We start from the raw sequence: 57,671 nt of genomic DNA on the forward strand, positions 1-57,671 counted from the left end.
CAATAATATTCTACATAAACTCTACTAGGGTATAAGGGAAATGAAATACTGCGTTCTGGTGCACATAATAAAACACTATATGATCAACGTTCAAAATAAGCATAGTAAGTCATTTTATAGATGCGAAAATGTGAGTGAATGCCGAAAAAATACTGTAAAACAAACAAAATATGTGAATGAAGTAACAAATAGTGAAAATCGCATAAAAACAAAATGGAAAATTTGTACAAAAAAGACATTGCGTTCACGTGCACAAAATGATAATATAACATCATCAAAAAGAACACAAAAACAGAAAACAATAAAAAATGAACGGAGGAATTTAAAATGTTAAGAGTAGGAGTTATCGGATGCGGCGGAATGGGAAGAGATCATATCAGAAGACTGACAGAGAAGATCCAGGGAGCAGAAGTAGTAGCTGTTTCCGATGTATTTGAGGAAAGTGCCAGGAAAGCAGCCGAGATCTGCGGAGCAAAAGTCTATGCAGACAGTAAGGAGCTCATCAATGCAGAGAACGTAGATGCAGTATTTATCGTATCTCCGGGCTTCGCACATGTAGATTCTCTTCTTCAGGCGATCGAGGCCGGCAAGAGGATTTTCTGTGAGAAACCATTATGTACAACTGCTGAGGACTGCCTGAAAGTAGTAAAGGCAGAGGAGGCAGCCGGCAAACATCTCATCCAGCTTGGATTTATGAGACGCTATGACAAGGGATATCAGCAGATCAAGGAAGCACTTGCAACCGGAGAATACGGCGAGCCGCTGATCCTTCACTGTACACACAGAAATCCGGAGGTAGGTACCAATTACAATACACCAATGGCTGTGCACGATACCGCAATCCATGAGATCGATGTCCTTCACTGGCTTGTAGATGATGAGTATGAATCAGCACAGGTAGTAATGCCAAAAGTGACGAAATATTCCCACTCTGAGCTGAAGGATCCGCAGATCATGATGCTCCGTACTAAAAAAGGTGTATGCATTAATGTAGAAGTATTTGTAAACTGCAAGTTTGGATATGACATCAACTGTGAAGTTGTATGTGAGGACGGTGCACTGAAAATGGCACAGCCGGCTTATCCGTCTATCCGCAAGAATGCGGCAGTGTCCACTGCTATTGACACAGACTGCTTCGTAAGATTTAAAGACGCTTATGATAAAGAGGTTCAGGACTGGGTTGATAACGCAGAGGCAGGAGTGATCACAGGACCGAATGCATGGGATGGATACCTGGCAGCGATCACAGCAGATGCTCTTGTAAAAGCGCAGGAAACCGGACAGATCGAGAAGATCGTTTCAGCAGTTGAGAAGCCGGAATTTTATAAATAAATATATTTTACGAGCTCCACCTCATCAAGTGTGAGTTATCATACCAACTTATTGCTACAGACTTCCCCAATGCGTCTGCGGCGGCAGTTACCGGCAGGATCCGATTCCGCTTCGGCTTTGTTGAAACTGCAGTGGAAAACCTGCCGGTGAGATTAACCGGAAAAATTGGCTGAAAAGTAAAAACATATGGAGGGTATTGAAGATGAAATTAGGATTTAATGAAGCAACTGCACTGGAATGCAAAGGACAGTCTCTTATGGCAGACCTGGAGATGTGCGAGAAATATGGTTTTGATTATATTGAGATCCGCTTTGACTGCATAAAGGACTATCTCAAAGAGCATACACTGGAAGAACTTGCAGACTGGTTTAAGAATCATCATCTGAAACCATGGGCATACAACACTCTGATCTTCTTTAACCAGAGAGATGAGGCAGGGGAAAAAGAGATTGACGAAGAAGTTGATTTTATCCTGAAGGTTTCCAAAGCAATCGGAATGAAAATGCTGATCACCGTTCCAAGCTTTGATGTAAAAGACAAATCTGTCAGTGAGATCAAAGAAGAAGCAGTTGCACGTCTTCGTTATCTTTCCGATAAGGTTGGCGCGGATATGAAGATCTCCTTGGAGTTCTGTGGTGCACCGAACTGCTCCATCAATCAGTTTGGAACAGCCTATGATGTGGTAAAAGCAGTAGACAGAGATAATGTAGGCGTTACCGTGGATACCTTCCATTTCCATGAGATGTGCTCCCGCCTTGAGGACCTGAGAGCTGCTGATGGCAAGAAGATTTTTGCATACCATTTAAATGATTGTGAGGATCTTCCGCTTGGCTCCTGCGGAGACGACAAGAGACTGTGGCCGGGTGAGGGTGTTGTAGATCATGCAGGAATCGCAGCTGCACTGAAGGAGATCGGTTTTGATGGCGTTTGCACCATCGAAGAGTTCCGTCCGGAATACTATGCAATGAGCCATGAGGACAACGTGAAAAAGGCTGCGGAAGTTACCAGAGACTTTGTGCAGAAATATTTCGGATAATTCATTCAGAAAGGTCCGACCTTAAACCGATAGGAGGTAGATACTATGGCTGGTAAGGGAATCCCTGAATTGTTGAATTACAAGCAGAAGGGGAAAGACTTGAATGAATTCATCAAGGTTCCGCTGTCGGAAAAGCTGGCATACTGTTTTGGTGATCCGGCACTGACCTTGATGTATACCATGACTACAACTCTGCTGATCTATTTTTATACCAACGTTGTTGGAATATCAGCAGGTGCGGTAGGAATGATCATGCTTTTGTCCCGTGTTTTTGATGGCTTTTCCGATGTGCTGATGGGAACTATTATCGACCGGACTCATTCCAAGTATGGAAAAGCCAGGATCTGGATCTTAAGACTTGCGGTTCCTTATGCGCTGGCAGCGGTGCTTTTGTTCACCATGCCGCCAATGGGAAATATGGGAAAGATCATCTATGCTTTTGTTACCTATAATATCATGAATACGGTTGTATACACTGCTATCAGCCAGCCATTCCATGCACTGGGATCTCTGATGAGCCGTGACCGTCGTGAACGTGATGTGATCTGTAACATCCGCATGGTATTGTCGATCACAGCAAGTATGATCATTACTGCGTTCACACTGCCGCTGATCAATATCGTAGCGAATATTACCGGCAATCAGCAGATGGCCTGGATCCTAGTAACTGCCGGCTATGCGATCATTTCTGTCGGTGTACTTGTGAATACTTATATGGTCTGTACAGAGCGTGTTTCTGCAGCAAAACAGGAAAAGGAAGATATTCCTTTTGTGGAAGCATTTAAAGCAACCGTTACCAACCGGTATTTCCTTATCGCTCTGGGGCTGATGATCTTTTATACCGCATATCAGATCATTATCGGAACGGACCTTACCTATTACTGCCAGTATGTACTCGGAAATGTAGACCTCGTCATGCCTCTTTCCGCAGCTGAGAAACTGGCAACTGTGGCAGGAATTGCCCTTCTGCCGAAGGTGCTTCCCCGCTATGGAAAAAGAAATCTCATCTGTGTCGGCTGCATCCTGGGCGTTGCAGGACAGCTTCTGTTCCTGATGAATATTACCAGTGTTTCGCTTGGTGTTGTAACCTGTATCATGAGAGGTATCGGAATCGCCCCATTCTATGGTGTGCAGTATTCTCTTCCAAGCGATGCGATTGAGTATGGCCAGTGGAAAACAGGTAAGCGTGTGGAGGGTCTGATGTTCTCATCTATGAGCATGGGTCAGAAAGCCGGTTCCGGACTGACTTCTGCTATTATGGGAGGAATTCTTTCGGCGGCATACTTTGACGGAACAAAGGCGACAGCGGCAGAGCAGTCTGCAGAGGCAATCCGCGTGATCAAGGGATTTTATCTGTATGTTCCGATAGCAATCTGGGTAGTGATGTTTGTGATCGCAGTATGCTATCAGCTGGACAAAGTTTATGACAAAATGATGCGTGAACTGATCCAGCGAGAATCGGGAGAGGAAAGCGTCTCTGTGCCGGGCGAGATTCAGTCCATGCCGTTACCGGAAGCTTCCGGTAACCGGATCAACGTGGCAATTGGAAGACTGTATGGCAGCAGTGGAAGAAAGATTGCCGAGGATGTTGCAAAAGCACTGGACTGCAAGGTTTATGATCGCCAGATCATCTGTCTTATGGCAGAAAAGTTCGGTATGGAAAAAGCAGATCTGGAAAGTGTAAGGCAGTATCTGGATTCCTACAATTATGAGGATTCTGAGCTTACATTTTCCCCGTATGGACATTCATCGGCAGGTGCGGCAGCAGATTATACAGGTGTTCAGATGTTTGAGGCGCAGAGCCGGATCATCCGTGAGCTTTCTGAGAGAAGACCAGGTGTATTCCTGGGAAGATGTGCCAACTATGTGCTTCGTGGAGAGCCGCATACATACAGCTTTTTCGTTTATGCAGATGATGCTTACCGGGAAAAAGAGGGCCAGGAATATTATAAAGGCCAGTCTCTTGGAGAACTGAAGAAACGTGATCAGATCCGAAATGAATATTATGAGAAGTTTACCGGAATCCGCAGAGACGATCCCCATTATTACGATATGGTGATCAATGTATCCAAAACAGGTGTAGCCGGAGCGGCCAGCCTGATCCTGGATTATATCCGGAATAAAGAAGAGGAAAAAGGAGGGAATGCATCATGAAGATTGCATTTGACGTAGATGTTCTTGCGAAACAGATGGATATCAACCGTATGGTCCATCAGGTGGCGGACTGGGGATATAAATATATTGAACAGTCTCCGCATCCGAGAATCAATCCGTTCTATAAGCATCCGTTGTTTTCAAAAGAATGTGAACAGGAATACAGACAGGCTCTTAAAGAGACTGGCGTTGAGATTTCGTCCTTTATCGTGGTGTATCGCTGGTCTGGTCCGACGGAGGAACAGAGACAGTTTGCAGTTGCAAACTGGAAACGGATGATCCAGATCGCCGGAGATATGGGAGTGAAGGTTATCAATACAGAGCTTTCGGGTGATCCGAACCAGCAGGAGATCTGCAATGGAATGTGGTTTAGATCCATGGAGGAATTGCTTCCGCTGATCGAGCGTGAGGGTATCCGTGTGGAGATCCAGTCTCATCCTTATGATTTCTGTGAGCTGAATAATGAGACCTGTGATATGGTGAAATCCTTCCGTTCTCCAAATCTTGGTTATGTGTATTCTTCTCCTCACGGCTTCTTCTACGATGAGGGCAAAGGAGATGTGCGGTCCATGCTGAAATATGCGGGAGATGAACTGACCCATGTACTTTTTGCGGATACCTTTAACCAGACCATGGACTGCAGATACATTTTAAATCCGCCGTGGCTGAATGGCCGTGGAAAAGCGGATGTGACGGTGCATCAGCATCTTGCAATGGGTGAGGGTGATGTGGATTTTGATGGTATTTTTGAAACATTGAGAGAAATGGATTTTGCCAGCAAGCAGCTGAAACCGGATGCACCGAAAGCCGGCGGCGATAACATTGCCTGCGTTTCCATGTTTGGTTTTCCGGAAAAGATGGATAAGCAGGCACCGGAAGCAAGAGAGCGGATTGAGAGAGAACTGCTGGGGAAATGATCGGGTGATCGCGGCAGATCAGAAAGAAAACTGCAATAAATGAGCAGCTGATAGTACGCAGAACGGTGAATAAGACTGATAAAATAACGAATGCGTGCAGAAACACGGTTTCCAGGATGAAAGTTTCATTGTGGAAACCGTGTTTTTTGATGTCTTTCTTTACAAAAAAACTTTACATATATCAAACAACTGTCTTGTCACATGTAAAGGACTGTGGTATTATGTGTAAGATGTTTTGAAAAAAGTTACATGATAATAAAAAAAGCAGATCAGAAGCATCTGCATAATAAAGACTAGTACAGTGAAAATTAAGTTTCTGCTATATTGACGCAGGATGATTTCTTCATCTGCAAGGCGGAGGAATGAGGCGTAGCGGTGGCTACAACGATTGACGACAACGCAGCAGATGAAAAATCAGACAAGTCAATATGGCGGTTACTTAATATTCGCTGTACTAGAAAGCAAAAGCAGGAATTCAAAAAAGAAATCCTGCAGGAAAGGTGAAAGATAATGACAGTTGCAGAAGAAATCCAGAAATTAAAAAAAGAAAAAGATGCCATCATCCTTGCACACTACTACGTGCGTCCTGAAGTGCAGGATGTAGCTGACTATATAGGAGATTCCTTTTATCTCAGCAAGATCGCAGCCAGCGCGAAAGAGAAGACGATCGTGTTCTGTGGAGTAGGATTTATGGGAGAGAGCGCCAAGATCTTAAGTCCGGATAAAACTGTTCTGATGCCTGCCATGGATGCAGACTGTCCGATGGCTCATATGGCAACAGAAGAAGGCATCCGCAAGGTGCGAGAGGAATATGACGATGTGGCAGTTGTCTGTTACATTAATTCCACAGCAGCATTGAAGGAGCTTTCTGATGTATGTGTTACTTCCGCAAATGCAGTAAAGATCGTAAAAGCGCTTCCGAACAAAAACATCTTTTTTATCCCGGACAGAAATCTTGCACATTTTATTGCAAAACAGGTTCCTGAGAAGAACTTTATTTACAACGAAGGTTTCTGTATTGTCCATGAATTTATGGATCCGGAAGAAGTAAAAGCAGCAAAAGAAGCGCACCCGGATGCACTGGTTCTGGCACATCCGGAATGTCCTCAGACAGTTCTGAAACAGGCTGATTACATCGGAAGCACATCCGGAATCATTAAATATGCACAGGAAAGTGACAATAAAGAGTTTATCATCTGCACAGAATGTGGCGTTCAGTACAAGCTGGAAACTACATGCCCGGATAAAAAATTCTACTTCACAGAAACCGTACCGGTCTGCAAAAACATGAAAAAAGTATTTCTGGAAAAAGTTCTCCACGTTCTGAAAACCGGGGAGAATGAGGTTCATGTAACAGATGAGACACGTGAAAACGCGAAGAGACCGCTGGAGCGGATGCTGGAACTGGCAAAATAAATAAAACACATTTGTATAAAAGATTTGTCTGAGTTGGCTGAAAAGAGAAATCAAGACAGAGAGGCGAAAAGCAATGAGAATTAAAACAGACGTAGTGATCGTGGGAACAGGTGTTGCAGGTATGTTCAGTGCCTTGAAGCTTCCGCGGGACAAAAAGATCGTGATCATCACAAAAGAGGATATGAGGAGTAGTGATTCTTTCCTGGCGCAGGGCGGGATCTGTGTGCTTCGTGATGAAAACGATTACGACAGCTATTTTGAAGACACCATGAAGGCAGGACATTACGAAAACAGAAAAGAGTCGGTAGACATTATGATCCGAGGCTCCAGAGACATCATTAATGACCTTGTCGGATATGGTGTGGATTTCAAGATGGATGGAGATGATTTTGCTTATACAAGAGAAGGTGCACATTCCAGACCGAGGATCCTTTATCATGAGGATATCACAGGAAAAGAAATTTCCGAAAAACTGCTCCAGCAGGTTCTGAAGCTTGAAAATGTAACAATTCTGGAATATACTACCATGCAGGATATTCTTGTGGAAAATGGCAAATGTACAGGTCTGAAGGCAGTTTCCGCAGAAGCGAACAGGGCACGTCTTGAAGCTATGGAAGCCGGAAAAGCAGTGAAAAGCCAGGAAGAGATCCAGCCTGGCGGAGAGATCCCGGTAGAGATTTATGCACAGGATACGATCCTGGCCAGCGGCGGGATCGGAGGAAGATATGCGCATTCCACCAACTATCCGCATCTTACAGGGGATGCTCTTGATATTGCAAAAAAACACAATGTGCGTCTGGAACATCTGGATTATGTGCAGATCCATCCGACAACGCTGTATTCCAAGAAACCGGGCCGCAGATTCCTGATCTCAGAATCGGTCCGCGGAGAAGGCGCAGTACTTTATAACAGCAAGAAAGAGCGTTTTGTCAATGAACTTCTTCCAAGAGATGTAGTAACAAATGCGATCCGGGAAGAAATGAAAAAAGAAGGAACAGATCATGTATGGCTTTCCATGGAAAATATTGATAAAGATACGATCCTGAATCATTTTCCGAATATTTATCAGAGATGCCTGGAAGAAGGCTATGATGTGACAAAAGAATGCATCCCTGTTGTTCCTGCTCAGCATTATTTCATGGGCGGTATCTGGGTGGATTCTGACAGCAAGACCAGCATGGACCAGCTTTATGCAGTGGGAGAAACCAGCTGCAACGGTGTACATGGCGCGAACAGACTGGCAAGTAATTCCCTGCTGGAGAGCCTTGTATTTGCAAAACGTGCAGCCAAAGCAATCTCAGCAGAAAAGAAAAGTGCTGCAGGTGCGGCGTGAATGCAGCCGGAATATAAATATCCGTATTATGAAAGACAGGAGCAGCCTTGCTTTGGAGAACAGGGCTGCTGTGATAATTAAGAAAGAGCAGGTATTGTAAAATGAATAAGATCACAATGACACTTCAGGTAGATCACCTGATCCTGGAGGCTTTAAAGGAAGATATTTCAAGCGAAGACGTTACCACAAACTCTGTTATGAAAGAAACAGTTCCGGGAGAGGTAGATCTGATTTGTAAAGAGGATGGAATCATTGCGGGATTGGAAATCTTCAGCCGTGTATTTACGCTTCTGGATGCTGACACAAAAGTGGAGCTGTTCTGCAAGGACGGCGATGAAGTAAAAAAAGGTCAGAAAATGGGAAAAGTTACAGGAGATATCCGGGTGCTTCTTTCCGGCGAGCGTGTGGCACTGAATTATCTTCAGAGAATGAGCGGGATCGCAACCTATACACATTCGGTTGCGTCACTTCTTGAAGGAACAGGGATCACATTGCTGGATACCAGAAAAACAACGCCGAATATGCGTATTTTTGAGAAATATGCTGTTCGTGTAGGCGGCGGACAGAACCACAGATATAATCTTTCAGATGGAGTTCTTTTGAAAGACAATCACATCGGAGCAGCAGGAAGCGTTGCGAATGCTGTAAAAATGGCGCAGGAGTACGCTCCTTTTGTCCGCAAGATCGAAGTTGAGGTAGAAACTCTTGATCAGGTAAAAGAAGCTGTTGAGGCCGGCGCAGATATCATCATGCTTGATAACATGACTCCGGAGATGATGAAAGAGGCGGTGCAGCTGATCGATGGAAGAGCAAAAACTGAATGTTCCGGAAATGTTACAAAAGAAAACATTGCAAAGATCAGGGATGTTGGTGTAGACTATGTATCAAGTGGTGCATTAACGCATTCTGCACCGATCCTTGATATTTCGCTTAAGAATCTTCATCCGCTTTCCTGAAAAATGCAGGATTTTACAGAATACCGAGTGCTGTGACAGGAAATACCCCGAATATCAGAAAAGAAGCGTGAATTGCCGGAAGCAGAGGCATAGCAGGTGATGTCGGGCCGGGTTGGAGAGATCGCGAGAATGAAGGAGAGCGGTATCGGAATAAAAAGTACAGGCACAGCCAGGAAAGGGGAACTTAAATGACTGGTTCAGAACGCAGGACAGCGATCATGGATCAAATTAAAAACAGTGAACGGCCGGTCTCAGGAAGTGCTCTGGCCAGAACATTTCAGGTCAGCAGACAGGTGATCGTGCAGGATATTGCGCTGATACGCGCGGAGGGGAATGACGTGATCTCCACCAATAGAGGATATATTTTTACTGCTCCCCATACTGTGAGCCGGATATTCAAGGTGCATCATACAGATGCGGATCTGGAAAACGAGCTCTGCGGGATTGTGGATCTTGGCGGAAAAGTGATCAACGTAATGGTGAATCACAGAGTTTACGGACATATCGAGGCAGAACTGAATATCAGCTCCAGGCGCCAGGTTGAGAATTTTATGGAGGATATCCGAAGCGGCAAGTCCAGTCCTCTGAAGAACATCACATCGGATTATCATTATCATAAAGTAGAAGCAGAATCCGAGGAAATCCTGGATATGATCCAGGATATGCTGAAACGGCGAGGATTTCTGATCGAAGCAGAATAGCAGAAGTCAGATATAAAAAGAAAAGATATACAGAATGAGAAAATTCTGTTAATATGAAATATAGTGATCACGAAGATAAGAGAAGGAATCCTGCATGGCAGGGTTCCTTCTTGCACCCTGCGGAAATGTGCACCTTGTGGAAATGTGCAGACAGGGAAAACAGGATGCAGATATGAGGGTGAGAAAAAATACGGCTTGATATGCATGGAGGGGGAAATGGATTATCAGAGTATGTTTACATTTATGCTGGAGATGGCAGGAACTATTGCGTTTGCTGCTTCCGGAGCTATGGTGGGGGCGCAGAGAGGAATGGATATTTTCGGGGTCTGCGTTCTTGGAGTGGTGACTGCAGTGGGCGGAGGAGCTACCAGGGATATTATCCTGGGAATCGTGCCGCCGGGAATGTTTCAGGATCCGCTGTATACCATTGTGGCAACCGTGACGTCCTGTATTGTATTTGCAGTAATGTACTGGAAGCAGGAGCTTTTGGAAGGCGGGAACCGGCTGGTCTATGATAAGGTGATGCTGGTGATGGATACGGTTGGCCTTGGTGTGTTTACTGTCATGGGGGTTGATAAGGGGATTTCCCAGGGGTATATGGAAAGAACATTTTTTCTTGTATTTCTTGGGACTGTCACAGGAGTTGGAGGTGGCCTGATCCGTGATATGATGGCAGGAGTACCGCCATATATTTTTGTGCGCCATATTTATGCCTGTGCGTCTATTGTAGGGGCCATTGCCTGTGTTTGGATATACAGGCTGTGGGGCGGAGTGCCGGCCATGGTGATCGGAACGGTAGTAGTGATCCTGATCCGGTACCTGGCGGCACATTACCGGTGGAATCTGCCGAGACTGAGAAGAGAATAAAAAAAGATATGAAAAGCTCCGGAACATTTAAGGAATAATGTTCCGGAGCTTTTTGGCTTTTATTTGGTTTATATTGTGTAGAAGATTTTATCTGTTCCTCTCATAAGAGAATCATGCGTCTGTATCCTGCAGAGCCAGGAAGCCTTCCTCGCCGGTACGGATCTTGACAACGTTTTCGATATCGTAAACGAAGACCTTACCATCACCGATCTGACCGGTATGAAGAACTTCTTTTGCAGTATCAATAACCTTCTGAACCGGTACAAGACTTACAACGATCTCGATCTTAACCTTCGGACGGAGGTTCATGTCAACCTCAACACCACGATAGTAGGTTGGAGCACCCTTCTGAACACCACAGCCCATAACGTTTGTGATAGTGATACCGGTTACGCCGATCTCGTTCATAGCCTGCATAAACTCATCCAGCTTGTTCTGACGTGTAATGATAACAACCTTTGTCAGTTTGTGTACGCCGTCTGCAGGAATTTCAGGAACAGATTCAGCAGGAGCAGAAGGAGCATGTTTTACAACAGGGGCTTTTACGGAAGTTCCCATTGGAGTCGGAGCCTTTGTCATGGTATCCTGTACAAAGAATCCATCGTATGCACTTGCGAGGCCATGCTCTTTCATATCCAGACCTGCGATCTCTTCCTCAGCGGAAACACGAAGTCCGATGGTGTGTTTGATCACTTGGAAGATAATTGTCATAGTAACAGTAACCCATGCGATGGTGATAGCCATACCAATAAACTGAACACCGAAGCCATGGAAACCACCGCCTGTGAGAAGACCTTTCCACTCGGTACCTGCACCGTCGGAGAAAAGACCGACAGCAAGAGTTCCGAAAGCACCGTTAAGACCGTGAACGCCAACAGCACCAACCGGGTCATCAATTTTGAGAACTTTATCAACAAATTCAATACCAAATACTACAATGAATCCGGAGAGGATTCCGATGATAGCTGCAGATGTAGGAGATACGGTATCGCAGCCTGCTGTGATGGCTACCAGTCCTGCAAGAGAACCGTTCAGGGACATGGAAACATCCGGTTTTTTGTAGCGGATCCATGTGATCAGCATAACTGTTACAGTAGCAACAGCAGCTGCAAGGTTTGTTGTTACGAAGATCTTTCCGGCGCTTACAATGGCATCGCCTTCCATGCTGACAGTAGATGCACCGTTGAAACCGAACCAGCAGAACCAGAGAATGAATACACCAAGTGCACCAACTGTAAGGTTATGTCCCGGGATCGCTCTGGATTTACCGGATTTAGAATATTTTCCGATACGAGGTCCGAGGATGATGGCACCGATCAGTGCAGCAACACCACCAACCATGTGAACGGCACAGGAACCTGCGAAATCATGAAATCCCATCTGGCTGATAAAGCCGCCGCCCCAGATCCAGTGACCGGATACAGGATATACAACGAGACTGATCAGTAAACTGTAGATACAGTAGGAGATGAATTTAGTACGCTCTGCCATGGCACCGGACACGATGGTAGCAGAAGTAGCACAGAATACAGTCTGGAAGATGAGAAATGCCCAGAAAGGAACTCCATCCGGAAGCATTGCGTTTCCGTAGTTTGCCTCTGAGGCGATTCCGCCGATCTTGCCGAAGAAACCGTTTCCTGCACCGAACATGATGCCAAATCCAACCAGCCAGAAGACCGGTGTACCGATACAGAAGTCCATCAGGTTTTTCATGATGATATTTCCTGCGTTTTTTGCTCTTGTGAATCCTGTTTCGACCATTGCAAATCCAGCCTGCATGAAGAAGACCAGTGCTGCACCGACGAGGACCCAAGTTGTGTTTACTGAAGAATACATAGTAACACTCCCTTTCCCAATTTTTTTCTTTCCTATTATGTATAGAAAGAATTTTTGTAATACCGGACAGAAAAAACAGACAGAATTTATCCAGTATCAGTATAACGAAAAAGCGCAGGAGAGAGGAAATTCTCTTCCGCGCCTTTACGAAATCAAAATCAGTATATGTAAAACAGGGGATATCTGTATCGTGTGATTAATGGATGAGGAAATCGATAATGAATTATGAAGTAGAGTTCATAAAGGATATCCCCTGTATTTACCGTATGAAATTGTTATCTGATATCCGTGATCAGATGGAGAATAACAGCTCGTCGTAGGTCGGATAAGGAAGTAACTCATCCGGGATCAGAGCCTCTGCCTCATCTGCAGATTTTCTTAAAGTTTCCATGTCTTCCAGAACAGTTTCCTGATAAGCCTTGGAGCATGCAAGTACATCGTCAGAAGAAGCAAGAGCTTTTGCTGTATCTGCTTTCAGAGTTTCCAGATCTTTTGCCATGGTGTCTGCAAGTGTACTCAGTTTGGAGATCAGAGCAGCTTCACTTGCTACAGAAATATCAGCTACTACGGATTTCTTTGCAGCTGCAGTATCTGCAAGCTTTTCAACATATGTATATACAGAAGGAATTACCTGCTTCTGGATCATCTCAGCCAGAGTGTTGGACTCGATGTTGATGGTCTTGTAATAGTTCTCAAGCCAGATCTCGTAACGGGAGAAAAGCTCTTCCTTTGTAAAAATGCCATGCTTTGTAAACAGCGCAATGTTCTTCTCAGCAATGAAATGCGGAAGTGCATCCGGAGTTGTTTTCAGATTGTAGAGACCACGTTTCTCAGCTTCTTCAACCCATTCGTCTGTATATCCGTTTCCGTTAAAGATGATGCGTTTATGCTCTTCAATGGTCTTCTTAAGAAGTGCATGTACTGCGCTTTCCATTTCTTCTTCCGGAACATCCTTAAGAGCTGCGCTGAATTCTGCAAGAACCTCTGCAACAGCGGTATTCAGTACGATGTTCGGGTTTGCGACAGATGCTGCAGAACCAAGCATACGGAACTCAAATTTGTTTCCGGTAAATGCAAATGGTGAAGTACGGTTTCTGTCTGTGGTATCCTTTATGAAGTGCGGAAGTACCTTTGCTCCGATATCCATCTGTACTGCATGCTTGTTGTCGGAGAAGGTATCATTTTCAATGGATTTCAGTACGTCTGTCAGCTCGTCTCCAAGGAAGATGGATACGATCGCAGGCGGTGCCTCGTTTGCTCCAAGACGATGATCGTTTCCGGCGCTTGCAACGGATACGCGGAGAAGATCAGCATAATCGTCAACGGCTTTGATGACAGCTACCAGGAATACCAGGAACTGTGTATTTTCTGCCGGTGTTTTTCCTGGATCAAGAAGGTTTACACCTGTGTCTGTGCTCATGGACCAGTTGTTGTGCTTACCGCTTCCGTTGATTCCCTCAAATGGTTTCTCGTGAAGGAGGCAGACCATGTTGTGCTTGTCGGCAACCTTCTTCATGATCTCCATGGTCAGCTGGTTGTGGTCAACAGCAACATTTGTGGTATCAAATACAGGAGCCAGCTCGTGCTGTGCAGGAGCAACCTCGTTATGTTTTGTTTTGGCTGGAATGCCAAGCTTCCAAAGTTCTTCGTCAAGATCATGCATGTAAGCAGCAACGCGAGGCTTCAGGGCTCCGAAGTAATGATCTTCCATTTCCTGTCCTTTTGGTGCAGAAGCGCCCAGAAGAGTACGGCCGCAGAAGATCAGGTCTTTTCTCTTTTTGTAAAGATCCTTGTCAACCAGGAAATATTCCTGCTCAGGTCCTACGGTTGTGTCGATGTGACGGACCTCTTTGTTTCCGAGGATGTGAAGAATACGAACCGCTTCTTTGTTCAGAACATCCATGGAACGAAGAAGAGGAGTTTTCTTATCCAGTGCCTCTCCGCTGTAGGAGCAGAATGCAGTAGGAATGTAAAGAGTTTTATCTTTAATGAATGCAGGTGAAGTAGGATCCCATGCTGTATATCCTCTTGCTTCAAAAGTAGCACGAAGTCCGCCTGACGGGAAGCTGGATGCATCCGGCTCACCTTTTACCAGCTCTTTACCGGAGAAATCCATGATCACCTGTCCGTCACCTGTAGGGGAGATGAAGCTGTCATGCTTCTCAGCAGTTACGTTTGTCATCGGCTGGAACCAGTGTGTGTAATGTGTCGCACCGTTTTCAGTAGCCCATTCTTTCATTGCAACTGCTACGGAATTTGCAACGTCCAGTTCCAGATGAGTTCCGTTTTCAATTGTTTTCTTTAATGCTTTGTACATGTCCTTTGGCAGTTTGCTTCGCATCACTTTGTCATTGAATACAAGGCTGCCATACATTTCAGGGATACTCTGTGCCATATAGGTACACTCCTTTCGATTTCACTCATTCATTATAATTTTTAATTATTTTATAAGGACCGCTGCCGGAAGAACCGGGTATAAACGGACCGGAAAACAAAAAAAGCGCTTCAGATACCTGCCGTATCCAAAGCGCCTTTGCTTTATGTGTTGCAGTATACACCAAAATAAAATATTGTCAAGAGCTTTTTTGAAAAAATCTAAAAAATTGACCAGGGCGATCGGACTGTCGGAAAATAGGCAGGGTTGACAAATCTTGTCCTTTTATTATAATCTGATATCGTAGTTATACAGTCGAAAAGTCAGCGATCGCTATAAGTGATCGAGGCAAAAGAAGCTTTTTGACCAGTGACAAAGATGTACAATACGGAAAGAACAGATGGAGGGAAATATGTCAGGAGTAAAGGAAGAATGTGGCGTATTCGGGATTTATGATCTGGATGGAGGGAATATTGCACCATCTATTTATTATGGTCTTACCTCGCTGCAGCACAGGGGACAGGAGTCCTGCGGAATGGCCGTTTCAAGGACGGACGGAGAAAGAGGAAACGTACAGTTCCATAAAGATCTCGGACTGGTAAGCGAAGTTTTACGAAAAGATGTTGTACATAATATGAATGGTGATATCGGAATCGGACATGTTCGTTATTCCACCACCGGAGAATCTGTCGCAGAGAATGCACAGCCGCTGGTACTTTCTTATATCAAGGGAAGTCTGGCACTTGCGCACAACGGAAATCTGGTTAATACAGAAGCACTGAAATGGGAGCTGATCCAGACAGGCGCAATTTTCCATACAACTACCGACTCAGAGGTTATCGCGTTCCATATCGCAAGAGAACGTGTGCATTCTGCCACTGTAGAGGAAGCAGTACATAAAACCGTAGAGAAGATCCGCGGAGGATATGCTCTTGTGATCATGAGCCCCCGGAAGCTGATCGGTGCCCGTGATCCTTACGGACTGAAACCCCTCTGTCTTGGAAAAAGAGATAATGCCTATGTCCTTGCATCTGAAAGCTGCGCGCTGACATCTGTAGGAGCGGAATTTATCCGTGATATTGAACCGGGTGAGATCGTCACGATCACCAAGAACGGACTGAAATCCAGTAAACTGACTGAGAAGAAAAAGCATGCTCATTGTGTTTTTGAATATATTTATTTTGCAAGACTGGACAGCACCATGGATGGCGTGAAAATCTATGATGCAAGGATCCGTGGAGGAAAATCTCTTGCAAAATCCTATCCGGTGGAAGCGGACCTGGTAACCGGTGTACCGGAATCCGGACTTCCGGCAGCAAAAGGCTATTCTGAGGAATCCGGAATCCCGTTTGGCTTTGCGTTCTATAAAAACAGTTACATTGGAAGAACTTTTATCAAGCCTACACAGCAGGAGAGAGAGTCCAGTGTCCATCTGAAGCTGAGCGTTCTGGAATCTGTGGTGAAGGGGAAGAGAATCGTTCTGGTGGATGATTCCATTGTCCGAGGAACTACCATTGCCAATCTGATCCACATGCTGAAAGAAGCAGGAGCAAAAGAAGTCCATGTACGTATCAGCTCCCCGCCATTTTTACATCCCTGTTATTTTGGTACCGATGTGCCGTCCAATGACCAGCTCATCGCAGCACAGCACAGCACGGAAGAAATCCGTAAGATGATCGGTGCAGACTCCCTGGGTTATATGCAGATCGATTATCTGGAAGGCATGGCAGGTGGACTTCCGCTGTGTAAAGCATGTTTTGATGGCAATTATCCGATGGAAATACCGGCAGAAATCAAACAGGATTAATGAACTATGTGGAATTAATCTCACAGTAAAAAATAATGGATTGAAAAACGAAAATGTAAAAACTGCACAATAAATATATAAAAAACCCGGATTTTGCCATATAAAATCCGGGTTTTTATAGAAAGACTCTTAAAAACGATAAAAAACATCAACTTGACAAATCTGACAACATGAGACATAATGTGGAACAGCCAGATGAAAAAGGTCGCTGGTCTGGAATATACAGGAAAACAGCAAGGCCGAAAAAAGGCCGGTTTTTTGCCGAGATAAAAGAGAGGATGATATTTATGTCTAAAAAAATTAGATTGAATGCGACAGAGGATGTTAAAGAATTTGTTAAGGCTGCAAGTAAATGTGATTTTGATGTAGATATTTCATATAACAGAATTTTAATTGATGCAAAATCTATTCTTGGAATCCTCAGCATGGATCTGACCAGAGTTCTTACAGTAACCTGTCATGGCGAGGATCATGAGTTTGATCGTTTCCTTCAGAAATATGCAGTTGCCTGACAGACAGTGCAGAGACAGACAAGATATGAAAGACATAAAAAGAAAAGGCAGACGTGGATGCAGAGACAGGAGATCAGTTTGAAATCCTCAGCAGGCGTCTGTTTTTTCTTTGCATCCATTTCATAGGAAGAAATTCCGCAGACTATATGAAAAATCAGTTATTGACAAATAAAAAAAAATAGTTTATAGTAAACCATATTTTATATGAAAGATAACTGACAAAGGCGTCAGGAACGGATACCACAGGGGAATTCTCACCCCTTGGAATCTGTTCCGGACGCCTTTTTGTTGTGGGACACAAAATGGAGGAGGAAATCGAAGATGGCAGTAAAGTATGTTTTTGTAACAGGTGGAGTTGTTTCAGGTCTGGGAAAAGGAATTACCGCAGCGTCTCTTGGGCGCCTTCTGAAAGCCAGAGGGTATCAGGTGACCATGCAGAAATTTGATCCCTACATTAATATTGACCCGGGAACTATGAATCCCATTCAGCATGGAGAGGTTTTTGTAACGGATGACGGTACAGAAACTGACCTTGACCTTGGACATTATGAGCGTTTCATTGATGAAAGCCTTGACAAAAATTCCAATGTGACAACCGGTAAGATTTACTGGTCTGTTCTTCAGAAAGAGCGTCATGGTGATTTCGGCGGAGGTACCGTTCAGGTGATCCCGCATATTACCAATGAGATCAAGAGCCGTTTTTACAGAGCAAAATCCGCAGACGAAGACAGAATTGCGATCATCGAGGTTGGTGGTACAGTCGGTGATATTGAGAGCCAGCCGTTCCTGGAATCCATCCGTCAGTTCCAGCATGATGTGGGACATGACAATGCGATCCTTATCCATGTAACTCTGATCCCGTATCTCCGTGCTTCCGGAGAGATGAAGACCAAACCCACCCAGGCCAGTGTAAAAGAACTTCAGGGAATGGGAATCCAGCCGGATGTCCTGGTATGCAGAAGTGAGTATCCTCTTACCGAGGATATCCGTGGAAAGATTGCCCTGTTCTGTAATGTGCCTGTAAGCAATGTGCTTCAGAATCTGGATGTGGAATATTTATATGAAGCTCCTCTTGCAATGGAGAGAGAAAAGCTTGCAGACGTAGTACTGCAGAGCTTAAGACTGGAGAATCGCAAACCAGATCTTACAGACTGGGAAAATATGGTAGAAAATCTCCGCCACCCGGATAAAACTGTGAAAATCGCCATGGTTGGTAAATATACACAGCTTCATGATGCATACTTGAGTGTTGTGGAAGCACTGAAGCATGGCGGGATCTCTTGCCGTGCAAAGGTTGATATCACCTGGGTGGACTCCGAAGAACTCAATGAAAAAAATCTGGATCAGACTCTCCATTCTGTAGATGGAATCCTGGTTCCGGGAGGATTCGGAAACCGTGGTACGGAAGGGATGATCCTTGCGGCACAGTATGCAAGAGTTCATAAGATCCCATACCTTGGGATCTGCCTGGGAATGCAGATGGCTATTGTGGAATTTGCCCGCCATGTGCTTGGATATGAAGATGCCAACAGTATTGAGCTGGCACCGGAAACAACACATCCGGTCATTGCCCTGATGCCGGATCAGGAGGATGTGGAAGATCTTGGAGGAACTCTTCGTCTTGGGAGCTATCCGTGTGTGCTTGCAGAAGGCTCCAGATCCTATGAGCTTTTTGGAAAGAAAGAGATCCAGGAACGTCATAGACATCGTTATGAGGTAAACAACGCATTCCGTAAGGAACTGGACGAAAAGGGAATGTCCATTGTAGGAACATCCCCGGATGCTCACATTGTTGAGATGATCGAAATTGCCGGACATCCGTTCTTTGTGGGAACACAGGGACATCCGGAATTTAAATCCAGGCCAAACCATGCACATCCACTGTTCCGTGGATTTGTGCAGGCGGCAGTTGATAAAAAGACGGCAGAAGAAGCTGCAATGAAAGGATGAGAAAAATGAGAGAAGTAGCAAATCAGCAGCAGGGCCTCTACCGCCCTGAATTTGAACATGATAACTGCGGTATCGGAGCCGTTGTTAATATAAAAGGAAAGAAAACACATGATACAGTTGTCAATGCTCTTAAGATCGTAGAGAATCTTGAGCATCGTGCTGGTAAGGATGCAGAAGGAAAAACCGGTGATGGTGTCGGTATCCTTCTTCAGATCTCCCACAAATTTTTTAAGAAGGTCTGTAAAAAAGAAGGCTTTGATATCGGCGGAGAGAGAGAATACGGTGTAGCCCAGCTCTTTTTCCCACAGCAGGAGATCAAACGTGCCCAGGCAAAGAAGATGTTCGAGATCATCGTGGAAAAAGAGGGCCTGGAACTTCTTGGATGGCGTACAGTACCGGTCTTCCCGGAGGTTCTTGGTCATAAAGCGAAAGAGTGCATGCCGTGCATTATGCAGGCATTTGTTAAAAAACCGGAGGATGTGGAAAAAGGTCTTGCCTTTGACCGTATGCTTTACATCGCACGTCGTGAATTTGAACAGAGTAATGATAATACTTACGTAGTTTCCATGAACAGCCGTACCATCGTATACAAAGGTATGTTCCTGGTAGGACAGCTCCGTACCTTCTTTGGCGATCTTCAGAGCCAGGATTACGAGTCTGCCATTGCAGTGGTACATTCCCGTTTCAGTACCAACACGAATCCAAGCTGGGAGAGAGCACATCCGAACCGTTTCATCGTACATAACGGTGAGATCAACACAATCCGCGGAAACGCCGATAAGATGCTTGCACGTGAGGAAAACATGGAGTCTCCGTATCTGAAGGATGAGCTTCACAAGGTCCTTCCTGTAGTTAACCGCAATGGTTCTGACTCTGCAATGCTTGACAATACCCTGGAATTCCTGGTTATGAGTGGAATGGATCTTCCACTTGCAGTGATGATCACGATTCCGGAGCCATGGGCAAACAACGATACGATTTCTCAGGAGAAGAGAGATTTTTATCAGTACTATGCGACTATGATGGAGCCATGGGACGGTCCTGCGTCCATTCTGTTCTCAGATGGTGATGTGATGGGAGCGGTTCTTGACAGAAACGGTCTTCGTCCATCCAGATACTATATCACATCGGATGGCTATATGATCCTTTCCTCCGAGGTTGGTGTTCTTCCTGTAGATGAGGAGAAGATCGTATTAAAAGAACGTCTTCATCCGGGAAAAATGCTTCTGGTTGATACCGTTCAGGGTCGTGTCATTGATGACAATGAGCTCAAAGAAAAATATGCGAAAAAACAGCCTTATGGTGAGTGGCTGGACAGCAATCTGGTACAGCTTCGTGATATCAAGATCCCGAATCAGAGAGTTGTCGAATACACTCCGGAGGAGAGAGCACGCCTTCAGAAAGCCTTCGGATATACTTATGAGCAGTACCGTACTTCGATCCGAAACATGGCATTAAACGGCGCAGAAAGCATCGGAGCCATGGGACATGATACTCCCCTTGCAGTATTTTCCAAGGAACATTATCCGCTGTTCGATTACTTCAAGCAGCTTTTTGCACAGGTAACAAACCCGCCGATCGATGCGATCCGTGAGGAGATCGTTACTTCTACAAGTGTATATGTAGGAAAAGACGGAAATCTTCTGATTCAGAAGCCGGAGAACTGTCAGGTGCTGAAGATCAACAATCCGATCCTGACCAACACCGATATGCTGAAGATCAAGAATATGAAAAAGGACGGCTTCAAGGTTGTAACACTTTCTACATTATATTATAAGAGCACAAAGCTTGAACGTGCCATTGACCGTCTGTTCGTAGAGGTAGACAAAGCCTTCCGTGAGGGAGCAAACATCCTGGTCCTTTCTGACCGCGGTGTGGATGAGAACCATATGCCGATCCCGTCCCTGCTGGCGGTTTCCGCAGTACATCAGCATCTTGTAAAAACAAAGAAGAGCACTTCCCTTGCCCTGATTCTGGAGTCCGGTGAGCCGAGAGAGGTACATCATTTCGCAACACTCCTCGGATATGGTGCAAGTGCAGTCAATCCGTATCTGGCACTGGATACGATCCATGAGCTGATCGATACACATATGCTGGATAAGGACTATTACGCAGCCGTTGATGATTACAATCATGCAGTGATCAGCGGTATCGTAAAGATCGCTTCCAAGATGGGTATTTCCACTATCCAGTCCTATCAGGGATCGCAGATCTTTGAGGCAATCGGAATTTCCCAGGATGTGATCGATCGTTACTTTACAGGAACCGTAAGTCGTGTAGGCGGAATCACACTGGAAGATATCGAGGATAATGTAGAAAAACTTCATTCTGAGGCATTTGATCCCCTTGGACTTGCCACAGATCTTACTCTGGACAGCGTAGGTGCCCATAAGATGAGAAGCCAGGGTGAGGAGCACAAATATAACCCGCGTACCATTCATCTTCTCCAGCAGTCCACAAAACAGGGCAGCTATGAGATGTTCAAGGAATATACAAAGCTGGTAGATGACGAGGGTCATGGAAACTTAAGAGGTCTTCTGGACTTTAAGTTTGTCAAGGAGCCTATTCCGATCGACCAGGTTGAGAGTGTTGAGGATATTGTAAAACGATTTAAGACAGGTGCCATGTCCTATGGTTCTATTTCCCAGGAAGCACATGAGACACTGGCTATTGCCATGAACCATCTCCATGGAAAATCCAATACCGGTGAGGGTGGTGAAAGTGATGAGCGTCTGGATTCAGCAGGAACAGACAATGACCGCTGCTCTGCGATCAAACAGGTAGCCAGCGGACGTTTCGGCGTTACCAGCCGTTACCTGGTTTCCGCAAGAGAGATCCAGATCAAGATGGCACAGGGTGCAAAGCCGGGTGAGGGTGGACATCTTCCTGCAAAGAAGGTATATCCGTGGATCGCAAAAACCCGTCATTCCACACCGGGAGTCAGCCTGATCTCTCCGCCGCCACATCATGATATCTATTCTATCGAGGATCTGGCAGAATTGATCTATGACCTGAAAAACGCCAATAAATATGCGGATATTTCCGTAAAGCTGGTTTCTGAGGCGGGTGTTGGTACGGTTGCAGCCGGTGTTGCAAAGGCCGGTGCACAGACTGTTCTGATCTCCGGATATGACGGAGGTACAGGAGCAGCGCCAAGAAGTTCTATCCATAATGCAGGACTTCCATGGGAGCTTGGACTTGCAGAAACACACCAGACGCTGATCATGAACGGACTTCGTAACCGTGTACGTATCGAGACAGACGGTAAGCTGATGAGCGGCCGTGACGTTGCCATTGCAGCACTTCTCGGTGCAGAGGAATTCGGTTTTGCAACAGCGCCACTTGTAACGATGGGCTGCGTGATGATGAGAGTCTGCAATCTGGATACCTGCCCGGTAGGTGTGGCTACACAGAACCCGGAGCTGCGTAAGAGATTCCGCGGAAAACCGGAGTATGTGGAGAACTTCATGCGCTTTATTGCACAGGAGCTGAGAGAGTACATGGCACGCCTTGGTGTTGCCACCATCGATGAGATGGTAGGTCGTACAGACCTTCTTACAGTTTCTGACAGTGTGCAGGAGCCGCATAAGGGTAAGGTTGACTTAAGTGCCATCCTGAATAACCCATATGCAGGAAAGGGCAAAGTAACCTTTGATCCGAAGGCTGTATACAATTTCAATCTTGAGAAAACTCTGGATGAAAAAGTTCTGGTCAAGAAATGTGCACCGGCGATCCAGAAGGGTGAGAAAGTTTCTGTTGATGTAAATGTTACCAATACAGACCGTGCATTTGGTACCATCCTCGGATCTGAGATCACAAGAAATCATAAGGATGGACTTCCGGAGGATACGGTAACTGTAAACTGTACAGGTGCAGGCGGACAGAGCTTCGGTGCCTTTATTCCGAAAGGACTGACATTGAAACTGACCGGTGACAGCAACGACTACTTCGGAAAAGGCCTTTCCGGTGGAAAGCTGATCGTTAAGGTTCCGGAGAAGGCCGGATACAAGGCTGAAGAGAACATCATCGTCGGAAACGTGGCACTCTATGGTGCGACCAGCGGAACTGCATTTATCAACGGTGTTGCCGGTGAGCGTTTTGCAGTACGTAACTCCGGTGCGGTTGCAGTTGTTGAGGGTGTTGGCGAGCATGGCTGCGAGTACATGACAGGCGGCCGTGTGGTAGTTCTTGGAAAAACAGGAAAGAACTTTGCAGCAGGTATGAGCGGCGGTATCGCTTATGTCCTTGATGTGGATAACGTTCTTTACAAGAACCTCAATAAAGCAATGATCTCCATTGAAAAAGTGGATAATAAATATGATAAAAAAGAGCTTCGTGATCTTATCGAGGCTCATGTGGAAGCAACAGGCTCTGAGATCGGTAAGAAGGTGCTGGCTGATTTTGATTCCTATCTGCCTCACTTCAAAAAACTCATTCCGGATGAGTACAAGAGAATGATCACATTAAGTGCAAAGCTGGAAGAAAAAGGTCTGACCAGCCAGCAGGCACAGATGGAAGCGTTCTATGAGAGCATCGGCGTGAAACATTAAGGAGGATGAGGAAATGGGAAAGCCAACTGGATTTTTAGATTATGAAAGAGAAACGGCAAAGGTTCTGCCGCCAAAGGAACGTATTCAGAATTTCAACGAATTTCGTATTCCATTAAATAAAGAAAAACAGAAACTTCAGGGAGCACGCTGCATGGCCTGCGGCGTCCCCTTCTGCCAGTCAGGTATGATGATCGGCGGAATGGCTTCTGGCTGCCCGCTGCACAACCTGGTTCCTGAGACAAATGATCTTGTGTACACAGGAAACTGGAAGCAGGCATTCCTTCGTTTAAACAAGACACACAGCTTTCCGGAGTTTACATCCAGAGTGTGTCCAGCACTTTGCGAAGCTGCATGTACCTGTAACCTGAACGGAGATCCGGTCAGCACAAAGGAGAATGAGAAAGCGATCATTGAGACAGCCTATGCAGAAGGATGGGTAAAACCGCAGATCCCGCCTGTCCGCACAGGAAAGACGATCGCAGTCATCGGAAGTGGTCCTTCCGGACTGGCAGCAGCACAGCAGCTGAACCGCCGTGGCCACAGCGTAACCGTATTTGAGAGAAACGACCGTATCGGAGGACTTCTCCGCTACGGCATTCCGAACATGAAGCTGGAGAAAAAGATCATTGACCGCAGACTGAAGCTGATGGAAGAGGAAGGCGTGAAATTTGTTACCAATATCAATGTTGGTGTTGATATCACTGCAGAACAGCTTCTGAAGGATTATGACCGTGTCATTCTCTGCTGTGGAGCTTCTCATCCGAGAGATATCAAGGTTCCGGGAAGAGATGCCAAGGGAATTTACTTTGCAGTGGATTTCCTGAAGCAGGTAACAAAAAGTCTTCTGGATACAGATTTTGCAAAATTCCCATATGAGCTTGCAAAGGGCAAAAATGTTCTGGTCATCGGCGGTGGTGATACCGGTAATGACTGTGTGGGAACATCCATCCGTCTGGGAGCGAAATCTGTAACACAGCTTGAGATGATGCCGCAGCCTCCTGCAGCAAGAGCTCCTTCCAATCCATGGCCGGAGTGGCCGAAGGTCCTGAAAACCGATTACGGCCAGGAAGAGGCTATTGCAGTATTCGGCCATGATCCTCGGATCTATCAGACAACCGTTACCGAGTTTATCAAGGACAAAAAAGGAAATGTCTGCAAGGCCAAGATCGTAAAAATGAAAAGCGTAAAGGATGAAAAGACCGGAAGATTCAATATGGTACCGGTTGAGGGCAGTGAGGAAGTGATCCCTGCAGATGTGGTTCTTATTGCGGCAGGCTTCCTTGGCAGCGAGAAATATGTGACAGATGCTTTCCGTGTAGCGCTTACACCAAGAACCAATGTGGAAACAAAACCGGAGCAGTATGCAACAAGCGTAGATCGTGTGTTCACAGCAGGTGATATGCATCGTGGACAGTCCCTTGTAGTATGGGCGATCCATGAAGGACGTGAGGCTGCGAAAGCAGTGGATGAATCACTGATGAGCTATTCCTATTTACAGTAAAATAACAGATACCAGGGGCAAAAGATCAAAAAAACTGTTCGTGTTTCCGCGATAAAGCTTTTGAACTTTTGCCCCTTTTAAAAAATGGTTGACAAAGAATTGGCCGATTGCTATAATTACGTCCATGAACAAGGGTGTTCTTCAGGAGCGGAAGCTCTCTGAAGTGCACCCTTTTTCTGATTTTGAGGGTAATTATTTTGTGTGATGAGGAAATAAAGGAGAGAATACCATGGGGAATTATACCAGAGAAGAGATTCTTGCAATGGCAGAGGAGGAAGACGTAGAGTTCATCCGCCTCCAGTTTACAGATATGTTTGGAACTCTGAAAAATATTGCGATCACAGCAAGAGAGCTTCCAAGAGCCCTGGATAACCAGTGCGTTGTATATGGCTCTCATATTGCGGGCATTGTGGGAGAAAAGGAGCCGGATCTGATTCTGTATCCGGATTATAATACTTTTTCAATTCTTCCATGGCGTCCTCAGCAGGGAAAGGTTGCAAGACTGATCTGTGATATGCGCCGTGCAGACGGATCAGAGCATGAGATGAGCTCCAGATATATTCTGAAAAAAACAGCGCAGGCAGCAGAGGAGGCAGGGTATACCTGTTATGTTGACCCGGAATGCGAGTTTTTCCTGTTTCATATTGATGATAACGGAATGCCTACAACGGTTTCTCACGAAAAGGCCGGATATCTGGATGTAAGTCCGGTGGACTTAGGCGAAAATGCAAGACGTGACATGGTACTGACTCTTGAGGATATGGGATTTGAGGTGGAATCCTCTCATCATGAGACAGCACCTGCACAGCATGAGATCGCCCTTCATTACGGGGAAGCACGTGAGATGGCAGACGAAGTTATAACCTTTAAGATGGCAGTAAGAACTGTAGCCAAACGTCATGGACTTCATGCGACATTTATGCCGAAGCCAAGACGGGAAGTAAACGGTTCAGCCATGCATATTCATTTTTCACTGTTTAAAAATGGAAAAAATATTTTCGTGGATCCGGAGGATCCGTCCAGATTAAGTGAAGAGGCATACTATTTTATCGGAGGTCTTCTGGCTCACAGCCGTGAGATGACTCTGATCACCAATCCGCTTGTAAATTCTTATAAGCGTCTTGTACCTGGATTTGATGCGCCTACAGAGCTGACCTGGACGAGAAATAACCAGAATTCACTGGTAAGGATTTCGAGAGTCAATGGTGCTGATACCAGGATCGAGCTTCGAAGCCCGGATGCTGCATCCAACCCATACCTTGTTTTTGCGGTATGCCTGGCAGCGGGCCTGGATGGAATCCAGAAGAAGATCTATCCTACAAAAGCTTCTAACCGTTCTCTTTCCGAGTCGGATCAGAAGGAACAGGGTATCGAGAATTTACCGGAGAACCTGCGGGAAGCGATCACACTGTTTGAGGACAGCAGCTGGATGAAGGAAATCCTTGGAGAAGCTTTCTGCAAACAGTATGCGCAGGCCAAGAGAAAAGAGTGGCTGCGTTATTCCCAGGAGATTTCCGACTGGGAGATCGAGGAGTATCTGTATCGGATCTGATGAACGAGGCATAATGGGACGAAAGAGAGTGGCGGCTTATGAACACGAGTATCGTGATTGCATTACCGAAAATAGAAGATGCAAAAAAGATCCGCACAGTCCTTAACCGATATGGATTCACGGTGGCGGCAGTATGCAATTCAGGTGCCAATGCTCTTGCCAGTATCTCGGAGCTTGATGGCGGCGTTCTGCTTTGCGGTTATCATCTTCAGGATATGTACTACCGTGATCTTCTGGACTATATGCCGGATTATTTTGAAATGCTGCTTATGGCCTCCCGGGGAGTGATCAGTGAGGCGCCAACATCCATTTTATGCGTGGGAATGCCTCTGAAAGTCGGAGATCTGGTAAATACGGTAAGCATGATGCTTTCCCAGATCGAAAGGCGCTGGAAAAAAGATAAGAAAAAGCCGAAGCAGCGTTCATGGAAAGAACAGAATTATATTTCAAATGCAAAGATGCTTCTAATGGAAAGAAATCACCTGAGCGAGGATGACGCATACCGCTATATCCAGAAATGCAGTATGGATTCCGGGACCAATATGGTGGAGACGGCCCAGATGGTTCTGATGCTTTTATATGATTCTGTGTAAAAAAACAACAGGGCGGACAGAAATGATCTGCTCTGAATGCCTGATATCACACCGGATCGGGAAAAATTCCGCAGGGGATTTCCTGATTCGGTGAAACTACTTTGAATTGGAGGATGAGGGAATGGAATTTATGGATGGAATCTGTAAGACTAGAGAATGTGCCTGGGATGTGCTTCTTTCCGAGAGCATGAAAGACCAGGAAGCAACAGTGGAAGGTGCAATACACAGCATCCGTAATATGGGTGACGTGGCATTTGTGATACTTCGAAAAAAAGAAGGGCTTTTTCAGACCGTATATGAAAACGACAAGACAAATGTTTCCATTCATGATCTGAAGGAGGCAATGTGTGTGCGCCTCACAGGAACTCTTCATGAGGAAGAAAGAGCGCCTCACGGAAGAGAACTCCGCATCAGCCATGTGGAGATCCTTTCCTCACCTGCAGAGCCTCTTCCGCTGGCCATCGACAAATGGAAGCTGAACACTTCCCTGGAGGCAAAGCTGAATTATCGTCCTATCGCCCTGCGTAATGTGCAGGAGCGTGCAAAATTCAAGATTCAGGAGGCTCTGGTGCGGGCATTTCGTGATTACCTCTATGAGAAGGGGTTCACCGAGATCCACACACCGAAGATCGGAGCCAGAGGTGCAGAGGGTGGTGCAAACCTGTTCAAGCTGAGTTATTTCCATAAACCGGCAGTTCTGGCACAGAGCCCGCAGTTTTATAAACAGATGATGGTAGGTGTTTTTGACCGTGTATTTGAGACCGGCCCTGTATTCCGTGCAGAGAAGCATAACACAAAACGTCATCTGAATGAATATACAAGCCTTGATTTTGAGATGGGCTATATCAACGGATTTGAGGATATCATGGAGATGGAAACCGGATTTCTCCAGTATGCGGTAGAGCTTCTTAAGAAAGACTACGCTCATGAGCTTTCCATTCTGAAAGTGGAGCTTCCGAAGGTGGACAAGATCCCGGCAGTACGTTTTGACAAGGCCAAAGAGCTGGTAGCTGAAAAATATAAACGTAAGATCCGCAACCCATATGATCTGGAGCCGGAGGAAGAAGCGCTGATCGGAAGATATTTCAAAGAAGAATATGATGCTGATTTTGTTTTTGTCACACATTATCCGTCTAAGAAGCGTCCGTTCTACGCAATGGATGATCCGTCAGATGAGAAATTTACATTAAGCTTTGATCTTCTGTTCAAGGGACTTGAGGTAACTACAGGCGGACAGCGTATCCATGATTATCAGATGCTGAAGGATAAGATCGCAGCCCGTGGTATGGATGAAGAGGGTATGGAGCAGTATCTGGATACCTTCAAGCATGGAATGCCGCCTCATGGAGGACTTGGAATCGGACTGGAACGTCTTACCATGCAGATCCTCGGAGAAGAAAACGTTCGTGAGACCTGTCTGTTCCCACGTGATATGAACAGACTTGAGCCGTAATAAGGAGAAAAAAGATGGCAAAGATAATCGATGATGAAACAATGGAAAATGTCTGCATCCTTGCGAAGCTTTCTCTGACAGAGGATGAAAAGGAAAAAGCAAAAGAGGACATGCAGAAGATGCTGGACTATGTAGACAAGCTGGATGAACTTGACACTTCTTCCGTAGAGCCCATGTCCCATATTTTTGAGGACGAAAATGTATTTCGTGAAGATATTGTGACAAACGGAGACAATCATGAGGCGATGCTTGCCAATGCACCGAAACAGAAAGAAAACCAGTATCAGGTTCCGAAAACAATTGGATAAGACAGGAGACAGGACATGGATTTGGGAAAATTAACCGCATTACAGCTTGCGGAAAAGATCAAGCAGCATCAGATAAGCGTCCTGGACGGTGTGAAATACGTATTTGATCAGATCGAAGCAAAAGAGGACAAGGTCCACGCTTATCTTGATACTTACAAAAAAGAAGCCTATGCAAGAGCAAAAGAGGTACAGAAGGGCATTGAGGATGGAACCTATACAGGACCTCTTGCCGGTGTACCTATTGCAATTAAGGATAATATCTGCATTAAGGGAAAAACAACTACCTGTGCATCAAAGATCCTTGAGAATTTTGTGCCGCAGTACAATGCCGAGGTTATTGACCGTCTGGAACAGGCAGGTCTTGTGATCATCGGAAAGACAAATATGGATGAGTTCGCCATGGGAAGTACCACAGAAACATCCGCTTACGGCGTCACCAGAAACCCGTGGGATCTGGAGCATGTTCCGGGCGGCTCCTCCGGCGGCTCCTGTGCGGCAGTGGCAGCAGGGGAAACTTACCTGGCACTTGGCTCCGATACCGGCGGTTCCATCCGTCAGCCAAGTTCCTACTGCGGTGTTACCGGAATCAAACCGACCTACGGAACAGTATCCCGTTACGGACTGGTTGCCTACGCATCCTCTCTGGATCAGATCGGACCGGTAGGAAAGGATGTTGCAGACTGTGCGGCACTTCTTGAGATCATTGCCGGACACGATGCAAAAGACAGCACCTCCATGAAGAGAGAGGATCTTGACTTCTCCGCTTCTATGACAGATAAGATCGTGGGAATGAAATTCGGCGTGCCGAAGGAATATCTCTCAGAGGGACTGAACCCGGAGGTAAAAGAGGCCTTTATGAATACGCTGAAGAGCCTTACCGAGATGGGCGCAGTGGTAGAATTTTTCTCCATGAAGACAACAGAATATATGATCCCTGCCTACTACATCATTGCCAGCGCAGAGGCCAGCTCCAATCTGGAGCGCTTTGACGGTGTGAAGTACGGCTTCCGTGCAAAAGAGTACGAGGGACTTCATGACATGTACAAAAAGACAAGAACTGAAGGTTTCGGCGAGGAAGTAAAGCGCCGTATCATGCTTGGCTCTTTTGTGTTAAGCTCCGGTTACTACGATGCTTACTATCTGAAAGCACTTCGCACAAAAGCCCTTATCAAAAAGGAATTTGATCAGGCCTTTTCCAAATATGACGTTCTTCTTGCCCCGGCATCACCGTTTACCGCACCGAAGCTGGGAGAGAGCCTGAAAGACCCTCTTGCCATGTATCTTGGCGATATTTATACGGTAGCAGTAAACCTGTGCGGACTTCCCGGAATCACCGTCCCATGCGGAAAAGACGCAGCAGGCCTTCCGATCGGGATCCAGATGATCGGTGACTGCTTCAAAGAAAACAACCTGTTCCGCGCAGCACACGCCTATGAGAAAAAACGCGGTGATTTCGGAACAGCAATGGAAGGGGGAGAAAAGGCATGAAACAGTATGAGACAGTCATAGGACTTGAGGTGCATGTGGAGCTTGCCACAAAAACAAAGATCTTCTGCGGATGCTCCACAGAATTCGGAGGCGCACCAAATACACATACCTGCCCGGTCTGCACCGGTATGCCGGGCTCTCTTCCGGTCCTCAACAAAAAAGTGGTAGAGTTTGCCATCAAGGCAGGTCTTGCGGCAAACTGTCATATCCATCAGTACTGTAAGTTTGACCGTAAGAACTATTTTTACCCGGATAACCCCCAGAACTATCAGATCTCTCAGCTGTATCTGCCGATCTGTTATGACGGAGCTGTTGAGATCGAGACTTCCGCAGGCAAAAAGACTGTACGTATCCATGAGATGCATATGGAGGAGGATGCCGGTAAGCTGATCCATGATGAGTGGGAAGACTGCTCCCTGGTTGACTACAACCGAAGCGGGGTACCGCTGATCGAGATCGTATCCGAGCCGGATATGAGAAGCTCCGAGGAGGTTATCGCTTATCTGGAAAAGCTCCGCTGCACCATGCAGTATCTTGGAGTTTCTGACTGTAAGCTCCAGGAGGGCTCCATGCGTGCCGATGTCAACCTTTCCGTCCGTGAGGTGGGAAGTGAGACCTTCGGAACAAGAACAGAGATGAAGAACCTGAACTCCTTCAAGGCCATTGCGAGAGCGATCGAAGGAGAGAGAGAACGTCAGATCGAGCTTCTGGAAGAAGGAAGAGCTGTTGTACAGGAGACAAGAAGATGGGACGATAACAAAGAGTCTTCCCATGCAATGCGTTCCAAGGAGGATGCAAAGGATTACCGTTACTTCCCGGACCCGGATCTTCCGCCGATCCACATTTCCGATGCATGGATCGAAGAGCTGCGTACTTCCATTCCGGAGCTTCGTGAAGCCAAGATGGAACGTTATCAGAAGGAGTATGAGCTTCCGGCTTATGATGCAGGGATCCTGACCGAATCCAGACATCTGGCAGGACTTTTTGAGGAGACAGCAGTTCTTCTCGGAAACCCGAAAAAGGTGGCAAACTGGTTTATGGTGGAGGTTCTCCGCCTGACAAAGGACAAGGGCCTTGATCCGGAAAGGGTAAGCTTTACCCCGAAGCATCTGGCAGACCTTCTTTCCATGGTGGAGAAAAAAGAGGTCAGCGCACAGAATGCCAAGAAAGTATTTGAAAAAGTGTTTGACGAGGATATTGATCCGGTTGTATATATAGAAGAGAATGGCCTTAAGATCGTAGAAGATACAGGCCTTCTCACCGAAACTGTGAAAAAGATCGTAGATGCAAACCCCGGACCGCTGGCAGAGCTTCTGGGCGGCAAGGATAAGGTTATGGGATTTTTTGTAGGACAGCTGATGAGAGAACTGAAAGGCAAGGCAAATCCTGACAGCGTCAGAAAAGCACTGGCAGAGGAAATTGAGAGAAGGAGATAAAATACTATGGTTACAGTAAATCAGAATTATTTAAAACTTCCGGGAAGCTATCTGTTTTCCAATATCGCAAAGAAGGTAAGCGCATATAAGGAGGCCAATCCGGAATTTAAGGATTCTGTGATCAGTCTTGGAATCGGTGATGTGACACAGCCGCTTGCACCGGCGATCATCGATGCCCTTCATAAATCCGTAGACGAGATGGCACACGCAGAAACCTTCCACGGATATGCTCCGGATCTCGGATATGAATTCTTAAGAAGTGCCATTGCAAAAAATGATTATCAGTCCAGAGGCTGCGACATCAGCGCAGACGAGATCTTTGTTTCCGATGGAGCAAAAAGCGATTCCGGAAACATCCAGGAGATCTTCGGACTGGATAACAAGGTTGCAGTTTGCGACCCGGTTTATCCTGTATATGTAGATACCAACGTTATGGCCGGACGTACTGGCCTTTATAACAAAGAGCGTGAGAACTTTGACGGTGTGATCTACATGCCCTGCAAAGAGGAGAATGGTTTCCTTCCGGAGATACCGGCAGATGAAGTACCGGATCTGATCTATCTCTGCTTCCCGAACAACCCGACTGGTGGTGCCATCACAAAAGCTGCTCTTCAGGAGTGGGTCGACTACGCCAACAAAAACGGCTGCGTGATCATCTATGATGCAGCATATGAGGCATATATTTCTGAGGAGGATGTCCCGCACAGCATTTATGAGTGCGAGGGTGCGAGAACCTGTGCCATCGAGCTTCGAAGCTTTTCCAAAAATGCTGGCTTTACAGGCGTTCGTCTTGGCTTTACCGTTGTTCCGAAGGAACTGGTGTGTGATGGCGTAGAGCTTCACAGTCTCTGGGCAAGACGCCACGGAACCAAGTTTAACGGTGCTCCGTACATTGTACAGAGAGCAGGCGAGGCTGTTTACTCTCCGGAGGGAAAAGCACAGCTGAAGGAGCAGATCGCTTATTACATGCGTAATGCAAAGACGATCCTCGAGGGCCTTTCCGCAGCAGGATTTTCCGTGTCCGGTGGAAAAAATGCTCCATATATCTGGCTGAAAACACCGGATCAGATGACCTCCTGGGAGTTCTTTGATTATCTCCTTGAGAAAGCACACATCGTAGGAACACCAGGTTCAGGCTTTGGTGCACATGGTGAGGGATATTTCCGTCTGACAGCATTCGGAAGCTATGAGAATACACTGGAAGCGATTGAGAGAATTAAAAATCTGTAATACAGGTGTAAATTGCGAGGCAGGTCTTTGTAAAAGGTCTGCTTCGTTTTCGTTTATAAGAAATTTTTTGAGCAAATTCAGGAAATTGGCAATGAGGATTGCGAAAATTTATCATATCGTTTATAATTGTACAGGAAGTGAAACGCAGAACACAAAGAGGCTGTGTTTATGAAATTCACAAATTTACGCAATCACGAAAGGGGATTTTATCATGGGTATCAGAAGAGTAGAAAATATGTGCGGCGGTAAAGGCCATGTGATCATCAAAGACATTCTTGAGGGAGACGAGCTGAAAGGAAAATGCGGACTTTACGCACAGGTTACTATCGAGAAGGGATGTTCCCTTGGATACCATGAGCATCATGGAGAGACAGAAACCTACTATATCTTAAGCGGTGAAGGCGAGTATGATGATAACGGTGTGAAACGTCCGGTAAAGGCCGGTGATATCACCATTACACCAGACGGAAAAGGTCATGGCCTTGCAAATACAGGAGAGACAGATCTTGTATTTATGGCACTGATCATTTTTGACTGATCATAAAACAAAAACAGAATAACAGGACAGAAAGGGCCGTACTGCATGATTATGCGGATGGCTCTTTTTGAATGAAAAGTTTAAATTGTATAAATAAAAAATATTTTTTGATTTTTTTAGAAAAAAGTGTTGACATAGGAAGGATGCTTTGCTATACTATCATTTGTCGCGAGGGAGAAGATAAAGAATTCCACAGAAATGCGATATGCGGAAGTGTCGGAACTGGCAGACGAGCAAGACTAAGGATCTTGTGAGCATTGCGCTCGTGTGGGTTCAAGTCCCATCTTCCGCATTTTTTATTTTGTGAGGACTGTGAGAGATCATGGTTCTTTTTTTTCTAAATAAAAGCAAGTGTAAAAAAGCTGAATCACAAAACCGGAAGATAAAGGAACCGGTTTGTGATTCAGCTTTTTTGTTAATGGATATTGTTTATTTTACTTTGACAGAAGAAGTTTTGCTCCAGGTGGAGTAGTAATTCTTTTTGCTGACCGTTTTGTATGTGCGGATACGGATGTAGTATTTTTTGCCACCGGACAATTTCTTCAGCACGGTAGATTTGGAACTGCTTTTGGCGGTAATTGTTTTGGCGCTTTTGAAGCTGCTTGAAGTGCTGTACTGAATCTGATAAGCGGTAACAGATTTTACCGGTTTCCAGGATATATTTGCCTGGCCTTTTGCAGTGGACTTCAGAGAAACACTGCTGACAGTCAGTGGACGTACTGTGATCAGGATCTTTGCAGATGCAGCTTTATAATTTACGCCCTGTGCAGCCTGAATGGTAACAGTGGCCTGTCCGGGGCTTACCGGAATGATACTGGTACCGGAAATTTTTACGATCTTGCTGTTGGAAGACTTGCAGGTGATCTTCCCGTCCGTCTTCTTGCTCTTGATGACCGCGGTTTTGCTGCTGCTCTGAGTCAGGGTAAGTGCTGTGGCTTTTGCTGTGAGTACGGCTTTTGCGCGGGCAATCTGGAAACTGGCAGTTTTTGTTCCTGTGTAACTGCCTTTTCCAGTGATCACGACGGAAGCAGTACCGGCATTTATGTTATTACGGTAGGAAACTGTGTAATCTGTGCCGGGAACCAGTTCTTTTCCGGAAGAAGTTACTGTGATCTTCGGCTTTTTTTCTGTACCGCTGTAGGTAAAGGATGAACTGGAAAGCTGAATCTCACATTTACTGAGATCTCTGGCAGTGATCTGGAAAGATTTTGTTACAGTACCGGAATAATTACCTTTTCCTGTGATGGTGACGGAAGCAGTACCGATGTTGGTGTTGTTATCATAAGAAACGGTGTAGTCAGTTCCTTTTTTTAACTGCTTTTTATTGACAGTTACTGTGACGTCCGGTTTCTTTTCGGTTCCATCGTAAGTAAATGAGGAAGCGGAAAGAGCAAGTTCGGCTTTCTCCAGGCTGGCGGCACTGATAGTGAAATTTTTCGTAACAGAACCGGAATAGTTACCTTTTCCTGTGACGGTAACAGTGGCAGAACCTGCGTTGGTATTGTTTACGAAGGAAACCGTATAATCGCTGTTGGCAGTCAGCTGTCTGTTTCCGGTTTTTACAGTAACGGATGGCTTTTTCTCAGTGCCGTCATAGGTGAAGGAATCGGCAGAAAGATCTACGCTGGATCTGCTCAGGTCAGCAGGCTGGATCTGGAAAGCTTTTTCAACAGAACCGGAGAATCTACCTTTTCCTGTGATGGTAACTGTAGCGGAACCTGCGTTGGTGTTGGCATGATAATACAAGGTGTAATCCTGCCCCTGTGTTAAAGTATTGCCGTTACATGTTACAGTGACGGCCGGTTTTTTCTCAGTGCCGTCAAAAACCAGCGATTCATTGGAAACGGTAATATCGCAGTTGCTGATCCGGCCATAGGTGATAGAAAAGGATGTTGTAAAATATCCGTAATAATTTCCGATGCCGCTGATACCGGCACGTGCATTTCCCAGAGTTGTATTATTTTGATATTCTACAGTGAAATCCCTGCCTTCAACCAAATCAACACCATTTTTAGAGATGGTTACTTTCGGTTCCTGAGGCTTACCGTCGTAGATACAGGAAGAAGGAGTAAGGGTACAGGTGGTGCCGTTTGAGTAGATAGGGGCTTTGTCAATGGTGTATTCCTTTGTTACACTGCCGGCGTATTTTCCGATTCCTGTGAAGGTCATGGTAAAAGTACCGGCGTTAACAGTATCTCCGCTGGTTGTAATGGTATAGTCAATGTCTTTTTGGAGAGTAAGGCCGGAACGGTATATGGTTATAGTCGGTGTTTTGTCTGTTCCGTTATAAGATCCGATATAGCCGCGGGAAATGGTGAATACATCCTCGCTTAACAGGTCTACATATAATTCAGAGGTAAATACAGCATCCGGATTATATTTGGACTGAACGGTAAGTGTGATCTTGCCTGACTTTTTGGGGGTGAGGACTGCAGTTTGATTGGAAGTCTGGTTTACAGAAATAACACTTTCATCTGAGCTGGAAATAATGCAGTCATACAGAAAGTCAGAATCACTGCCGAAATCATTAGGAAACCAGCTGGAAGCGGTGATCCTATAACTAAGTTCCTTAGTCAGAAATTCGCTCTTTTTCATAGCGGAGAAACTGGAATTGGAAGGAGCAATGCTTGCAGTGACCTGTGAGGGAACAACAGCTTTGGAAGAAGTACCGCAGACACGGCAGGTCTTGTCAACCTGATAGTTCTCAATGGTTGTGCCGTAAACATATTTATGTCCGTTTTCCACTCGCGTTGCATGGTTGGAAGAGAGATCCGACAGATTGATCTCATAAAAAGTATTATGGCTGTCTTTCCATGCGTACCAGATCAGTTTTCCGTTTATAACAGAAGGTGCACAGTCGGAAAGATTTCCGGCCATTTTGTATGTAGAGCCAGCCTGCTGGCCGGTTCCGTCAATGGCAGTATAATAAACATAACCCTGACTGGACCAGAGAAGCACGAAGCTGTTGCTGCCGGTTTTTACAAGATGCGGTGTAGCGGCGCTGTCAGAAGTGCCTGCATAGTCGGAAAAATACCGCACAACAGGTGTTCCTCCGGATTTTGAAACAGAGGAGACAAATACATTTCTGGAATGATTGTCAGCATCATAATTGCCTGCGACCAGATAGGAACTGTCGGAATATTCAAAACCGCCAAGGGATGCGCCGGTATAGTTGTTGCCGGATGATCCGGGGAAAGTCATAAGGTCAAATTCCTTGCAGGCATAGGAACTGGAACTCCAGGAATATTGCGGGACAAAAGATCCGCTGCTGATATCCGTGGGATACTGAAGAACCGTAATAGCACGGGGATAAGCATCACCGTGATCACAGCCCAGAAGAGTTCCGTTATCGATCTGGATGAACTGGTTAAAGGAATGGCTGACATATCCGAACTCAGAATTCTGGATTCCTGTAAGCTGATCCACAACAGACATGGTGGAGGTATCTACAGAAAAAGTTACGTTAGCCTGATGCCCTCCGTACATTTCATGGCAGGTGCGGATAAAAAGATAATTTCCGTAAGAAGCCATACGTGCGGAACCTGCGTCAAAGGGATAGGTGGTATTTGCACCGAAAAGGCTGCAGGAACCTTGGGATTTCCAGTCTTTGGAGTATTTGCTCACCCGGTAAACTTCTTTCGTATTATCTTTTTCGGTGTTGTTTGCGCCGGTAAGGATATAATAGTTGTCGTTGGTTTCGTAGAAAGCGCCGAATACAGGCAGTGGAAGATCGAGAGTCATCGTTTTCTTAAAGTTGTATCCGGAATCATAGTATTCAATCAGAAGCTTACCGTCAAGGGCACCACTTTGAACCCGCATGAGAGATCCGTCTGGGCTTGTTGTAAGATAGGATTCGACAGGAGAAGACCAGACACTGTAGTTCTGGTTTTCAAGGTTGCTTCCTTTATAAATGGTGCAGGTTGTATTTAATGAGTTCGATACCGGAATATCTGCTTCGATGACGGAACTGCTTTTTGCCATCTGGGCTTCTACGGAACCGTCCAGAATACCGGCTTGTACCCCACCTTCTTCTCCGGATGAAAAATCGTCTGTTCCATCGGAATCGGAAAAAGTCTCTTCTTCATTTCCGGCATTAAATTCCTCTTCCAAAGAAGAAGCATCGGAAGCGTCTGATGTGCTGCCGCTATTAGAATCTTTCGGTGATTGCAAAAGATCCTCAGAGGATTCCTCCTGTGTATCGATGCCGGTGGAATCGGCAGGATCAGAGTTTTCTTCGGAAGAGAGATCTTCGGAGATCTCAGAAGAAGGTTCTGCTTCCACGTTGTCATCCGCAGAAAAAGCGTCTGAATAAAAATCAGCTGCATTTACCGGAGCAGAAGTGCCCAGTATACATGCAGAAAGAAAAATGGATAGTAGTTGTGCTTTTTTGTTTTTCATAGGTACCTCCTTTTTATATGGTTTTACATATAAACCTGGCAATATTTTACTACAAAAAAAGAAAAAATGGTCAATTATTGTTGAAAAAAGAAGAAAAAGAGACAGAATCATAAGTTGAGAAAAAAATAAAAAAAAGTGTTGACATATAGGAACCACTTTGTTATACTATCACTTGTCGCGAGGGAGAAAATAAAAAATCCCAAGGAAATGCGGTCATGCGGAAGTGTCGGAACTGGCAGACGAGCAAGACTAAGGATCTTGTGAGCATTGCGCTCGTGTGGGTTCAAGTCCCATCTTCCGCATTGGAAATTTCCAAGAAATGCGATATGCGGAAGTGTCGGAACTGGCAGACGAGCAAGACTAAGGATCTTGTGAGCATTGCGCTCGTGTGGGTTCAAGTCCCATCTTCCGCATGACTTTAAGGCAGAGCTGTGAATCGCAGCTCTGTTTTTGGCTATATGAAAGTAAATCGAGGAGCGGTTTGCATATTTGTTCTCGTTTCATATACAATATGAGAATTTTGGACACCTTCAGGTTGGAACAGACGATAAAACCAATATTTTTTGAATTTTTTTTTCAGAAAAGAGGAATTTGCGGTTTTGTGTAGAATATAATTAACAGAGGGTATTTTATCGCCGCTGTTTGTCAGACTGTGGAGGAAGTGCTTATGAACATCAGAGAGAATATGGAGCAGAGAGAACGGGAACTGTTAAGTCCCTATGCGTCTCACAGCGCAGATACCAGAGGCAGAGACCGGCCGGAAGAGGAATGCGATGTGCGTACCGCATATCAGCGGGACAGGGACAGGATCCTTCACTGCAAGGCTTTTCGCCGCATGAAAGATAAGACGCAGGTGTTTCTGGCACCGCAGGGAGATCATTACCGTACCAGGTTGACGCATACACTGGAGGTATCACAGATTGCCCGTACCATTGCCAAGGCACTCCGGCTTAATGAAGATCTGGTGGAGGCCATTGCGCTGGGCCATGATCTGGGGCACACGCCCTTTGGACATGCCGGGGAAAGAGCGCTGGATCAGATACATTCTGGAGGTTTTGCCCACTATAAACAGAGCGTCCGGGTTGTGGAAGTACTGGAGAAGAACGGGAACGGACTGAATCTTACCTGGGAAGTCCGTAACGGGATCATGAATCACCGTACCAGTGGAAATCCTTCTACTCTGGAAGGCCAGGTTGTGCGTTTTTCTGACAAGATCGCCTATATCCATCACGATATGGACGATGCTCAGCGTGCGGGAATCATCACAGAAGATGACATTCCTGTTACAATGAGAACTTTTCTCGGATATACCACGAGAGAACGGCTGAATACTTTCGTACATAATATTATAGAGAACAGTATGGATAAAGACAGCATCTCCATGTCGCCTGATGTTTTTGAGGCGATGATGGAACTTCGGGCCCTGATGTTCCGGAATGTCTATGAGAATCCGGTTGCCAAGAAGGAAGAAGACAAAGCCATCAAGATGCTGAGTGAACTATACGAATATTATACAGATCACCCGGAGGCAATGTCCAGGGAATACAGAGAACTGGTGGAATACCGGGGAGTACCCAAGGAACAGGCAGTCTGTGATTACATTTCAGGAATGACAGATCAGTACTCCATGGAGAAATTCAGGGAGATCTACATACCGAAGTCCTGGGAGGTCTATTAAATGGAAAAGAGGGATAAACATGCGTTATTCAGATGACATCATAGAAGAAGTCCGAATGAAAAATGACATTGTAGACGTGATATCCCAGTATGTGAAACTGACACGGAAGGGAAGTTCCTATTTCGGACTGTGTCCCTTCCATAATGAGAAAACTCCTTCTTTTTCCGTGACGCCATCCAAGCAGATGTATTACTGCTTTGGCTGCGGGGCAGGAGGAAACGTATACAATTTTATCATGGAATATGAGAATTATTCTTTTGGTGAGGCTTTGTCACATCTGGCTGACCGGGCAGGAGTAGAGCTTCCGAAGATCGAATATTCCAGGGAAGCAAGAGAAAAAGCAGAACAGAGAGCGGCGCTTCTTGAAATCAACAAGCTGGCAGCTCAGTATTTTTACTATCAGCTCCGGCGAGAAGGCGGAAAAACTGCCTACGGCTATCTGACAGGCAGAGGTCTTTCGGAGGAAACCATCCGGAAATTCGGCCTTGGATATTCGGACAAGTACAGCGATGACCTGTACAAATATCTCAAGGGAAAAGGCTACAGTGATGAACTTCTCCGGGAATCCGGGCTGTTTAATGTGGATGAGCGGCGGGGAATGTATGACAAGTTCTGGAACCGTGTGATCTTCCCGATCATGGATGTAAATAACCGGGTCATTGGTTTTGGCGGCCGTGTCATGGGAGATGGCAAGCCCAAGTATCTGAATTCACCGGAGACGAAGATTTTTGACAAGAGCAGGAATCTCTACGGACTGAATGTGGCCAGGACCACCAGGAAGAATTACCTGATCCTCTGTGAGGGATATATGGATGTGATCGCCATGCATCAGGCAGGCTTTACCAATGCAGTGGCATCTCTTGGAACCGCTCTGACATCCGGACATGCAAGTCTTGTGAAACGTTACACCAAGGAAGTCCTGCTTCTTTACGACAGTGACGGCGCAGGCATCCGTGCGGCTCTCCGTGCGATCCCGATCCTTCGGGAGGCAGGGGTTACGTCCAGGGTGGTAAGCCTGAAGCCATGGAAGGATCCGGACGAGTTTATCAAGAATGAGGGCGCGGAGGCTTTTGAAGAGCGTCTGAACCAGGCGATGGACAGTTTTATGTTCCGTGTGCATATTGCAGAGCAGGAATTTGCGATGGATGCACCTCAGGGACAGAATCAGTTTTTTGAGCGGTGCGCCGAAATGCTGCTGGAACTTTCCGACGAACTGGAAAGGAATCTTTATATAGAAGCAATTGTGAAGGAATATGGCCGCTATGGAGTGGGCACGGAAGATATCCGGAAAAGGGTCAACACACTGGCTCTGAAAGGAACGCCTGCAGAGAAGCGGATCCAGCCGAAATCCGGGACTCCGGAAACAAAGAAAAAAGAATCCGCCGCAGATAAGGCCCAGAAGCTGATGCTTACCTGGCTCGTGAATTATCCGGGAATCTTTGAACAGGTGGAGAAATATATCTCACCGTCAGATTTTGTGGTGCCGCTGTATAAAGAAGTGGCCCAGATGCTGTTTGACCAGCATAAAGAAGGGGAGACCAATCCGGGAAAACTTCTCAATGCGTTTACAGACAGCGAGGAACAGAGAGAAGTAGCGTCACTTTTTAATGCCACCATTCATCTGGAAAACGAAGGAGAACAGCAGAGGGCTTTTTCCGATGCGCTGCTGCGGATCAAGGAAGAAAGCCTCAAAGAAAAAAACCGTACCTGGGACCCGTCAGACATGGCCGGGCTTCAGGAACTGATAAAAGCAAAAAAAGAACTGGAAGACCTTGGAAGAAAGAGGCAGCAGCTGCATATTTCTTTCAATTAAGGATAAAATATAAACACTATATGGAGGTATAGAGCACCTATGGAAATGAATATGGCAAAATTCAGCGAGAAACTTGTAGAGCTTCTTGAACTTGCAAAAAAGAAAAAGAATGTGCTGGAATATCAGGAGATCAGCGACTTTTTCAAGGACTCTCCACTGGAAGTGGATCAGATGGAGAAGGTTTTTGACTTCCTGGAGGCCAGCGGTGTGGACGTTCTCCGTATCACAGAAAATAGCGGTGACGAACTCCTCCTTGATAACGATATGGATATGGATGGGATGGAAGATGAAGAAGAGGTAGAGCTTGATAAGATCGACCTCTCTGTACCGGAAGGTGTCAGCATCGAGGATCCGGTCCGTATGTACCTGAAAGAGATCGGTAAAGTCAGTCTGTTAAGTGCAGATGAGGAGATCGAGCTTGCCAAGAGAATGGAAAAGGGGGATGAAGCTGCCAAGAAACGTCTGGCAGAGGCCAATCTCCGTCTTGTTGTCAGCATTGCAAAGCGTTATGTTGGACGTGGGATGCTGTTCCTCGACCTGATCCAGGAGGGAAATCTTGGCCTTATCAAAGCTGTTGAAAAATTTGATTACAGAAAAGGCTACAAGTTCAGTACCTATGCAACCTGGTGGATCCGTCAGGCTATCACAAGAGCCATTGCAGATCAGGCACGTACCATCCGTATCCCTGTGCATATGGTTGAGACTATCAACAAGCTGATCCGTGTTTCCCGTCAGCTGCTCCAGGAGCTTGGACGTGAACCTACGCCGGAGGAAATTGCTGAGGAGATGGACATGCCGGTAGACCGTGTACGTGAGATCCTTAAGATCTCTCAGGAGCCGGTATCTCTGGAAACTCCTATCGGTGAGGAGGAAGACAGTCATCTTGGCGATTTCATCCAGGATGATAATGTTCCGGTACCTGCAGATGCAGCTGCATTTACACTTCTGAAGGAGCAGCTGGTAGAAGTCTTAAGTACGCTTACTGACCGTGAGCAGAAGGTCCTCCGCCTCCGTTTCGGTCTGGACGACGGACGTGCCAGAACTCTGGAGGAAGTTGGTAAAGAGTTCAATGTCACAAGAGAGCGTATCCGTCAGATCGAGGCAAAAGCTCTGCGCAAGCTGCGTCATCCCAGCCGCAGCCGCAAGCTGAAGGATTATCTTGACTGATAAAAATATATCCGTACAGCTTTCCATGCGTCTTCGTGCCATTGCCGGTATGGTAACAAAAGGAAACCGGCTGGCAGACGTAGGATGTGACCATGGCTATCTGTCAATCTGGCTTGTCAGTGAAAAAACAGTTCCGTCAGCCATTGCCATGGATGTACGTCCGGGACCGCTTTCAAGAGCCAGGGAGAATATTACCCGTTATGGCCTTGAAGATTACATAGAGACCCGTTTGAGCGACGGGCTTGCGAAGCTTGAGCCGGGAGAAGGTGATACCCTGGTGATCGCGGGAATGGGTGGTCCTCTGATGGAAAGGATATTAAAGGATGGAGCGAAGGTCCGGGAGGGGTTTCAGGAACTGATCCTGCAGCCTCAGTCGGACCTTCCTCATTTCCGACATTTTCTTTCTGAGATCGGCTGGGAGATCGTAAGGGAAGAAATGATAAAAGAAGACGGAAAATTTTATCCTATGATGAAAGCGGTACGTAACAATTCGGGAGAAAAGACTGTTTACACAGAGGAAGAGGCCTGGTTTGGACCTCTCCTTCTGAAAAAATGTCACCCGGTCCTTAAAGAGTATCTTCTCCGGGAGGAAATGATCCGTAAGAAAATACTTGCCGGTCTTTCCGGGGCAGAGTCTGTTTCCGCAAAAACTCGTCTGGCAGAAGTAAAGGAGGAAATGGAGCTGATCCATACAGCTCTGAAACGATATGAAAGCATATGAACTGATCGAATGGCTGAATGAGCACCATCCGCAAAAATTTGCGGAGGACTGGGATAATGTGGGACTGCTGGTGGGAGATGACCAGAAAGAGATTTCCCATGTATTTCTTGCGCTGGATCTTACGGAACCGGTGTTGGATGAGGCGGTGGCTGCTGGTGCGGATATGATCCTTACCCATCACCCAATGATCTTTTCCGGAATCAAAAAGATCAACAATCATACCTTTACCGGAAGAAAGATCCTCCGTCTGATAAAGGAGGATATCCCGTATTTTGCCATGCATACCAATTATGATGTGATCGGAATGGCAGATTTAAGCGCAGATCATCTGAAGCTTCAGGATACAAGGGTGCTTACAGTTACCGATGAATCCGGGGAGCAGCCGGAGGGGTTCGGAAGAGTAGGAAAGCTTCCCCATGTTATGACTCTTGGTGAGTTTGGAAAATATGTAAAAGAATGCAATCATCTTCCGGATGTGCGGGTTTACGGTGATCTGGATCGGAAGATCGAGACTGTGGCGATCTGTACAGGAAGCGGAAAGAGTATGATCGGTGATGTAATGGCCGCCGGTGCGGATGTATATGTGACAGGAGATATTGATTATCATACTGCCATTGATACTATGGCAGATGGTCTGGCGATCGTAGATGCCGGACATTACGGTACGGAGTATATTTTTGCGGAAGCTATGGAGAAGGAACTGAATGAGGCATTCTCTGCGCTTAAGACAACCTGCGCCAGTGTGAAAAATCCATATACTGTTTTGTAAAAGCGGATCGCAAAAAGTGCTTGTATTCATGAATATGTAGTGGGACGGAATACGATTATACGTTTCGGAAAAATGAATTGTGAAACACATGGCTGTCCGAAAAATCGGGCAGCTGTATAAATATATAAGCCTGTGGAGGGGATCGTTATGGAACAGACAATGATTAAAGTGACCATAAACGGAGAAATAAGGGAATACCCCAAAATGACACCGTATTCTGAGATCATAAGGGATTATGAGGGCAAAACAGAGTATCCGGTGATCCTTGTGACCGAGAACGGAAGGCTCCGTGAGCTTCACAAGAAGCTTCAGCATGACTGTACACTGGGATTTATAACCGCAAAGGACAGTGCCGGTCGAAAAACCTATCGGAGAAGTGCGATCTTTATTCTTTTGAAGGCAATTTTTGATGTAGCTGGAAAAGAGAATGTGGATCATGTTGTGATCCATTATTCTATTGGAAATGCTCTTTATTTTACCATGAAAGGCAGTGCTACCCTGGATCAGGAGCTTCTTGACCGGGTAAAAGTGCGGATGTGGGAACTGGTAGACCGGAAGCTTCCGATCTGCAAACGCAGTGTCAGCACGGATGATGCCGTTTCCATGTTCCACAGGCATCATATGTATGATAAAGAAAAGCTGTTCCGTTATCGGCGGGTTTCCAGAGTGAATATTTACAGCCTGGAAAATTTCGAGGATTATTTTTATGGATTTATGGCACCGGATACCAGCTATGTGAAGTATTTTGATCTGCAGCTTTATGATGAAGGCTTTGTGCTGATCCTTCCGAGGCAGAAGAATCCGGATGTGCTGGAGCCTTTTGAACCCCAGGATAAGATCTTCCATGTGCAGAAGGAATCGGAAGAGTGGGGCGATAAGCTGGATGTTGCCACTGTGGGAGATCTCAATGACCGGATCACAAGAGAAGGTGTGCAGAGCCTGATGCTGATCCAGGAGGCACTCCATGAGGCCAAGATTTCTTCGATTGCCGAGGAGATCCGGAGAAGGGGCAATGTAAAGTTCGTAATGATCGCAGGTCCGTCTTCTTCCGGAAAGACCAGTTTTTCTCACAGATTATCTATTCAGCTTTCTGCTCATGGTCTGAAGCCGCATCCCATTGCTGTGGATAACTATTTTGTGGATCGTGAACATACGCCGCTGGATGAATTCGGAGAAAAGAATTATGAGTGTCTGGAAGCCATTGACACGCAGCAGTTTAATGAAGATATGCTGAATCTCCTTTCGGGAAAAACCGTGGATCTTCCTACATTTAATTTCAAGACCGGATGCAGGGAATACCGGGGAGACCAGCTTCAGCTTGGAAAAGATGATATCCTGGTCATCGAAGGCATTCACGGGCTTAATGACAAGCTGAGTTATGCCCTTCCAAAAGAGAGTAAGTTTAAGATCTATATCAGTGCGCTGACACAGCTGAACATTGATGAGCATAACCGGATCCCCACAACGGATGGAAGACTGATACGCCGAATTGTCCGTGATGCACGTACACGTGGAACTTCCGCAAAGGATACCATTGCAAGGTGGCCTTCTGTACGGAGAGGCGAGGAGCAGAATATTTTTCCGTTCCAGGAGGAAGCAGATGTGATGTTTAATTCAGCTCTTGTGTATGAGCTTGCCTGCCTGAAGGTTTATGCGGAACCGCTGCTTTTTGGAATTGACAAGAGTGAACCGGAGTATCAGGAGGCGAAGCGGCTTTTGAAGTTCCTGGATTATTTTGTGCCGGTGCCCAGTGAGGGTGTTCCGTTTAATTCGCTTCTGAGGGAGTTTATTGGCGGTAGTTGTTTTAATGTATAAATTAATTGTATGAATAAAAAAAGCTATGTGTAGATATAAGGCTCTATGCAGTGCAGATATCGGTTGGCACAAAGATGAGAAGATCAGGATTTCTCTGTGCATGGGATCTGTGGTGTGTGGAGCCTTTTGAGTGTGAATCGGAAAAGTTAAAGTCCTCTGTGGTACTGCGGATGTATGACGGGATTTACAGGGCTTAAAGGAAAGGGAAAATGATCATGAAAGAAAAAGTACAACTGACAAAACTGGCTCCAAACTGTGGCTGTGCAGCTAAGGTAGGACCGGGGACTCTGGCAGGAGTTCTTGGTGGGCTGCCAAAGTTCTGTGATCCGGATCTTCTGGTTGGAACGGACACTTCGGATGATGCTGCAGTTTACCGGGTGAGTGATGATCTGGCGCTGATCCAGACACTGGATTTTTTTACGCCTGTGGCAGATGATCCTTATGATTTCGGGCAGATCGCGGCGGCCAATGCATTGAGTGATGTGTATGCTATGGGTGGAACTCCGAAGACAGCTTTGAATATTGTGGCGTTTCCGAAGGATATGGATGTGGAGATCCTCGGGGAGATCCTGCGTGGTGGTGCAGATAAGGTGATGGAGGCTGGTGCGGTTCTTGCCGGTGGCCATACGATCCAGGATGATACACCAAAGTATGGGCTCAGTGTGACGGGTTTTGTAGATCCGAGGAAGTTCTGGAAGAATTTTGGAGCGCAGACCGGGGATAAGCTGATCCTGACGAAGGCGCTGGGTGCGGGGATCGTGAATACGGCGATCAAGGCGGATCTGGTGACGGAAGGTGCACGTAAGGCGGTTTTGGATTCCATGAAGAAACTGAACCGGGACGCCTGTGAGGTTTTTAAAGACTTTGAGGTTCATGCCTGTACGGATGTGACGGGGTTTGGTCTTGGGGGACATGCTACGGAGATGGCTGTGGCCAGTGACCGGACGGTTGTGATCGATACGGAGAAGTTGCCGGTGCTTCCGGATGTGGAGGAGTTTGCTTCTATGGGATTGATTCCGGGTGGGGCTTACAGGAACCGGGAGTTTGCTGAGAAAACCGGAGTGAAGAGTTCGGCGGTACTCTGGCGGGAGGATCTGGTGTTTGATCCGCAGACTTCTGGGGGATTGCTGGCGGCGGTTCCGGAGAGGGATGTGCCGGAGATCATGAAGCGGCTGGATGAGGCTGGTCTGCAGGCTGGGGTGATCGGTGAGGTTGTGGATCGGCAGGAGTGGACGTTGGTGCTCCGGTAGGAAATTAATTTACGAACGAATGTTTGGACGATAACGTCAGAGTGGATGGTTGCGTAGGGGGGATACTGCTGGGGAAAGTGGTGGAAGCAGAATGATGGATGGCGGATGGCGGACGACGGACGCCTGGGGGAGAGGATATCGGTCCGGGCAGGGACTCCGTCGGGGGATACTACTAGGACTCCGTGAGTCGGCTAAAAGCATTGCGGCAGGGCCAGAACTCGCCGTTGGCTCAGACAGCTGACCCTGCCGCAATAACGCCGACTTCCGCAGCCCAAGTAGTTATCACCCCTCCTCCGCAGCAGCCCAAACCGATATCCTCTCCCCCAGGCTGGTGCATCCAGCTGGCAGGAAAAATATAAAATGTGCGGAGAGTATGGTTGTGGGATGCAGAACAGGAAAATTACTGTTTACTGGTAATATTCCGCGAGGTGTTTTTTGTGAGCGAAGGTCACAGAAAACCCGAGCCATACTGCGCGAATTTATGTGATTAGCATAAATTCTGTGCACCGCGAAGCGTGTTACTGAGAATGGAGTGAACAGTAATTCAGGAAATATAGGCTCTGTATTTTTTTAATATATTGTTTGCCTGAGGGATAAAAGCATGGTATTATCATATGAGCGGAAATTGAGAAGACATAAAGAATACAAAAAACAAATATGTGACGGGAAAGGAAGAATTATGGAGAAACATAAACATGAGAGGAGTACATTTTCCGGGAAGATTGGATTTGTACTGTCTGCAGCTGGTGCTTCGGTAGGGCTTGGGAATATATGGAGATTCCCTTATCTGGCGGCAAAGTACGGCGGTGGAATTTTTTTACTGATCTATATCATTCTGGCATTGACCTTCGGATATTCTATGATCGTGGCAGAGACAGCTCTGGGACGTATGACAAAGAAAAGTCCGGTAGGTGCGTTTGGAACTTTTGGTAAATCAAAGTGGCTGTCTTTGGGCGGTTGGATCAATGCGATCATACCGGTTCTGATCGTGCCGTATTATTCCGTGATCGGTGGATGGGTAATTAAATACCTGGTGGAGTATGTAAAGGGAGGCAGTCAGACTCTTGCTGAAGACGGATATTTTTCTGCTTTTATAGCGGATGGATTTTCTACAGAAACCTGTTTCCTGTTTTTTACACTGCTTACGCTGGTGATCATTTATGCAGGTGTGCAGAATGGCGTGGAACGAGTTTCCAAATTAATGATGCCGATACTGGTATTCTTGTCTGTGGTCATTGTCATTTATTCGGTAACGAGGCCAGGAGCACTGGAAGGTGTGAAATATTTTCTGATACCAAATATCAAAAACTTCTCCTGGATGACAGTGGTTGCGGCAATGGGACAGATGTTTTATTCTCTGTCGATCGCGATGGGTATTCTGGTAACTTTTGGTTCCTATATGAAAAAGGATGTATCTATTGAAGGTTCTACACAAAATGTAGAAATTTTTGACACAGCGATCGCAATGATGGCAGGTCTGATGATCATTCCGGCAGTGTTTGCATTTTCCGGTGGAGATCCGGATACGTTACAGGCGGGACCGGCACTGATGTTTATTACGATTCCGAAGGTATTCGCAAGCATGGGATTTGGAACTCTGGTTGGAATCCTGTTTTTTGTACTGGTTCTCTGTGCAGCCTTGACCAGTTCTATTGCACTGACTGAGAGTGCAGTATCTACTTTTCAGGATGAACTGAAATGGGGACGCAAGAAGGCGACAGTATTTGTCGGAATTATCATGGTTGTTCTCGGAAGTCTTTCTTCTCTTGGCTATGGTCCTCTGGCGTGTGTTAAGATCATTGGAATGCAGTTCCTTGATTTCTTTGATTTCCTGACGAACTCTGTCATGATGCCGATCGCAGCGATTGCTACCTGTCTTCTGATATCCAGAGTAGTTGGTACAAAGAAGATTGAAGAGGAAGTACTGCAGGAAGGTGGTACTTTCCGCAGAAAAAGAATCTTTAATTTTATGATCCAGTATCTTTGCCCAATCTTTGCGGCAATCATTCTTTTCAGTTCTGTGGCAAATGCATTTGGATGGATTTCCATGTAAAAGACATAGGAGACCAAGAAAATTCCAACTTTACAAGTCTATACACCTGTGTTAAAATAGCAGGTGCGCAGCCAGGCCAGGTGATCGCGGCTGGACAGACGAAAGGGTCCAGACGAGGAAAGTCCGGGCTTCACAGGGCAGGATGCCGGATAACGTCCGGTGGAGGTAACTCCCAGACCAGTGCAACAGAAATAAACCGCCCCGTTTTGCGGGGTAAGGGTGGAAAGGCAGTGTAAGAGACTACCGCCGCTGTGGTAACAGAGCGGGCACATGTAAACTCCATTCGAAGCAAGACCGAGAAGAAAGCCATACGGCGGCCCGTCGTGCTTTCAGGTAGGTCGCTGGAGCCTTCTGGCAACGGAAGGCCTAGATAGATGATCACCCAACGACATAACCCGGCTTATCGGTCTGACTGTGTATGATAATAAGCACATAATAAAAGCAACTGTATTTTGCAGATCTGATCTGTGAAATATCAGTTGCTTTTTTGTGAAAAAACTTTTCTATGAAAACACAGCGCCCGGTCCCCGCGTCGATATTCAGGCCTTTGCAGGAGCTGTAGTAATACTTGGTCTGCGGGAGACTGCGTTATTTTTCAAAATCATGCTGTCTGAGCGACGTCAGGAGCGAGTTCATGATTTTGGAAAATGTTTTTAGCAGTCTTTCGCAGGCTTAGTATTACTAGGCTCCGAAACAGCCAAATATCGAAGTGGGGACCGGACGCGTCCGTTTGTTAATAATGCTCATATGAACTCTATTTATTCCGTTTACCTCTATATTTCTCCTCGCAATACTTACACCGGTAAACCTCATTCTCTTCATCTGCAAGAACAAAAATCTGATCCAGTCCCTGCTCGATGGAAGTAATGCAGCGAGGATTCTTGCACTTGATCACGTTCACAACCTGCTTCGGCAGCTTCAGCTCTTTCTTTGCAACGATCTTTTCGTCCTTGATGATATTTACGGTAATATTATGATCGATAAAACCAAGGATATCCAGATCCAGATCCTCGATGGGGCATTCAACCTTGATGATATCCTTTTTTCCCATTTTCTGGCTGCGGGCATTTTTGATGATAGCAACCGTACAGTCCAGCTTATCCAGCTTCAGGTCATGATAGATCGTCATTGCCTTGCCGGCTTTGATATGATCCAGAACATAACCCTCACGAAGAGCACCTACGTTTAACATGGCAGTTCCACCTCCAGTAATGTAAGAATCAGGGCCATACGGACATACACACCATACTGGACCTGTTTGAAATAAGCGGCACGTGGATCAGAATCCACTTCAACAGAAATCTCGTTAACACGTGGGAGTGGGTGGAGGACATACATATCCTTCGGTGCAAGCTCCATTTTCTGTTTGTCCAGAACATAGAAATCTTTCATGCGGACATAATCCTCTTCGTTGAAGAAACGTTCCTTCTGAACACGGGTCATGTACAGGATATCCAGATCCGGAAGTGCATCCTCCAGACGTTCCTCCTCGACAAACTCGACATTGTTGCGTTTCAGAACATCCTCACGGATATAGCTTGGAATACGAAGCTCCTCCGGAGAGATCAGAACAAATTTCACATTTTCATAACGGACCAGAGCCTCGATCAGAGAGTGAACGGTACGGCCGAATTTCAGGTCACCGCAGAGGCCGATGGTAATATTGTCAAGTCTGCCCTTCAGGGAACGGATAGTTAAAAGATCGGTTAATGTCTGGGTAGGATGCTGGTGGCCGCCATCACCGGCATTGATCACCGGAATGTTGGATGACATAGAAGCTACAAGCGGAGCACCCTCTTTCGGATGACGCATAGCACAGATATCTGCATAACAGGAAACAACGCGAATAGTATCGGCAACGCTTTCGCCTTTGGATGCGGAGCTGGAATCAGCAGAAGAAAAACCGAGAACCTTTCCTCCAAGATTCATCATGGCTGCTTCGAAACTTAAACGTGTACGTGTACTTGGTTCGTAAAACAATGTCGCAAGCCTTTTATCATCACAGGTATGCGCATACTTTTTTGGATTTTTCCCGATGTCGTCGGCGAGATTCAGAAGCTTATCAAGCTCTTCAACCGAGAAATCCAATGGACTCATTAAATGTCTCATGTTGTACCTCCAATTATTTACTGGAAATAAGATTCCTTCCAGTTATCATATAATATAACTGTGAGATTTTCAAGAGACTTTCCGAGGATTTTGTCGAAGAAGCCATTCGAAAAAGAGACCGGTAAAAAACCACAGAGGAGCATAGTCCAGCCGGATCACTCCTTTATACTGAAGCGGAACATGAGAATAATCCCAGGGACAGATGTGAAGCTTCTGAAAAAAAGATCCGCTTAAAAATTCCACGAAAAAAATCCCGCAGCTGTAAATGATCCCCCGTACCATAACCGGAAAGCGGGCAAGCTTGTAGTAAGCCGGACGGATCAGTGCTGCAAGTCCGTAAACAGGGAACATCAGAAGAGAGGTTTTGCCCATCATAGTAAAATGTCCGGTGACAAGAGAGTGCAGTCCTGTCCATAAGATCTCCAGACACCAGCCTGTAAAACCGCACAGAAAAAAATCCTTCTTTTGCATTTTAAAGCTCCTTCTCATCAGCAGAAATCCTGCGCTTTCCGGAAAAATGTCAGTTTAACTGAATTAAGAAAGTCCCCTGCGGGGTTGCGAATATCCGCCTGGACTTTAAATATATTTAACGTGGAAAAGCGTCTTTAATAGCCTTCCCTGCCTTGAAAAAAATATACACGTGGGTTATAATGAACAAAATTATTACTGCAAAGTGAAAAAGCAGTAATGGATCATCAACATATGCGGAAGGAGAAAACAGACGATGAATTATGAAGAAAGTCGTGCCTACATCAGAGCTGCGGAATTGAAAAAGGGAATTGTTCTGGGACTGGAAAATATGAGAGAACTGATGAGGCGGCTTGGAGATCCCCAGGATGAACTGAAGTATGTTCATGTAGCGGGAACTAACGGAAAGGGTTCTGTGATCGCATATCTGTATTCCGCTTTATCAGGTGCAGGTTACCGGGTCGGAAGATATATTTCCCCGGCGGTCTATTCCTACAGAGAGAGGATGGAGGTTAACGGAGAACCTGTCAGCAGAGAGAAATTTGCAGCATATGTGACAAGGATCGCGGAGGTGATCAATGAGATCGTAAAAGAGGGAAAACCGCATCCGTCAGTATTTGAAATTGAAACTGCAGCCGCATTTCTTTATTTTCGGGATGAGAAATGCGATCTGGTATTAATGGAAGTTGGTATGGGCGGTGATCTGGATGCCACCAACATTATAAGTACTACAGTTCTTTCCATTCTGGTATCCATCAGTATGGATCATACGGCATTTCTTGGAAATACCCTGGGCGAGATAGCAGAAAAAAAGGCCGGCATCATTAAACCGAACAGTCATATGGTAACTGTAAAGCAGCAGCCGGAGGCAGAGGCGGTCATACGAAGAATATGCGCAGAACAGAATGTGCCATACGAGGCAGCAGACCGGGACAGCGCAGAGGTACTGGAAGCATCCATAACCGGCCAGACCTTTCTTTATAAAGGAGAAAAATATACAATATCCCTGGCAGGTGCCTATCAGAAGGAAAATGCGGTGGCAGCGCTCCGGGCACTGGAAATCCTGAATGAACAGGGATATCCCACAACACTGGTCCAGAGACAGGATGGATTGAAACGTACTACCTGGCCGGGAAGATTTGCACTTCTCGGGACAGAACCGGATTTTGTGGTTGATGGAGCTCATAACCCTGCAGCGGCAGACATGCTGGCTGCATCCATTGAACGGTATTTTAAGGGAAAAAGGATCATCTACATCATGGGAATGTTCCGTGACAAGGATTACCGCAAGGTCATCCGGAAAACAGAAAAATACGCAGATACCATCCTGACGATTGCGGCACCGGATAACCCCAGGGCTCTGACCCCGCAGGAGCTGGCAGATGCGGTGCGGGAATTTCATTCTGATGTAAGGCCATTTGACAGCATCGAAGCCGCAGTGGCAGAGGCCTATCAGCTGGCAGGAAAAGAGGATGTGATCATTGCTTTTGGTTCCCTGGCGTTCCTGGGGGATCTTACAGAAATTATCAGGAAACATAACGGAGGAAACCAATGACGGATTTGGAAAGATACAGAGACGAGATCGATGAGATCGACAGTGAGATCGTACGTCTCTTTGAAAAACGAATGAAGGTGAGTGAGGAAGTCGCTGAATATAAAATAAAAACCGGTAAGCAGGTACTGGATCCGGCACGTGAGAGCCAGAAGATCCATACGCTGAAAAACAAGGCCCACGGGGACTTTAACAGCCTCGGCGTGCAGGAGCTTTTCCGTCAGATCATGGCCATCAGCCGTAAGAGACAGTACCAGCTGTTGACAGAGCATGGGATTTACGGAGAGCGCAATTTCACAACTGTGAAGCATGTTCCCCTTGAAAACGCAACGGTTGTGTTCCAGGGTGTAGAGGGAGCCTACAGCTATGCGGCTATGCGGCAGTACTTTGGGAAAAATATCGAAAGCTACCATGTAAAAACATGGAGGACAGCTATGGAGGATGTAACCCATGGCAAGGCCGATTATGCGGTACTTCCTATTGAGAATTCTACTGCAGGTATCGTGGCTGATATCTATGACCTTCTTATGGAGTACAAGCTGTATATCGTAGGCGAGCAGATCATCCGTGTGGATCATGTGCTTCTGGGCATGCCGGATGCACAGATAGGGGATATCAGGGAAGTCTGCTCTCATCCTCAGGGGCTTGCCCAGTGCAAGGCATTTCTGGAGGAAAACCCTTCCTGGAAAAAGAAGGAAGTGGAAAACACCGCGGGCGCGGCCAAAAAGGTCAGTGAGGTGGGGGACAAAGGCGTGGCAGCTATCGCAAGCCGTGAGGCTGGTGAGGTATTCGGTCTGAAGGTCCTTGCAGAAAATATCTGCAGAGAAAAAGCAAACTCTACACGTTTTATTATTGTAAGCAGGAAACCGGAATACGAGGAAAAGGCCGGGAAGATCAGCATCTGTTTTGAGCTGCCTCATGAAAGCGGAACTCTTTACAACATGCTTTCACATATTATCTACAACGGACTGAACATGACCAAAATTGAATCCCGTCCGATTCCGGGAAAATCCTGGGAATACCGTTTTTTCGTGGATTTCACAGGGAAACTTGGCGAAAGCGCTGTGGAGAATGCGTTAAGAGGAATCGAGGCGGAGGCGAATGTTCTCCGTGTTCTTGGAAATTATTAAGAGACAGAGGAGCTAAATTATTATGTTGGCAAGAATTCAGGAATGTATCCTTTACCGTGGATTTTCAAACGGTGAGATACTGGACGATATGACAGAACTTATTAATCTTTATGAAGCAGATGAAGAAGCACTCAAGGCAAGAGAAGACCAGTTTTTCAAAAGTGTCAACGGGCTGGTGGAGCTGGCAGGAATGTACGGTTTTTCCGGAAATATCTGGCATACATATCTTACCTTCCTTCTGGTAAATCATGAGAACGCTTTCAGTATGGCAAGCGAGATACGAGGAGCGATCAAGGGCAGCATTAACGACCTGGCAAAAAATGATTTCCAGATTTTCAAGGAATTGTATGATTTTGACATCACGGTCTTTGATAAAGTGTTCGGAACTGTATGCTGCAGGGTGATCTGTGATTACCAGACACCGGATGAGAACAGCAAGCTCTTTAATACCAGGATCCGTGACCGTATCTGTCAGATGAGCAAAACCCTGGCAGCAGCCACCACAACCGAAGAATTTATGGATGATATGGTATCCTTCTATAAAGATTTCGGTGTTGGCAAGCTTGGTCTTCATAAGGCATTCCGTATCGGCCACGATGAGGAGGGAAAGGTGGAAATCCAGCCTATCACAAGGATCGCACATGTGAAGATCGATGATCTGGTAGGATATGAGATCGCCAAGAAAAAGCTCATTGATAATACAGAGGCATTTGTACAGGGGAGAAAGGCGAACAACTGTCTGCTCTTTGGTGATGCGGGAACCGGTAAATCTTCCAGTATCAAGGGAATCCTGAATCAGTATTATGATCAGGGACTTCGTATCATTGAGGCCTATAAGCATCAGTTCCAGGATCTTAATGAAGTCATCGCCCAGATCAAAAACCGTAACTATCGTTTTATCATTTATATGGATGATCTTTCCTTTGAGGAATTTGAGATCGAATATAAATACCTGAAAGCCGTGATCGAGGGCGGTCTTGAGAAAAAACCGGACAATGTCCTGATCTATGCCACAAGCAACCGGCGTAATCTTGTCCGTGAGCGTGCCACAGATAAGCTGGAGATCGCAGATGACAATGATCTGCATTCCTCCGACACCGTGCAGGAGAAGCTTTCCCTGGTATATCGTTTTGGCGTCCGTATCTACTTTGGCAAACCGGACAAAAAACAGTTCCAGGAGATCGTCCGCACACTGGCAGCCCGTTATGGAGTTACCATGCCGGAGGAGGAGCTTCTTCTGAAAGCCAACCAGTGGGAGATCTCTCACGGCGGACTGACCGGACGTGCAGCGCAGCAGTTTATTGATTACATTGTGGGAACAGAGGAAGAAAAAAAGAAATAGTTTACCTGTGTATTGGGGGAAAGGATGAAAAACTATGGCGGTGACAACCTTTGCAGCAATTGATATAGGCTCCTATGAAGTCAGTATGAAGATCTTTGAAATGTCAAAGCGGATCGGCTTCCGGGAGATCAATGATGTCCGTTACCAGCTGGAGCTGGGCCGTGGAACTTATGCTGCAGGACGGCTAGAGATGGAGACTGTGGATGAGCTCTGCGAGATCCTTAATGATTTTAAACGCATGATGGCTGAATTTGGGGTAGAAAGCTGGCGTGCGTGTGCAACAAGCTCTCTCCGTGAGCTGGAAAATCCGGTGATCATCCTGGAGCAGATCTATCAGAGAACCGGTATCCGGGTAGAGATTCTGAGTAATGCGGAACAGCATTTTCTGGGATATAAATCCATTGCTGCCATTGAATCCGGCTTCAAAAAGGCTATTCAGAAGGGGACGGCGATCCTGGATATCGGAGGAGGAAATCTGCAGATCTCTCTCTTTGACAAAGATGCTCTGGTGCTGACCCAGAGTATCCGTATGGGAAGTCTTCGTATCCGCGAACGTCTGAAAGAACTGGAGAAAACAACTCCACATTATGACCGGCTGATAGAGGAATTTATCCGAAATGATCTGATAAGCTTTCAACGTCTTTATCTTAAAGACAAGGAAATCTCCAATCTGATCCTGATGGGAGATTTTCTCACAGATACGATCTTTCAGGACAGATCCGGAGAGAATATCATCACAAAGGAGGAATTCCTGAAGAAATACGAGACCATTGTAAACATGTCCGATCATGACCTTGCCGAATCCATGGAGTTGGAACCGGAATATGCGTCTCTGATCGTGCCGAACATGGTTATCATCCGAAACTTTATAGAAATCTTTCAGGCAGAAGCACTCTGGATTCCGGGTGTTTCTCTTCTGGACGGGATTGCCTATGACCATGCGGAAAAAAACAAATATCTGAAAAGTGTACACAATTTTGAAAATGATATCCTGGTGGCATCCAGGAACATTGCCAAAAGGTATTCCAGCGGAAAGAACCACATTGCAGGAACTACCGATGTGGCACTGGATATTTTTGACAGCACAAGGAAGATCCACGGCATGGGAAAACGTGAACGGCTTCTTTTGCAGATTGCAGTTCTTCTTCATGACTGCGGAAAATATATCAGTATGAGTGAGGTGGCAGAATGCTCTTACCGGATCATCATGGCTACGGAGATCATAGGTCTTTCCACAGAGGAGCGGCAGGTGATCGCTAGTGCGGTGAGGTACAATACCAGAGAATTCGGCTGCTACAAAGAGATCAACCGTGAAACATCCATGAGCAGGGAAAATTATCTCCTGACTGCGAAGCTGACCGCGATTCTCCGCCTGGCCAATGCTATGGACAGAAGCCATTACCAGAAGGTAAAAGCGCTTAATGTAACCTTAAAAGACAGGATCCTTTACCTGGTGGTGGATTCCGCAAGGGATGTTTCTCTGGAACTGGGGCTTCTGAAAGATAAAAAGGAATTTTTTGAAGAGGTGTTTGGAATCCGGCTTGTAATGAGACGGAAGGGAAGAAG

Annotated in this window: 41 protein-coding genes, 3 tRNA genes and 1 other RNA gene (1 of these 45 running past the window's edge); 39 read left to right on the top strand and 6 right to left on the bottom strand. The window is 46.1% G+C overall.

The window, feature by feature from the left end; genetic code table 11:
- Positions 1-327 precede the first annotated feature (327 nt).
- From NCY57_RS04115 to NCY57_RS04155, 10 genes are all read left to right on the top strand, one after another.
- Positions 328-1,332 carry a Gfo/Idh/MocA family protein gene (locus NCY57_RS04115; protein ID WP_173733615.1) on the top strand — a complete coding sequence of 335 codons (1,005 nt, stop codon included), beginning with the start codon at positions 328-330 and terminating at the stop codon, positions 1,330-1,332.
- Positions 1,333-1,534: 202 nt separating this feature from the next.
- A complete protein-coding gene (locus NCY57_RS04120; protein ID WP_147603621.1) occupies positions 1,535-2,368 on the top strand; it encodes a sugar phosphate isomerase/epimerase family protein in 834 nt (277 codons plus the stop codon).
- A gap of 45 nt (positions 2,369-2,413) precedes the next feature.
- Positions 2,414-4,522, top strand: coding sequence for a cytidylate kinase family protein (locus NCY57_RS04125; protein ID WP_250789506.1), 2,109 nt, complete (start codon positions 2,414-2,416; stop codon positions 4,520-4,522).
- Positions 4,519-5,439: a sugar phosphate isomerase/epimerase family protein gene (locus NCY57_RS04130; RefSeq protein ID WP_015525733.1), complete on the top strand. Its 921-nt coding sequence runs from the start codon at positions 4,519-4,521 to the stop codon at positions 5,437-5,439. Before NCY57_RS04125 ends, NCY57_RS04130 begins: the two co-directional genes overlap by 4 nt.
- A 375-nt stretch (positions 5,440-5,814) precedes the next feature.
- The gene (locus NCY57_RS16780; RefSeq protein WP_274603405.1) at positions 5,815-5,943 is read left to right on the top strand and encodes a hypothetical protein; all 129 of its coding nucleotides are present in this window, start codon (positions 5,815-5,817) and stop codon (positions 5,941-5,943) included.
- 6 nt (positions 5,944-5,949) lie between these two features.
- A complete protein-coding gene (gene nadA, locus NCY57_RS04135; RefSeq protein ID WP_227588338.1) occupies positions 5,950-6,855 on the top strand; it encodes a quinolinate synthase NadA in 906 nt (301 codons plus the stop codon).
- A gap of 73 nt (positions 6,856-6,928) precedes the next feature.
- A complete protein-coding gene (locus NCY57_RS04140) occupies positions 6,929-8,188 on the top strand; it encodes an FAD-binding protein (protein WP_059086302.1) in 1,260 nt (419 codons plus the stop codon).
- 101 nt (positions 8,189-8,289) lie between these two features.
- The gene (nadC, locus tag NCY57_RS04145) at positions 8,290-9,144 is read left to right on the top strand and encodes a carboxylating nicotinate-nucleotide diphosphorylase (RefSeq protein WP_227588339.1); all 855 of its coding nucleotides are present in this window, start codon (positions 8,290-8,292) and stop codon (positions 9,142-9,144) included.
- 188 nt (positions 9,145-9,332) lie between these two features.
- Positions 9,333-9,845: a transcription repressor NadR gene (locus NCY57_RS04150; RefSeq protein WP_021651124.1), complete on the top strand. Its 513-nt coding sequence runs from the start codon at positions 9,333-9,335 to the stop codon at positions 9,843-9,845.
- A 216-nt stretch (positions 9,846-10,061) separates the two neighbouring features.
- Positions 10,062-10,712: a trimeric intracellular cation channel family protein gene (locus NCY57_RS04155; protein ID WP_022426741.1), complete on the top strand. Its 651-nt coding sequence runs from the start codon at positions 10,062-10,064 to the stop codon at positions 10,710-10,712.
- A 111-nt stretch (positions 10,713-10,823) separates the two neighbouring features.
- Here NCY57_RS04155 and NCY57_RS04160 read toward each other — a convergent pair whose 3' ends face one another.
- Together NCY57_RS04160 and NCY57_RS04165 are read right to left on the bottom strand one after the other, a co-directional pair.
- Positions 10,824-12,548 carry an ammonium transporter gene (locus NCY57_RS04160; protein ID WP_173739920.1) on the bottom strand — a complete coding sequence of 575 codons (1,725 nt, stop codon included), beginning with the start codon at positions 12,546-12,548 and terminating at the stop codon, positions 10,824-10,826.
- 292 nt (positions 12,549-12,840) lie between these two features.
- Positions 12,841-14,943 carry a glutamine synthetase III family protein gene (locus NCY57_RS04165; protein ID WP_227588340.1) on the bottom strand — a complete coding sequence of 701 codons (2,103 nt, stop codon included), beginning with the start codon at positions 14,941-14,943 and terminating at the stop codon, positions 12,841-12,843.
- A 391-nt stretch (positions 14,944-15,334) separates the two neighbouring features.
- Between NCY57_RS04165 and purF the strand changes: the two genes are divergently transcribed.
- The 14 genes from purF (at position 15,335) to NCY57_RS04235 (ending at position 34,132) form a co-directional block, all read left to right on the top strand.
- Positions 15,335-16,729 carry an amidophosphoribosyltransferase gene (purF, locus tag NCY57_RS04170; protein WP_015525743.1) on the top strand — a complete coding sequence of 465 codons (1,395 nt, stop codon included), beginning with the start codon at positions 15,335-15,337 and terminating at the stop codon, positions 16,727-16,729.
- A 278-nt stretch (positions 16,730-17,007) separates the two neighbouring features.
- A complete protein-coding gene (locus NCY57_RS04175; RefSeq protein WP_431833604.1) occupies positions 17,008-17,241 on the top strand; it encodes an HPr family phosphocarrier protein in 234 nt (77 codons plus the stop codon).
- A 321-nt stretch (positions 17,242-17,562) separates the two neighbouring features.
- Positions 17,563-19,191, top strand: a complete 1,629-nt coding sequence (locus NCY57_RS04180; RefSeq protein WP_022426745.1) for a CTP synthase — start codon at positions 17,563-17,565, stop codon at positions 19,189-19,191.
- Positions 19,188-23,741 (top strand): glutamate synthase large subunit, encoded by a 4,554-nt coding sequence (gene gltB, locus NCY57_RS04185; protein ID WP_250789507.1) that lies wholly within the window; start codon positions 19,188-19,190, stop codon positions 23,739-23,741. Before NCY57_RS04180 ends, gltB begins: the two co-directional genes overlap by 4 nt.
- Positions 23,742-23,754: 13 nt before the next feature.
- Positions 23,755-25,242 carry a glutamate synthase subunit beta gene (locus NCY57_RS04190; protein WP_250789508.1) on the top strand — a complete coding sequence of 496 codons (1,488 nt, stop codon included), beginning with the start codon at positions 23,755-23,757 and terminating at the stop codon, positions 25,240-25,242.
- A 229-nt stretch (positions 25,243-25,471) separates the two neighbouring features.
- On the top strand, positions 25,472-26,794 hold the full coding sequence (locus NCY57_RS04195) for a glutamine synthetase family protein (RefSeq protein ID WP_118608257.1): 1,323 nt from the start codon (positions 25,472-25,474) through the stop codon (positions 26,792-26,794).
- Between the two features lie 38 nt (positions 26,795-26,832).
- On the top strand, positions 26,833-27,387 hold the full coding sequence (locus NCY57_RS04200) for an ANTAR domain-containing response regulator (RefSeq protein WP_015525749.1): 555 nt from the start codon (positions 26,833-26,835) through the stop codon (positions 27,385-27,387).
- A gap of 121 nt (positions 27,388-27,508) precedes the next feature.
- Positions 27,509-28,840, top strand: coding sequence for an aspartate--tRNA(Asn) ligase (gene aspS / locus NCY57_RS04205; protein ID WP_022426749.1), 1,332 nt, complete (start codon positions 27,509-27,511; stop codon positions 28,838-28,840).
- A gap of 14 nt (positions 28,841-28,854) precedes the next feature.
- Positions 28,855-29,148: an Asp-tRNA(Asn)/Glu-tRNA(Gln) amidotransferase subunit GatC gene (gene gatC / locus NCY57_RS04210; RefSeq protein WP_110102034.1), complete on the top strand. Its 294-nt coding sequence runs from the start codon at positions 28,855-28,857 to the stop codon at positions 29,146-29,148.
- 15 nt (positions 29,149-29,163) lie between these two features.
- Positions 29,164-30,636 (top strand): Asp-tRNA(Asn)/Glu-tRNA(Gln) amidotransferase subunit GatA, encoded by a 1,473-nt coding sequence (gene gatA, locus NCY57_RS04215; protein WP_173733608.1) that lies wholly within the window; start codon positions 29,164-29,166, stop codon positions 30,634-30,636.
- Positions 30,633-32,072, top strand: coding sequence for an Asp-tRNA(Asn)/Glu-tRNA(Gln) amidotransferase subunit GatB (gatB, locus tag NCY57_RS04220; RefSeq protein WP_092069315.1), 1,440 nt, complete (start codon positions 30,633-30,635; stop codon positions 32,070-32,072). Before gatA ends, gatB begins: the two co-directional genes overlap by 4 nt.
- A gap of 6 nt (positions 32,073-32,078) precedes the next feature.
- Entirely contained in the window at positions 32,079-33,302 is a 1,224-nt protein-coding gene (locus NCY57_RS04225; RefSeq protein ID WP_250789509.1) for an LL-diaminopimelate aminotransferase, read from the top strand.
- A 211-nt stretch (positions 33,303-33,513) separates the two neighbouring features.
- Positions 33,514-33,840, top strand: coding sequence for a cupin domain-containing protein (locus NCY57_RS04230; RefSeq protein WP_021977941.1), 327 nt, complete (start codon positions 33,514-33,516; stop codon positions 33,838-33,840).
- A gap of 207 nt (positions 33,841-34,047) precedes the next feature.
- A tRNA-Leu gene (locus tag NCY57_RS04235) sits at positions 34,048-34,132 on the top strand.
- A gap of 137 nt (positions 34,133-34,269) precedes the next feature.
- Here the strand turns inward: NCY57_RS04235 and NCY57_RS04240 are convergent.
- A complete protein-coding gene (locus NCY57_RS04240) occupies positions 34,270-38,238 on the bottom strand; it encodes a fibronectin type III domain-containing protein (protein WP_250789510.1) in 3,969 nt (1,322 codons plus the stop codon).
- Between the two features lie 217 nt (positions 38,239-38,455).
- Here NCY57_RS04240 and NCY57_RS04245 point away from each other — a divergent pair.
- From NCY57_RS04245 to rnpB, 11 genes are all read left to right on the top strand, one after another.
- Positions 38,456-38,540, top strand: a tRNA-Leu gene (locus tag NCY57_RS04245).
- A gap of 26 nt (positions 38,541-38,566) precedes the next feature.
- Positions 38,567-38,651 (top strand) — tRNA-Leu (locus tag NCY57_RS04250).
- 254 nt (positions 38,652-38,905) lie between these two features.
- On the top strand, positions 38,906-39,916 hold the full coding sequence (locus NCY57_RS04255) for a deoxyguanosinetriphosphate triphosphohydrolase (RefSeq protein ID WP_250789511.1): 1,011 nt from the start codon (positions 38,906-38,908) through the stop codon (positions 39,914-39,916).
- 19 nt (positions 39,917-39,935) lie between these two features.
- Positions 39,936-41,729 carry a DNA primase gene (gene dnaG / locus NCY57_RS04260; protein WP_250789512.1) on the top strand — a complete coding sequence of 598 codons (1,794 nt, stop codon included), beginning with the start codon at positions 39,936-39,938 and terminating at the stop codon, positions 41,727-41,729.
- 39 nt (positions 41,730-41,768) lie between these two features.
- Positions 41,769-42,896: an RNA polymerase sigma factor RpoD gene (gene rpoD, locus NCY57_RS04265; RefSeq protein WP_021651146.1), complete on the top strand. Its 1,128-nt coding sequence runs from the start codon at positions 41,769-41,771 to the stop codon at positions 42,894-42,896.
- A complete protein-coding gene (locus tag NCY57_RS04270) occupies positions 42,889-43,617 on the top strand; it encodes a tRNA (adenine(22)-N(1))-methyltransferase (protein WP_243113438.1) in 729 nt (242 codons plus the stop codon). Before rpoD ends, NCY57_RS04270 begins: the two co-directional genes overlap by 8 nt.
- Positions 43,604-44,386, top strand: coding sequence for a Nif3-like dinuclear metal center hexameric protein (locus NCY57_RS04275; RefSeq protein WP_129974614.1), 783 nt, complete (start codon positions 43,604-43,606; stop codon positions 44,384-44,386). The genes NCY57_RS04270 and NCY57_RS04275 overlap by 14 nt, the downstream gene beginning before the upstream one ends.
- Positions 44,387-44,533: 147 nt before the next feature.
- Complete coding sequence (locus NCY57_RS04280; RefSeq protein WP_250789513.1) at positions 44,534-46,201, top strand: nucleoside kinase; 1,668 nt, start codon at positions 44,534-44,536, stop codon at positions 46,199-46,201.
- Positions 46,202-46,416: 215 nt separating this feature from the next.
- Complete coding sequence (gene selD, locus NCY57_RS04285) at positions 46,417-47,451, top strand: selenide, water dikinase SelD (RefSeq protein ID WP_330638969.1); 1,035 nt, start codon at positions 46,417-46,419, stop codon at positions 47,449-47,451.
- A 679-nt stretch (positions 47,452-48,130) separates the two neighbouring features.
- Positions 48,131-49,504: a sodium-dependent transporter gene (locus NCY57_RS04290; RefSeq protein WP_092069463.1), complete on the top strand. Its 1,374-nt coding sequence runs from the start codon at positions 48,131-48,133 to the stop codon at positions 49,502-49,504.
- A gap of 68 nt (positions 49,505-49,572) precedes the next feature.
- Positions 49,573-49,923, top strand: an RNA gene (gene rnpB / locus NCY57_RS04295) — RNase P RNA component class A.
- Between the two features lie 335 nt (positions 49,924-50,258).
- Here rnpB and NCY57_RS04300 read toward each other — a convergent pair.
- The 3 genes from NCY57_RS04300 to NCY57_RS04310 all read right to left on the bottom strand — a co-directional run bounded on the left by NCY57_RS04300 (position 50,259) and on the right by NCY57_RS04310 (position 52,084).
- Positions 50,259-50,696: an aspartate carbamoyltransferase regulatory subunit gene (locus NCY57_RS04300; protein WP_015525765.1), complete on the bottom strand. Its 438-nt coding sequence runs from the start codon at positions 50,694-50,696 to the stop codon at positions 50,259-50,261.
- Positions 50,690-51,613, bottom strand: coding sequence for an aspartate carbamoyltransferase (gene pyrB, locus NCY57_RS04305; protein ID WP_022426605.1), 924 nt, complete (start codon positions 51,611-51,613; stop codon positions 50,690-50,692). Before pyrB ends, NCY57_RS04300 begins: the two co-directional genes overlap by 7 nt.
- Before the next feature lie 69 nt (positions 51,614-51,682).
- Positions 51,683-52,084 (bottom strand): putative ABC transporter permease, encoded by a 402-nt coding sequence (locus NCY57_RS04310; protein WP_022426606.1) that lies wholly within the window; start codon positions 52,082-52,084, stop codon positions 51,683-51,685.
- 253 nt (positions 52,085-52,337) lie between these two features.
- Between NCY57_RS04310 and NCY57_RS04315 the strand changes: the two genes are divergently transcribed.
- The 4 genes in view from NCY57_RS04315 to NCY57_RS04330 are tightly spaced (at most 34 nt apart) and all read left to right on the top strand, a layout consistent with a single transcriptional unit that may run on beyond the window.
- Positions 52,338-53,636, top strand: a complete 1,299-nt coding sequence (locus NCY57_RS04315; RefSeq protein WP_250789515.1) for a bifunctional folylpolyglutamate synthase/dihydrofolate synthase — start codon at positions 52,338-52,340, stop codon at positions 53,634-53,636.
- Entirely contained in the window at positions 53,633-54,763 is a 1,131-nt protein-coding gene (pheA, locus tag NCY57_RS04320) for a prephenate dehydratase (RefSeq protein WP_021650329.1), read from the top strand. Before NCY57_RS04315 ends, pheA begins: the two co-directional genes overlap by 4 nt.
- 25 nt (positions 54,764-54,788) lie before the next feature.
- The gene (locus NCY57_RS04325) at positions 54,789-56,105 is read left to right on the top strand and encodes an ATP-binding protein (protein WP_044960616.1); all 1,317 of its coding nucleotides are present in this window, start codon (positions 54,789-54,791) and stop codon (positions 56,103-56,105) included.
- Positions 56,106-56,139: 34 nt separating this feature from the next.
- Positions 56,140-57,671, top strand: the 5' portion of a protein-coding gene (locus tag NCY57_RS04330; protein ID WP_250789516.1) for a Ppx/GppA phosphatase family protein. Its footprint extends 4 nt past the window's final position; only the first 1,532 of its 1,536 coding nucleotides appear in the window; it begins with the start codon at positions 56,140-56,142; its stop codon lies beyond the right edge, outside the window.

The sequence above is a fragment of the Blautia sp. MB18-30 genome, from assembly GCF_023669475.1.
Lineage (GTDB): Bacteria > Bacillota > Clostridia > Lachnospirales > Lachnospiraceae > Blautia_A > Blautia_A fusiformis.

Coding starts and splice junctions, on each gene's coding strand:
- NCY57_RS04255 (WP_250789511.1), top strand. CDS start 38,906: ATGAACATCAGAGAGAATATGGAGCAGAGAGAACGGGAACTGTTAAGT.
- dnaG (WP_250789512.1), top strand. CDS start 39,936: ATGCGTTATTCAGATGACATCATAGAAGAAGTCCGAATGAAAAATGAC.
- gatB (WP_092069315.1), top strand. CDS start 30,633: ATGAAACAGTATGAGACAGTCATAGGACTTGAGGTGCATGTGGAGCTT.
- purF (WP_015525743.1), top strand. CDS start 15,335: ATGTCAGGAGTAAAGGAAGAATGTGGCGTATTCGGGATTTATGATCTG.
- NCY57_RS04280 (WP_250789513.1), top strand. CDS start 44,534: ATGGAACAGACAATGATTAAAGTGACCATAAACGGAGAAATAAGGGAA.
- NCY57_RS04290 (WP_092069463.1), top strand. CDS start 48,131: ATGGAGAAACATAAACATGAGAGGAGTACATTTTCCGGGAAGATTGGA.
- NCY57_RS04180 (WP_022426745.1), top strand. CDS start 17,563: ATGGCAGTAAAGTATGTTTTTGTAACAGGTGGAGTTGTTTCAGGTCTG.
- NCY57_RS04175 (WP_431833604.1), top strand. CDS start 17,008: ATGATATTTATGTCTAAAAAAATTAGATTGAATGCGACAGAGGATGTT.
- NCY57_RS04115 (WP_173733615.1), top strand. CDS start 328: ATGTTAAGAGTAGGAGTTATCGGATGCGGCGGAATGGGAAGAGATCAT.
- NCY57_RS04150 (WP_021651124.1), top strand. CDS start 9,333: ATGACTGGTTCAGAACGCAGGACAGCGATCATGGATCAAATTAAAAAC.
- pheA (WP_021650329.1), top strand. CDS start 53,633: ATGACGGATTTGGAAAGATACAGAGACGAGATCGATGAGATCGACAGT.
- NCY57_RS04130 (WP_015525733.1), top strand. CDS start 4,519: ATGAAGATTGCATTTGACGTAGATGTTCTTGCGAAACAGATGGATATC.
- gatC (WP_110102034.1), top strand. CDS start 28,855: ATGGCAAAGATAATCGATGATGAAACAATGGAAAATGTCTGCATCCTT.
- nadA (WP_227588338.1), top strand. CDS start 5,950: ATGACAGTTGCAGAAGAAATCCAGAAATTAAAAAAAGAAAAAGATGCC.
- pyrB (WP_022426605.1), bottom strand. CDS start 51,613: ATGAGACATTTAATGAGTCCATTGGATTTCTCGGTTGAAGAGCTTGAT.
- NCY57_RS04165 (WP_227588340.1), bottom strand. CDS start 14,943: ATGGCACAGAGTATCCCTGAAATGTATGGCAGCCTTGTATTCAATGAC.
- gltB (WP_250789507.1), top strand. CDS start 19,188: ATGAGAAAAATGAGAGAAGTAGCAAATCAGCAGCAGGGCCTCTACCGC.
- NCY57_RS04310 (WP_022426606.1), bottom strand. CDS start 52,084: ATGCAAAAGAAGGATTTTTTTCTGTGCGGTTTTACAGGCTGGTGTCTG.
- NCY57_RS04120 (WP_147603621.1), top strand. CDS start 1,535: ATGAAATTAGGATTTAATGAAGCAACTGCACTGGAATGCAAAGGACAG.
- NCY57_RS04195 (WP_118608257.1), top strand. CDS start 25,472: ATGGGGAATTATACCAGAGAAGAGATTCTTGCAATGGCAGAGGAGGAA.
- NCY57_RS04200 (WP_015525749.1), top strand. CDS start 26,833: ATGAACACGAGTATCGTGATTGCATTACCGAAAATAGAAGATGCAAAA.
- NCY57_RS04240 (WP_250789510.1), bottom strand. CDS start 38,238: ATGAAAAACAAAAAAGCACAACTACTATCCATTTTTCTTTCTGCATGT.
- NCY57_RS04140 (WP_059086302.1), top strand. CDS start 6,929: ATGAGAATTAAAACAGACGTAGTGATCGTGGGAACAGGTGTTGCAGGT.
- aspS (WP_022426749.1), top strand. CDS start 27,509: ATGGAATTTATGGATGGAATCTGTAAGACTAGAGAATGTGCCTGGGAT.
- NCY57_RS04125 (WP_250789506.1), top strand. CDS start 2,414: ATGGCTGGTAAGGGAATCCCTGAATTGTTGAATTACAAGCAGAAGGGG.
- NCY57_RS04155 (WP_022426741.1), top strand. CDS start 10,062: ATGGATTATCAGAGTATGTTTACATTTATGCTGGAGATGGCAGGAACT.
- gatA (WP_173733608.1), top strand. CDS start 29,164: ATGGATTTGGGAAAATTAACCGCATTACAGCTTGCGGAAAAGATCAAG.
- NCY57_RS04225 (WP_250789509.1), top strand. CDS start 32,079: ATGGTTACAGTAAATCAGAATTATTTAAAACTTCCGGGAAGCTATCTG.
- nadC (WP_227588339.1), top strand. CDS start 8,290: ATGAATAAGATCACAATGACACTTCAGGTAGATCACCTGATCCTGGAG.
- NCY57_RS04315 (WP_250789515.1), top strand. CDS start 52,338: ATGAATTATGAAGAAAGTCGTGCCTACATCAGAGCTGCGGAATTGAAA.
- NCY57_RS04160 (WP_173739920.1), bottom strand. CDS start 12,548: ATGTATTCTTCAGTAAACACAACTTGGGTCCTCGTCGGTGCAGCACTG.
- NCY57_RS04300 (WP_015525765.1), bottom strand. CDS start 50,696: ATGTTAAACGTAGGTGCTCTTCGTGAGGGTTATGTTCTGGATCATATC.
- rpoD (WP_021651146.1), top strand. CDS start 41,769: ATGGAAATGAATATGGCAAAATTCAGCGAGAAACTTGTAGAGCTTCTT.
- selD (WP_330638969.1), top strand. CDS start 46,417: ATGAAAGAAAAAGTACAACTGACAAAACTGGCTCCAAACTGTGGCTGT.
- NCY57_RS04190 (WP_250789508.1), top strand. CDS start 23,755: ATGGGAAAGCCAACTGGATTTTTAGATTATGAAAGAGAAACGGCAAAG.
- NCY57_RS04230 (WP_021977941.1), top strand. CDS start 33,514: ATGGGTATCAGAAGAGTAGAAAATATGTGCGGCGGTAAAGGCCATGTG.
- NCY57_RS04275 (WP_129974614.1), top strand. CDS start 43,604: ATGAAAGCATATGAACTGATCGAATGGCTGAATGAGCACCATCCGCAA.